A 56,849-nucleotide genomic window follows, 5' to 3' on the forward strand; every position below is an offset into this window, starting at 1 on the left:
CATGACCGTGTCCGATCTCCTTGCCGCCATGCCGAACCAGTTGGGGGCGCAGGCCCTGAACCGGATCATCGATGCCGTGGTGGCGGCCAGGGCGAAGGGGAAGCCGGTCGTCATGGCCATGGGTGGGCACGTGATCAAGTGCGGGCTGCAGCCCGTATTGAAGTCGCTCATCGAGGCCGACGTGATCACCGCCGTTGCGCTTAACGGGGCCGGTTCCATCCACGATTTCGAGATCGCGCTCATCGGCGCGACCAGCGAGGATGTGGGCGTCGTGCTGCACGCAGGCAACTTCGGCATGGCCGAGGAGACCGGGGCTCAGATCAACGCAGCACTCAAGGAAGGAGTCGCCAAGGGGCTCGGGCACGGCGAGTCGCTCGGGCGGATGATACTGGAGCGCGAGCTCCCCTATCGCGAGCAGAGCCTTCTTGCCACCTGCGCCAAGAAGGGGATTCCGATCACCGTCCATGTGGCGGTCGGTACCGACATCACCCATCAGCACCCCTCCGCCGACGGTGCGGTCATCGGCGCGGCGAGCTACACGGATTTCCAGATTTTCACCTCCGTGGTCTCGCAGTTGGGCGACGGCGGCGTCTACCTGAACATCGGGAGCGCCGTGCTTCTTCCCGAGGTGTTCTTGAAGGCCCTCTCCATCGCGCAGAACCTAGGTCACCACGTCGATCACTTCACCACGGCGAACTTCGACATGCAGCAGCACTACCGTCCGCTCACCAACGTCGTGAAGCGTCCGACTTCCGGCAAGAGCCACGGCTACACCGTAACCGGGCACCACGAGATCATGATCCCGCTCTTAGCGGCGGGGATACTGGACAGGATCGCCTAACCCAGTTCAACGTTCAACGTTCGACGTTCAAGAAATCTTGCCTATTAGCCGAATAGGAGGTGACGTCTTGAGAATAGAGCGCTTTGAAGATGTTGATTCGTGGAAACAAGCTCGTTTACCTGTGACGGATATCTATAAACTCCTTGGCGAATGCAAGGATTATGGGTTCAAGGATCAGATACAACGAGCAGCCGTCTCGGTTATGTCCAATATTGCGGAAGGCTTTGACAGAGGCAGCAACCGGGAACTTATTCAGTATCTCATCGTTTCCCGTGGGTCCGTTTCGGAGGTCAAGAGTCTTGCGTATGCCGGCTTGGATATCGGTTATTTCAGCCATGAATCGTTTGAGGAAGTGATCATGCGCTGTAACCGGATCAGCAACACACTAAATGGATTCATCAGGTTCTTGAAGACGTCCCAACGCAAGGCATAGCCGGCCTGGAAGAAGTTGCCGGCGAACGTTGAACGTTGAACGCTGAACGTTTTTTGGGAGAAGTTATGGATAGACGAGAAATAGAATCACTTTTCGAGCGCGCCGGATCGATTCGGGTGCTGGTCATCGGCGATCTCATGCTGGACGAGTATCTCTGGGGCAAGGCGGAGCGCATCTCGCCGGAGGCACCGGTACAGGTGGTCGAGGTGTCCCATGAGGACCTGCGTCTTGGCGGCGCGGGCAACGTTGTCAACAACCTGATCGCCCTCGGGTGCCAGGTGGCGGTCTGCTCGGTGATCGGCGACGACGAGGACGGAGAGCTGCTGTGCCGCGCCATGGAGGGAAAAGGCGTGGACCTCGCGGGGCTCTTCCAGGACCCCGAGAGAAAAACGAGCAAGAAGACCCGCGTGCTTGCCGCGCACCAGCAGATCGTGCGCATCGACCGGGAAACGAAGTCGGTGCTGGGCCTTGCGAGCGAGCGGGTGCTCCTCGACTACGTGGACGCCCACCTGGAGAGCTTCGACGTCGTCGTCGTCTCGGATTACATGAAAGGGGTGCTCACCCCGGCGGTCCTCACCGCCATCTGCAAAAAGGGACGCAAACTCGGCGTGCCGGTCGTCGTCGACCCGAAGGGGAACGACTTCGGCAAGTACCGCGGCGCCACCCTCCTTACCCCGAACCGCAAGGAGGCGGAGATCGCCTCGGGTGTCGCCATCACCGACATGACGTCGCTGGAAAAGGCGGCCGACACGATTCTCTCCGACCTCGAGCTCGATGCGCTCCTCATCACCCGCAGCGAAGCGGGGATGTCGCTCTTCCCGGCCCGCGGAGAGGCGGTGCACATCCCCACCGTGGCCCGCGAGGTGTTCGACGTGACCGGCGCGGGGGACACGGTGATCTCGGTCCTCTCCCTGGGGATCGCCTGCGGCCTCACCCTAGCCGACGCCGCCTGGGTGGCCAACGTCGCCGCCGGCATCGCGGTGGGCAAGCTCGGCACCTCCACGGTCTCCCCCGAGGAGATCGTGGTCGAGGCGGCGCACGGCCTGAGCGACAGCGACGCGAAGATCAAGAACCTCGACGTCCTTACCCACCTGATCGCCAAGGCGCGCGAGCGCGGCAAGAAGGTGGTCTTCACGAACGGCTGCTTCGACCTTTTGCACGTGGGGCACGTGAAGTACCTGCAGAAGGCGCGCGAGCTCGGGGACCTGCTGGTCGTGGGGGTCAACACGGACGCGTCGGTGCGCCGCCTTAAAGGGGAGGGGCGGCCGCTCATCCAGGAATCGGAGCGGGCGCACATCCTCGCGGCGCTTGGCTGCATCGATTACGTGGTGCTCTTTGACGAGGACACCCCGCTTGCCGTGATCGAGGCGCTGCGCCCGGCCGTGCTGGTCAAGGGGGGAGACTACAGCATCGAGAACGTGGTCGGACGCGAGGTGGTCGAGGCCAACGGTGGCAGGGTCGCCCTCATCGAGTTCGTCGACGGCCGCTCCACTACCAGGATCATTGAAAAGATACTCGCTTCGGGGTGAAAGTGCGCCGGCAGGACTTGAGGTGTGCCGCTTCTATGCTATTCATTTTGAGTTCTTAATTTTTCCGGAGGGGCCATGAAAAAAGCTTTTATCACGGGGATCACCGGGCAGGACGGCTCGTATCTGGCGGAACTTCTGCTCTCCAAGGGGTACGAGGTGCACGGCATGATCCGCCGCTCCTCCTCCTTCAACACCGGCAGGATCGATCACATCTACCGTGACCCGCACGAGGAGGATACCCGCCTCTTTCTCCATTACGGCGACCTGAACGACGCAAGTTCGATCAACCGCCTGCTGCGTGAGATCCACCCCGACGAAATCTACAATCTGGGCGCCCAAAGCCATGTCCGCGTCTCCTTCGACGTCCCCGAGTACACCGGCGAGGTCGACGCGCTCGGCGCGGTGCGCATCCTTGAGGGGATCCGCGAGGCGGGGCTCAACACCCGCTTCTACCAGGCCTCCTCCTCGGAACTCTACGGCAAGGTGGTCGAGACGCCGCAACGCGAGACGACCCCCTTCTACCCCCGCTCCCCGTATGCCTGCGCCAAGGCGTACGCCTTCTACATCACCATGAACTACCGCGAGAGCTACGGCATGTTCGCCTGCAACGGTATCCTCTTCAACCACGAGTCGCCGCGCCGCGGCGAGACCTTCGTCACGAGGAAGATCACCCGCGCCGCCGCGCGCATAAAACTCGGGCTGCAGGAGCGCCTCTATCTGGGGAACCTCGAGGCGAAGAGGGACTGGGGCTTTGCCGGTGATTACGTGGAGGCGATGTGGCGCATGCTGCAGGCTGATAAGCCCGCCGACTACGTGGTGGCGACCGGGGAGACCCACAGCGTGCGCGAGTTCGCCGAGATCGTCTTCGGCAGCCTCGACATGCCGCTTTCCTGGGAGGGAGAGGGGGGAAAGGAAGTCGGCATCAACCGGGCCACCGGCAAGGTGGTCATCGAGATCGACCCGCGCTACTTCCGCCCCGCGGAGGTGGATCTGCTCCTTGGTGACGCGGGCAAGGCAAAACGTGAGCTCGGGTGGGAGCCGAAGACCTCTTTCTCCGAGCTGGTGCGGATGATGACGCAGGCCGACCTGGCCTACGCCGAAAGGGAGCAACGGGCGGATGGAAAATAACGCGAAGATCTTCGTCGCCGGCCATCGCGGCCTGGTCGGGTCCGCCCTGGTGCGGGAACTGGAGCGTCGCGGCTTTTCAAACCTCGTGCTGCGTAAAAGCTCCGAAGTCGACCTGCGCGACCAGGCGGCGGCGCGCGCCTTCTTCGAGGCGGAACGCCCCGATTACGTCCTCCTGGCCGCCGCCAAGGTGGGGGGGATCGTCGCCAACAACAGCTTTCCGGCCGACTTCATCTACGACAACCTGATGATCCAGAACAACGTGATCCACTCGAGCTACTTAGTCGGCGTGAAAAAGCTCCTCATGCTCGGCTCCACCTGCATCTACCCGAAGCTCGCGCCGCAGCCGATCCGGGAGGAGTCCCTGCTCACCGGGCCGCTCGAACCGACTAACGAGCCGTACGCCATCGCGAAGATCGCCGGCATCAAGATGTGCCAGTCCTACAACCGCCAGTACGGCACCAGGTTCATCTGCGCCATGCCGACCAACCTCTACGGCCCGAACGACAACTTCGACCTGACCACCTCCCACGTGCTCCCCGCCCTCATCCGCAGGTTCCACGAGGCGAAGGCGGCGGGTGCCGCTGATGTCACCATCTGGGGGACCGGCACCCCGTACCGCGAGTTCGTGCACGTGGACGACGTGGCCCGCGCCTCGCTCTTTCTCATGGAGCGCTACGAGGGGTGGGACCCGGTGAACGTGGGGAGCGGGCAGGAACTCACCATAGGGGATCTGGCGAAGAAGATCGCCGCCGTCGTAGGCTTCACCGGAAAGATCCTCTTCGACAGCTCCAAGCCCGACGGCACCCCCCGAAAACTCTGCGACGTGAGCCGGATTCACGAACTCGGCTGGCGCCACGAGATCGAACTCGACGAGGGGCTCGCGAGCACCTACCGTTGGTACCTGGAAAACCACGCCTGACCTGTTAATTTTTCCGACATCCTGCCGTGTCGCCCGCCCCGGTTTGATCGGGTCGGGCGCCCCTCACCCGTAACGCCGCCCCCGCATCTCCCGCGCCGTGAACCGTCGTTTTTTTGCCTTTTTCAATCTTTGTGCCAAAACTTTCAATGCGCAACAAAATGCGCTTTACAGTGAATTTCTTAGATGCTATACTTTGCCTCGAAATCATGCATAACTTCAATAATTTCAAGCGATTCCTCGGCGTCCTGGCAGTAGTTGCCTCCCTGTTGGTGATAGCCACCATAGTTTTCCGAATGCAGCAGGAAGTTGCGCCCAAGCTCGCGGTGCGCAAGCTTCCCGTGCAGGTGGATGTCTCCCTGCAGAAGTTCCATTACACGGAAACCAAACAGGGGGCTAAACGGTGGGAGCTCACCGCGGACCGGGCCGAGTATAACAAGAAAGCCGACATCTCCTACCTGACCGGGGTGCGGATGCTGGTGCACGGCGCGGGCGGCGTGGGCGATCTCGAGATCACCGCGCAGCACGCCGAGTACCATAACGGCACCAGGGATATCGCCCTCATCGGAGACGTGAGGGGGAAGAGCGACAAGGGGTACGGCTTCTTTGCCCCCCGCGTCAACTACATCGCGGCACGCACCCTCTTGACGACTGCGGAGCGGGTCAGGCTCACCGATGTCGGGAGCCAGTTGGAAGGAACGGGAATGGAGTATCAGGCGCAGACGAGGAAGTTCAGGCTGATGAAAGATGTAACCGCACTGTACCGGCAGGAGGGGAAATGATGCGACGTATCCTCTTCGGTTCGGTTCTCGCTCTCTCGCTCTTCGCGGCGGCGGCCTTCGGCGCCCAGGCGACGGGGAGCAGCAAAGAGCCTTTAAAAGTAAAGTCCGACACGCTTACCACCGATAATGAGAAAAAGACCGCCACCTTCGAGGGGAAAGTGGTCGCCCGCCAGGGGGACATGACGCTCTACGCGGACCGTCTCGTCGTCTCCTACAGCGGCCCCGGCAACGAGGTGAGCCAGGTCGAGGCCTTCGGCAACGTTCGCATCGTACAGCAGGAGCGGCAGGCGACCGGCGCCCACGGCGTGTACGACCCGAAGACGGCACGTATCACCCTGGACGGCAACCCGAGGGTGGTATCCGGTGAAGACGTCGTCACCGGAAAGGTCATCGTATATTACGTGAACGAGCAGAAAAGCGTTGTCACCAGCGGTCCGAAGGAGCGGGTGGAAGCGGTCATCCATCCGGGGGGTAAAGATGCCGGGCAGAAGCGGTAGCACCCTCTACACCAAGGGGCTCGCCAAGGGTTTCAACAAGCGGATGGTGGTGAAGGGGGTCGACCTCGAGCTCCACTCCGGAGAGGTGGTGGGGCTTTTGGGGCCCAACGGCGCCGGCAAGACCACCACTTTCTACATGGTGGTGGGGCTCACCAGGCCGGACGAGGGGGAGGTCTTCCTCGACGGCGACCCGATCACCGGGCTCCCCATGTACCAGCGGGCGCGGCGCGGCATCAGCTACCTGCCGCAGGAGCCGTCCGTGTTCCGGCGCCTGACGGTGAGGGACAACCTCCTGGCCGTTTTGGAGACCATGGATCTCACCCCGGTAAGGCGCCGCGAGCGCGTCGAGGAGCTTCTCGCCGAGTTTCGCATCGGCCACATCGCTGGGAGCCGCGGCTACGCCCTCTCCGGCGGGGAGAGGCGCCGCGTCGAGATCGCCCGGGCGCTTGCCACCGATCCCGCCTTCATCCTTTTGGATGAGCCGTTTGCGGGGATCGATCCGATCGCGGTGATCGACATCCAGAGCATCATCACCGCGTTGAAGGAGAAGGGGCTCGGGGTTCTCATTTCCGACCACAACGTCCGCGAGACCCTCGGTGTATGCGACAAGGCCTACATCATGAACGCGGGCGAGGTGCTCGAAGTAGGCGATCCGGTGCAGATTTCCCAGAGCAAGAAGGCGCGCGAGATCTATCTCGGGGACAAGTTCAGGCTGTAAACCGAAAGAACGTTCAACGTTCAGCGTTCAATGTTCTAGTAAGAAAAGACGAATGACGGTTTCTATTGCAGCGGAGTGCGCTATAATGAGATCAAAGCTTGGCGTTCTTCATGAACTCCAAGCTAAGATCTGCGGCGGCAAGCGTTAAGGAAACGAAGAACTTGCAACAAACGTTGAACGTTGAACGTTGAACGTTGAACGTTGAACGTTGAACGGGTTTCAAGACGTCAGTGAGGATTTATGGCAATTGAGATGCGCCAGCAGATGAAGATGAGTCAGCAACTGGTGATGACCCCCCAGTTGCAGCAGGCCATCAAGCTGCTCCAGCTCTCCCGGCTGGAACTCCAGGACGTGGTGCGGCAGGAGCTGGAAGAGAACCCGATCCTTGACGAGGTGATCGAACAGGAGGAGGTGCGCGAGCCCGAGCAGCTCGAACTGCGCGAGAAGGAGTCCGAACCGGAGGCTGCCGCAAGCGACTTCCAGGAGGTGCGCGCCGGCGAGGAAACCCGCGAGGCCGACTGGGACTCCTACATCGACGGCTACAACTACAGCTCCGGCGAGCAGTACTACGACGACGAGGACCGTCCCTCTTTCGAGAATCTCCTCACCAAAAAATCGACCCTTTTCGACCACCTTATCTGGCAGTTAAGCCTCACCCGCCTCACCGACCGTGAGATGGCGATAGGGGCCGAGATCATAGGGAACATCGACGAGGACGGCTACCTGCGCGCCGGGCTCGACGACGTGGCGCAGGCCTGCGTGCAGGCTACCCCCTTCCGCGAGGAGGCGCTCGAGTGGGGCGGTGTCGCCGGCAACGCACCGGATGAGCAGGTGAACGACGCGCTGGACGGCTACGCCGGGAGCGTCCTCGTGCCGCTCGTCGATGCCGTGCTCAAAAGGGTTCAGGAGTTCGACCCGGTCGGCGTCGGTGCCCGCGACCTGCGCGAGTGCCTGCTTTTGCAGGTGGCGAACCTCGGTATGGGGGGAAGCCTCGTCGAGGCGCTTCTGCGCGACCACCTGAAGGACCTGGAAAGCCACAAGTACAAGCAGGCCGCCAAGGTGCTCGGGGTGGATGTGAACGACATCCTCGCCGCCACGCGCATCATCGCCGAGCTCGACCCGAAGCCGGGGCGCGTCTTCGGCAGCGACGACGTACAGTACATCTCGGCCGACATCTTCGTGCACAAGGTCGGCGACGAGTACGTGGTGATGCTTAACGACGAGGGGATGCCGAACCTGAGGATCAACCCGCTCTACGCCCCGGACGCCAAGGCGAGCCGACCGGTGGACAAGGTGGCCGAGGACTACATCGGCGAGAAGATGCGCTCCGCCATCTGGCTCATCAAGAGCATCCAGCAGCGCCAGCGCACCATCTTCAAGGTGGCCAAAAGCATCGTGAAGTTCCAGCGCGACTTCCTGGACCGCGGCATCGAGCACCTGCGCCCGCTGGTTTTGCGCGACATCGCCGAGGACATCGGCATGCACGAGTCCACCATCAGCCGCGTCACCACCAACAAGTACATGCAGACCCCCCAGGGGCTCTTCGAACTTAAGTACTTCTTCAACTCGGGGATCTCCACCGGCGAGGGGGATTTCATCGCCTCGGAGAGCGTGAAGAGCAAGATCAAGGATCTCGTCGACAACGAGGACCCCAAGCGCCCCTATTCGGACCAGCGCCTGGCCGAGCTCCTCTCCGACCACAACATCGTCATCGCGCGGCGCACCGTCACCAAGTACCGCGAGATGCTCCGTATCGGCTCCTCCTCGGAGCGCAAGAAGCATTTCTAACGCGGACACCGCCGTCGGCGGCGGCGGGCGAGTCGCGTGTATTGACAATAAAGGGAGGTACTTCGTATGCAGATAACCACGACATTCAGGCACATGGAACCGAGCGAAGCCCTGAAAAGCTACGCTGAGGAGAAGCTGGAGAGGGTTAAGAAATATATCGACGACCCGATCGTCGTCCAGGTCTTTTTGACCGTGGAAAAGATCCGCCACATGGCCGAGGTGACCATTACCGCCAAAGGGATCACCATCAAGGCCGCGGAAGAGACCAACGACATGTACGCCTCCATCGACGCGGTATCCGACAAGATCGAGCGTCAGCTGCGCCGCTTCAAGGAGCGCATCAAGGCGCACAAGCCGGCCCCCGACGCCCGCGAGCGCCAGGTGCAGAAGGCGATCGTTCAGGCCCAGGGGATCGAGGAAGGGACCCAGGCTCCGGTCATCATCAAGACCAAGAGTTTCACCATGAAGCCCATGTCCGTCGAGGAGGCGGTGATGCAGATGGAACTTCTGCACAAGGACTTCCTGGTTTATACCGAGTCTTCCACCGAAACCATCAACGTGGTTTACCGCAGAAAGGACGGCAACTACGGCCTCATCTCTCCGGAGAACCCGTAGTAACTTCCTGACATCTCGATAGCTCCCCGGGGATTTCCTCGGGGACAAGGAAGCGAGGGGAGGCGTCCCCGTGGCGCCTCCCGTTGCGATAACGGCCCCTTGCGGGGCTTTTCGCTTGCACGGGGGAAGGGTCGCAGCATTGACAAGCATGAGCCTCAGCATCAAGGACCTCCTGGAAGATAAGGCGTACGGCCTCGACCTGCAGCTTTTGTGCGGCGACGCGGGGCTCGTCAACCGGCTTTACAGCTCGCGTATCCAGAAGCCCGGCTTAGCCCTCACCGGCTATACCGAACACCTGCATCCGGATCGGGTCCAGGTGCTCGGCAACACCGAGATCTCGTACCTGAGCCAGATCCCCGAGGAGGTCGGCTCGCGCCACATCGAGAAGCTCTGCACCTACCCCATCGCCTGCTTCATCGTCACCAAGGGGCTTGATCCCCCGGAATTCCTGAAGAGTTCGGCGCAAGGGGCGGGAATCCCGCTTCTGGTCACCCATCACCAGTCCTCCACCTTCATAAGCCTCATCACCAAATTCCTGGAGGAGAGCCTGCTCCCTTCGACCCACATCCACGGCGTCCTCGTGGACGTTTTGGGCGTGGGGGTGCTGCTGCTCGGGAAAAGCGGCATCGGCAAGAGCGAGTGCGCCCTGGACCTCGTGATCCGAGGCCACCGGCTGGTCGCCGACGACGTGATCCACATCAAGAAGAAGATGCCGGCGGCACTGGTAGGCCAGGCAGGTGAGACCATCCAGTACCACATGGAGATCCGCGGCCTTGGCATCATCAACATCAAGGACCTCTACGGGGTCTCCTCGATCCGCGAGAAGAAGATCATCGACATGGTGCTGGAGCTGGTGGAGTGGGACGCGAACCAGGAGTACGAGCGGCTCGGCATCGACGAACCGATGAAGACCATCTTAGGCGTGGACCTGCCGCACGTGAAGATCCCGGTCCGACCGGGGCGCAACCTGACCTCGATCATCGAGGTCGCCGCCAGGAACTTCCTCCTGAAGGGGATGGGGTACCACTCGGCCCGGGAGTTCCACGAGAAGCTCCTGGCACGCCTGGAGTTCCGCCCCTTGGGCAACGAGGTGGAGTAGATGCGCATCGTCATCATAACCGGCCTCTCCGGGTCGGGAAAATCGACGGCAGTGAAGGCGCTCGAGGACGAAGGGTTCTTCTGTCTGGACAACCTCCCGGTTTCGCTCGTTGCCACCTTCATAGAGCTCGTCGAGCATTCCCGTGAGGACATCAAGGACGTCGCCCTGGTGATGGACATCAGGAGCCGCGACTTCATAAAGGGGTACGACCAGGTCTTCCAGGCCATCGCCACGGCGGGGCACAGCGTCAAGATCCTCTACTTCGATGCCACCGACCAGGTGCTCATCCGCCGCTTCTCCGAGACCCGGCGCCGCCACCCGGCGCTGGAGGGGGCGAGCGTTCCCGAGGGGATACGCTTCGAGCGCGACCAGCTCGCGGGGCTTAGGCGCATCGCCACGGCCATCATCGACACCTCGGAGATGAACGTGCACCGCCTGCGCGAGGTGGTGATCGGCCTCGTGAAGGGGAGCGAGGGGGCGCTCGAGATGCAGGTCAACCTGCAGTCTTTCGGCTTTCGCTACGGGCTGCCGCTGGAGAGCGACCTGGTCATGGACGTCCGTTTCCTCCCGAACCCCTATTTCGTGGCGGCGCTGCGCCCCTACTCGGGTCTCGAGCCTGCGGTGCGCGACTACGTCCTGGGGCAGAAAGAGACCGAGGTTTTCCTGGAGCGCTTCCGGGACATGCTTGAGTTTCTGCTGCCGGGGTACCGGCGCGAGGGAAAATCGTACCTTTCAGTCTCCATAGGCTGCACCGGCGGCAGGCACCGTTCGGTGGCCATAGCAGAAGAGTTGTACCACTACTTCCGGCAACGGAACGTGAACATCAAGGTATCCCACCGGGATATAGAGAAGGGACAGGGATGATAGGACTGCTTTTGGTAGCACACGCCGGCGTGGCAGGGGAGCTCCTTGCCGCGGCGGAGATGATAGTAGGAAAGCTGGAACTCGCCGAGGCGGTGGGGATCGCACCTGACGCGTCGGCCACCGACGTCATGGCCTCGATAAAGGAGGCGGTGGGGCGTGTTTCCGGCGACGGGGCGATCATCATGACCGACATGTTCGGCGGCACCCCTTCCAACATGAGCATCTCCTTCCTGCAGGAGGGGAAGGTCGAGGTATTGACCGGGGTGAACCTCCCCATGCTGATCCGCTTCACCCAGGAGCGTGCGCGCTGTGGCGTCGCCGAGCTCGCGCTGAAGCTGAAGGAAAGCGCCCAGGAAGGGATCACCGTAGCCGGCGATTTCCTGAAGAAGTAACAATAAGGAGGGTTTACCCGCCGTAGCCTTGGCGTAGACCATGTGGACGTAATAATAAGGAGGGTTTACCCACCGTAGCCTTGGCGTAGACCTTGTGGACGTAACAATAAGGAGGGTTTACCCGCCGTAGCCTTGGCGTAGACCTTGTGGACGTAACAATAGGGAGGGTTTACCCGCCGTAGCCTTGGCGAAGGTGGGTGATGGCAGATATGATAGAAGGCGAATACGTCATACCCAACAAGCTGGGGCTGCATGCGCGAGCCTCGGCGCTTTTGGTGAAAACCGCCAGCGGTTTCTCCTCCGAGATCAGGATCGAACGGGAGGGAATCGAGGTGAACGGCAAGAGCATCATGGGGATCATGATGCTCGCGGCGGCAAAGGGGAGCACCGTCACGCTCAAGTGCGAAGGAGCGGACGAGGTGGAGGCCTACGCCGCACTGGGGGAACTGATCCGCAATGGATTCGGAGAGGAGTGAGTCGAGACAACTGAAGGGAATCGGTGCCTCCGCAGGCATCGCCATCGGCGAGGTGCGCATCACCGACCGCCGCCGCGTTGCGGTGACCGAGGTGGTGGTGGCCCGGGAAGAGATCCCCTGCGAGGTGGAGCGCTTCACGAGCGCCCTCGAGCGGGCGAAGGGGGAGCTCTATGCCCTCAAGGACCAGCTTGCCAGCACCCACGGCCCCGAGCACCTCTGCGTCATCGACGCGCACCTCATGCTCCTCGACGACACCATGCTGGTCGGGGAGACCACCCAGTACATCGAGCGGCTCGGCATCAACGCGGAAGGGGCGCTGAAACGCACCCTCGGACGCTTCAAGACCTTCTTCGAGGGGGTCGAGGACGACTACCTGCGCGAACGCGGCAACGATGTGGAAACGGTCGTCGAGCGGGTGCTCAGGAACATGGTGGGGGAAAAGCAGGAGCCGCTCACAAGGATCGACGGCAAGGCGATCGTGGTGGCCCACGACCTCTCCCCGGCAGACATCCTGCAGATCGACAAGGATAAGGTGATGGGGTTCATCACCGATCTGGGCGGCAAGACCTCGCACTCCTCGATACTCGCGCGCGCCTTCGAGATCCCCGGCGTGGTCGGCCTTGAGCGGATCACGGGGGAGGTGCAGGACGGCGACACCCTGATCATCGACGGCGCTACCGGCGTCGTCATCATCAACCCGAGCCAGGATGAGTTCAAGGAATACCTGCAGAAAAAGCAGCGCTACGAGTACGTGGAGCGCGAGCTTCTGAAGCTGCGCGACCTCCCGGCTCAGACCCTCGACGGGCACCGCATGCTCCTTAAGGGTAACGTGGAGGTCATTGAGGAGGTCGCCTCGCTGGAGAAGCACGGCAGCGACGGGATCGGCCTGTACCGCACCGAAATGCTCTTTTTCAACCGCAATACGCTCCCGAACGAGGAGGAGCAGTTCGAGGCCTACGCGGCCCTGGTGAAGAAGATGGCGCCGCTGCCGGTCACCATCCGCACCCTGGACATAGGGGGCGACAAGTGCCTCACCGATCTCGACCTCTCCGACGAGATGAACCCCGCCCTGGGGCTGCGCGCGATAAGGCTTTCCCTGCGCCAGCCTGCGGCGTTCAAGGCCCAGCTCAGGGCGATCCTGAGGGCGAGCGCCTTCGGCGAGGTGAAGCTCTTCTTCCCGATGGTGTCAGGGGTGGCCGAGGTGCGCGCCGCCAAGGCGCTTTTGGAGGAGGTAAAGGAGGAACTGCGCGGCAGGCATCCCTTCGACGAAAAGGTGCAGGTGGGGATCATGATCGAGATCCCTTCGGCTGTGGTGATCGCCGATCTCCTGGCGGCCGAGGTCGACTTTTTCAGCGTCGGCACCAACGATCTCATCCAGTACACACTCGCCATCGACCGCACCAACGAGCACCTCTCCTCGCTGTTCCAGCCGCTACACCCCGCGGTGCTCAGGTCGCTGAAGACCATCGTCGACGCGGCCCATGCCGCCGGGATCGACGCCTGCATCTGCGGCGAGATGGCTGGGGACCCGGAGTACCTCCCGATCCTGCTCGGGCTTGGCTACGACGAGCTCTCGATGAACGCGGTTTCCATCCCGAGGGTGAAGAAGATCCTGCGCCGCTGCACCCTCGAGGAAGCGCGCGCCGTGGCGCAAAAGGCACTGAACTTCGCCACCGCGGCCGAGGCGGACGCCTACCTGAAGGGGGAGATCGCGGCGCGCTTCTCGGAGAGCTTCGACTAGAGACGGCTTAGGACTCCCTGGCGAGCGCCTGCAGGGAGAGCTCCACCGCCAGGGCAAGCGTTCTTCCCGCCTTACGCGTATTCCCTGAAAGCCTGATCAACTGCGGCACCAACAAGGGGCGCTTCGCGATGGCAAGCGCCACGCGCCAGGGGGTCAGGTTCAACTCCGCGTCGCAGAAATCCTCGATGGCAAACCCCAACTCCTCGTCGGCCGCGTCGCTCACGCTCCTAAGCGCGAAAAGCGGTATTCCCGCCTCCTGAGCTTCGGCAAGGACGGCTGCCGTTTCCATCTCGAGAAGCGGCAAGGGGGTGGCCGCGCCGATGCGGCTTGCCATCTCCCGCTTGTTCTTGATGGCGCTCGCGGTCACGAAGCCGCCGCGCCGCAACTGCACCCCGACTTTGCAGCAGTGCTCCGAGGCGAGGGTGGCAAGGGCCGGGTCGGGGGGGGGGAGTTCGCGTAGAGTTTCGCCGTCCAGGTGGAAAACCCGTTCGGCGAGCACCAGTTCGGCGACCTCCAGCCCCGGGAGCACGGCGCCGCCGAACCCGAAGTTCACCAGCGCCTCGGGAGCCGCGTGAGCGATGAGTGCACGCGTCGCCGCCGCGGCGTGGTCCGGGCCCATGCCGGACTCGATCATAAAGACCGGTCTGCCGTCCACCGGGAAGCGGTACAGGTTCCGGCCGGCGAGCGTGTCTTGGCGGAAACCCTTTATACGCGCAAGGACCGGCGCAATCTCCTGGGGCATGGCGGCCACCACCCCCAGACTTCTTTTTTCCGTAGTCATAGCGGTTCGTTCCTCTCGACCGGCCACTTTAACAGAGGGGAGGCGCGGCCGCAACGCTTTCCGAACCCGGCCAGGGTTCGCCTTGACAAACCGCCCCTGCCGTCTTATAGTCAGGGTTCTTTTTTGTTTGACTTCATTAATCTGGAGGGTACATGAAGCCGCTGTTTTTGAACCCGCCCACCTTCGAGGATTTCGACGGAGGCGCCGGCGCGCGCTACCAGGCATCCCGGGAGGTAACCTCTTTCTGGTTTCCCGGCTGGCTAACCTACCCCGCGGGTATGATCCCGGGGGCGCGCGTCGTTGACGCACCGGTGCAGCGGCTTGATCTCGACGCCTGCCTGAAAATCGCCAACGATTTTGACATGGTGGTGATGTACACCTCCACCCCGACCCTTGCCATCGACGTGGAAACGGCGCGCCGGGTCAAGGCGCAGCGTCCCGAGACGGTGACCGTGCTCACCGGCCCGCACGTGAGCGTACTCCCCGAGGAGAGCCTGCGTTTCGCCGACGGCGCGGTGGACATCGTCTGCCGCGGCGAGTTCGACTACTCCACCGCGGAGTTGTGCGCGGGGAAACCCTGGGAAGAGGTCGACGGCATCAGCTTCATGAAGGACGGCAAGGTGTGCCACACCAAGGACCGCCCCCCGATTCAGGACCTCGATGCGCTCCCCTTTGCGAGCCAGGTGTACAAGCGGGACCTCCCCATCGAGGAGTACGTCATCCCGCACTTCCGCCATCCTTACGTTTCCATCTACGCAAGCCGCGGCTGCCCGTCGCGCTGCATCTACTGCCTCTGGCCGCAGACCTTCTCCGGGAGAACCCTCAGAAAGAGAAGCCCCGAGAACGTCTACGAGGAGGTGAAGTGGATCAAGGAGAACCTCCCCCAGGTGAAGGACATCTCCTTTGACGACGACACCTTCACGGCGGACAAGCAGCACGCCATCGCCATCGCCCGGGCCATCAAGCCGCTGAACGTCTCCTGGGTGATCAACGCGCGCGCGAACTGCGACTACGAGACCCTGAAGGAGCTCTCCGACGCCGGCATGCACCACGTCGTGGTCGGGTACGAGTCGGGCAACGAGCAGATCCTCAAGAATATCAAGAAGGGGGTCACCAAGGCGCAGGCGATCGAGTTCACCAAGAACTGCAAGAAGCTCGGCATCACGGTGCACGGCGCCTTCGTGCTCGGGCTTCCCGGCGAGACGCGGGAAACTATCAAGGAGACCATCGCCTACGCCATCGACCTCGATCTCAGCTCGATCCAGGTCTCCCTGGCCTCGCCGTACCCCGGCACCGAGTTCTACCAGATGGCCAAGGAGAACGGCTGGATCGCCTCCGACAGCTTCCTGGACGCCACCGGGCACCAGAAATGCGTCATCAACTACCCGGACCTCACCAACCAGGAGATCTTCGACGCCGTGGAGCTCTTCTACAACAAGTTCTACTTCCGCCCCCGCTACATCGCGCGCAGCATCTACAGCATGCTGGTCGACGCGAAGGTACGCAGAAAGCTCCTGAAGGAAGGGGCCCAGTACCTAAGCTACATGAAGAGGCGCAAGAAGGCCGCCTGCTGAGCGTAGTGGGGCAGTTAACGTAGAACCTAGAACATTGAACGTAGAACGGCTTATGAAAGAAGTGATCCTGAACGCCGACGACTTCGGTCTGAGCACCGGAGCGAATCGCGGCATCATCAAGGCATGGCAGGAAGGGATGCTGACCGGCACCTCTCTCATGGTGGGAGGGGACGCCTTCGAGGAGGCGGCGGCCTTCGCACGCGCGAACCCCGCCCTGCAGGTTGGGCTGCACCTCACCCTGGTGCAGGGGAGCGCGGTCCTCAAGCAGCAGGGGCTTCCCGCCCTGACCGACGCAGGGGGCGAGTTCACCGACGACCCGGTGCTTGCGGGGATGCGCTACTTCTTCCTCAAAGGGCTCAGGAAGAAGCTCCGCCAGGAGATCGACGCACAGCTCGCGAAGTGCCGGGACGCAGGCGTCGAGCTCACCCACGTGGACGGCCACCTGAACATCCACATGCACCCGGTGGTGTTCGACATCCTCTGCGAGCTGATCCCCACCTACGGCATCAAGAGCTTCCGGCTCACCAGGGAAAACCTTCCCGCGAACCTCGCGTTGGACAAAAGGCGTGTCGTCGGCAAGTGCGCGGACGCCTTCATCTTCGCCCGCCTCGCCGACCGCTGCCGCCCGCGCCTGGACCGGCTCGGCATCCGCTACGCCGCCGAGGTGAAGGGGCTTTTGAACTCGGGGCAGATGACCGAGGAGTACCTGCTCTCGGCACTTGACGGGGTAGGGGAGGGGCTCACCGAGATCTACTTCCATCCCGGCTGCCATCCATGTTCCACCCTTAAGCGGCGCATGCCCGACTACCAGCACGAGGCGGAACTGGCGGCGCTCACCAGCCCGCGCGTGCGTGAGAAAATGGCCCGGCTCGGCCTTCGGCTGAGAAATTACCGGGGAGAGGAAAAGACGTATGTTTAAGACGGTAGTGGTCATGCTGGCCGCGGTTACCGCCGGTACCATCGGCGACCTGCTCCTTGCCAGCGGCATGAAGGAACTTGGTGACATCTCGACCATGAACCTGAAGGGTATCCTCCGGGTCGCCGTGCAGGCGCTCACCACGCCGAAACTCGTCTTCGGCACGGCGATGCTCGCCATCTTCTTCTTCCTCTGGCTCGCCGTCCTCTCCTGGGAAGACCTCTCCGTCGCCCTCCCCATGCAGGCGCTCAACTACATCCTGGTCGCCTTCCTTTCCCAGTACCTCCTGCACGAGGTCGTGAGCCCCATGCGCTGGGCCGGCACCGTGCTGGTCGCCATCGGTGTCATCATGATCACCAAGAGCAGCGGCGCGTAGAGCTTCCCGCCTATCGGAGAGGTCACGGCGCCGTCACCTGCCGGCTTCGTGTGTGTGCTCTAACATTAGGTAATCCCTAAGTTTTTTCCCTTGAAAAAATGAGCAGCGAAGGGCTAAGCTGTGGACATGAAACTTTCAGCATTATTGTCCCTTTTCGCAGTTCTCGTCCTTTCCCTGTACGCTATCCCTGCCAGTGCCATGAGTCCCAACGAGAAGTTGATCTATGACGTCAGCTGGACCGGCGTCAAGGCGGGTACTACGGTGCAGGAGGCGGTCACCAAGGGGGGCGAGATCCACATCGTCACCACCACCCGCTCCATGCCGTGGCTTGATACCTTCTTCAAGGTGGACGACCGCGCCGAATCCGTCGTGCAGCGCGGCAGCGGTGACCGGTTCGGTGTCCCCACCTATTTCCGCAACAAGATCAGCGAAGGGAACCACCGAAAGCTCAAGGAGGCGCGTTTCGACCAGCAGAAACTGAAGGTCGAATCACGGGACCTCCTGCATAAGACCCAGCGCGTCGATGAAATAGGGCCCAACACCTTCGACCCGCTCTCCATCGTCTATTACGTGCGCAGCCTGCCACTCACCCCCGGCAAGTCGTTGCATGTCGATATCTACGACTGCAAGAAACTCTGGAACACCGAGGTGAAGGTCTTGAACCGCCAGGAGATCGATACGCCGGTCGGGCGCTTCAAGACCATAGTGGTGCAGCCGCTTATGAAGGCGGATGGTTTCTTCAACCGTTCCGGCGAGATCAAGGTCTGGCTCACCGATGACGCGCTCAAGATCCCGGTCATGGTCACCACCAAGGTGAAAATCGGCAAGATCAAGGCGATGCTGGTCGGGGGGAGTTACTGGCCGCAGAGTGCGCAGCGCTAGGACGCTGCTCTCATCGTGAAACAAAAGAGGCAAGGGCCGCGCGGCCCTTGCCTCTTTTCATGCCCGCTATGAAAGCGACGCGTCCCTAGAACTCCGCGTGCCTCGGCGTCCTCGGGAACGGGATGACGTCCCTTATGTTCTCCATCCCGGTCAGGTACATGATCAGCCGCTCGAAGCCGAGCCCGAAACCGGCGTGCGGCGTGGAGCCCCAGCGCCGGGTGTCTAGGTACCACCAAAGCGACTCCGGCTCGATCCCCGTTTCCAGCATGCGCCGCTCCAGAAGTTCCAGCCGCTCCTCGCGCTGGCTCCCGCCGATGATCTCCCCGACTTTCGGGACAAGGAGGTCCATGGCCGCGACGGTCTTGCCGTCGTCGTTCTGCCTCATGTAGAACGCCTTGATCTCCTTCGGGTAGTTCATGATGAAGACCGGCCCCCCCACCACCTGTTCGGTCAGGTAGCGCTCGTGCTCCGACTGCAGATCGAGCCCCCACTCCACCGGGAACTGGAACGATACCGGCGCCTTTTTCAGCCGCTCGATCGCCTCCCCGTAATCCATGCGGGCAAACGAGGCCTCCGCGACCCCTTTGATGCGCTCGATGAGCCCCTTGTCGATCTGCGCGTTGAAGAAGCTCATGTCCTCCTGGCAGTTATCGAGGGCGAAGCGGCAGAGCCTTTTCAGGAAGGCCTCGGCGAGATCGGCGTCGTCGGAGAGGTCGGCGAAGGCCATCTCCGGCTCGATCATCCAGAACTCGGCGGCGTGGCGCGCCGTGTTGGAGTTCTCGGCCCGGAAGGTCGGGCCGAAGGTGTAGATGTCGGAGAAGGCCTGGGCGAAAAGCTCTCCCTCCAGCTGGCCGCTCACGGTGAGACCGGTGGCCCCGCCGAAGAAGTCGCCGGAGAAGTCGACCGCGCCGTTTTTCAGCGGGGGACGGGCCATGTCGAGGGTGGTGACCCGGAAGAGCTCCCCTGCTCCCTCGCAGTCGTTCGAGGTGATGATCGGGGTGTGTACGTAGAGAAAGCCGCGTTCGGCGAAGAAGCGGTGCACCTCCTGGGCGAGGGCGGAACGGACGCGGAAGACGGCCCCGAAGGTGTTGCTGCGCAGCCGCAGATGGGCGATGGTGCGCAGGTACTCGAAGGTGTGCCGCTTCTTCTGCATCGGGTAATCCTGGTCGGCGCCCCCCACCACCTCGATGGCGCTAGCTTTCAGCTCAAGCGCCTGACCGGCGGCGGGTGACTCCTGCAGCACACCGGTGACCGCCAGGGCACTGCCGGTGCCGATCCCGGTGATCTCGCGGTAGCCGGCAAGCTCCGGCTCGACGACCACCTGGATCCCGGACAGGCAAGAACCGTCGTTCAAGGAGATGAAGGTGACCTCCTTGCTGTTTCGTATCGTGCGCACCCACCCCTTCACGAGGATGGTGCTGCCGGGGCGTCCTTGGGAGAGGGCTTCTTTCACCTTGGTTCGAAGAGTCATATAGGTAGCTCCGTTGGTGGATTTGGACGCATCATTTATAACACAGAGGGAAAAGCGCGGCAAAAGCATAGTTGACAGCCGGGGCGCCCTTCGTATAAGTTGACGCCCCATGAACAGGATAATGTGTCTATTACAACTTTTGCTCCTGCTCGCCCTGCCCATGTCCGGCGAGGGGTCCGCTTTCGGCGGGGTCGGCATCGACGGCGTCCCAAGGGCCGACGGCACCATAGCGGTGCGGCAGATTGTGGCTGGAGGCCCCGCGCATCTCGCCGGCATCAAGGCGGGAGACATCATCGTCCAGGTGGACGGCACGCCGACCGCGGGAAGCGACTTCAAGTTCATCGTGGATCGACGCCTAAGGGGACGCGCCGGGACACCGGTCCTGATCCTGGTGCGCCGTCCCGGCAACCCGAAAACCCTGAGTTTCAAGATGATCCGGCGGCAGCTCGCCGTCGGCGGTGACAAAACACAACCCAAGGGGAATTGACATGCGTATTCTGCTGACCGCCATCCTAGCCGCATCCCTGCTGATCCCGCTTTCCGGCTTCGGCGCCGAGCAACTTCCTCAGAGTCCGCTGGGGGTGCGCCCACAGGAAACGAAATACCCGAAGATCGTTCTCTTCTCCACCTCCTGGTGCCCGCACTGCAGGGCGGCCAAGGAATACTTCACCAGGAACAACATCCCCTTCATCAACCGGGATGTCGAGGTCGACCCCGAGGCGATGGCGCTTGTGACCGGCAAGTACAAGAGCCAGGGGGTTCCGGTCATCGTCATCGGCGACGACGCCAAGATCCTCAAGGGGTTTGAGGCGTCGCGCTTCGAGAAAGCGGTTGAGCAGGTGCGCAAGAAAAAGTAGCGCCTGGCAGGCAGGGAAAAGAAGAGGGGGGAGCATGTCGCATGCTCCCCCCTTTTTTTGTGTCAAATCTCTTCCGGCTCATCCTCGGCCAGCAACTGGAAGAGAACCTCCACCAGTTCCGGATCGAGGTTCGAGCCGCTCATCCCTTTCATGGTCCACAAAAGCTCGTCACGGTCGAAACCTTTGCGGTAGGGACGGTCCATGGTAAGCGCGTCGCAGATGTCGGCAGTGGCGACGATCTGGGCCTCCAGAGGGATCTTGTCGCCGGCAAGCCCGAAGGGGTAACCCTTGCCGTCGTAGCGCTCGTGGTGGTACAGGACGATCTCCTGGACCGTTTTCGAAAGGTTCGCCTTGCGCACCACCTCGCACCCCCATTCCGGGTGCTTCATGACGATGGAGAACTCCTCCTCGGTGAGGGCGCGCTCCGCGTTGAGGATCGCCTCCGGGACGCCGATCTTGCCGCAGTCGTGCAGCCAGCTGCCGTACCTTATCTCCTGCTGGGTGTCCTCCGAGATCCCCAGGCGCTCGGCCAGGCGCAGCGCAAGCGTCGCCACGCGGTCGCAGTGCCCCTTCGTGGAGGCGTCCTTAAGCTCGATGGTCTGCGCGAGGGAGTGCAGGATGAACTCGTCCTCCCGCTTGATCGCCTGCAAAACGCGATAGCGGCGGATGCCATCCTTCACCGCGCGCAGCATCTCAGCCTTCTTCCATGGCTTCAGCACGAAGCGGAAGACCTCTCCGCTGTTGATCGCGGCAAGGGTGGTCGCAAGATCGGCGCTGCCGGTCATCATGATCTTCACCGTGTGCGGCGAGACCTCCTTGATCCGCGACAGCAGCTCGACCCCACGCATACCCGGCATCTCGTTGTCCGAGACCACCACGGCAACCGAGTGGTGCTCCACGATCTCCAGGGCCTCCATAGCCGAGCCGGCGGTGAGGATATTGAGGCCCCGGTTCTCAAAGAGTTCACTGGTGTAGGCAAGGTAGCTCTTCTCGTCATCGACGAACAGGACCGTCTCGCGTTGTAGCTCTCTGGTCGGCATCTTCAAGGTCTCCGATGGCTCATTAAGGAACCGCCTTGTACTTATCGGCAGGGAAGCTCATTGGAAAAGCAAAAAATGCACATGCGGCAAACTTGTAATGTTTTTGCGGTGCTAGCCCGCCGCTCTGCTTGACATGGCAGGCAAGAGCGGTACCATCCAACGGTGGAATCTGTAATTAAAACCGAGCCCGCGCCCTTCTATAGAACGCGTCCAAGCTGTGGCCGGAGCTGGTTAAAGGGGGATATCATGCTGGCATCGAAGACCTGGTTCACGGTGGCGCAAGCCTGCGAACACTTCGGCGTGGAAGAGGAGCGTCTGCAGGTATGGATCGACGAAGGGGTGATCCGCACCGAGGAAGAAAACGGGAAGGTAGTGAGGGTAAACGCGGACGATATCGAGCTTAAAGTGGCAGAGCTGACAGGGATCTGAACCAATTGACAATTGACAGTTGGCCATTGACAAAGTTGCCGCACGGCAGGCAGATGACACGCAATGAGTGTGTCATGTATACGCATCGCTAAAGCTTTTGCGGTGAATGACGAATAGCAAAGGTAGCGACGCAATTGCCCTCACTGTTTTTCATTGTCAATTGTCCATCGTCAATCATCAATTGTTGTAAAGGGGGTTGCCTTGAGCAACAGCATAACGTTCGAAGAGATCATGTTCACCATCATGTCGGCCACCCAGGACACCTTCAAGAGCTACATGAACACGGACATCTTTGCCGGCAAGGTAGAGAAGAAGATCAACCCGCTGCACTCCGACGTGGTCGGGATCGTGGGGGTTGCCGGCGACCGTGTCGGCTACATCATCTTTGCCACGGAGAAAGGGCCCGCGGAGCAGATCGCCAAGGACCTGCTGATGATCGAGGAGGCCGATGACGAAGCCATCTCGGACGCGGTCGGCGAGGTGGCGAACAACATCGCCGGCGTCTTCAAGACCAAGTACCACGAACAGTACGGCAGCGTCGCCCTGGGGCTTCCCCTGGTGCTGTCGGGGCGGCTGCGCCCCATGACCGACCCCCCCGAGCCCAGCACCACGGACGGGAGCATGAGCGTGCAGTGTAAAGGGGTTACCATCCCCTTCACCACCATGGACGGCAGGCTCCATTTCCGGGTCATGGTCTACATGTAAAGAGAAGGTTGGAGTCGGGGCCGTACCGGGCCGATTGAAACGGCTCCTCCGTCATACACATGAAAAAGCCCCCGCTGCCATTACGGCAACGGGGGCTTTTTTCGTCCTAGGGTCTGTCTTACTTGTTAGATCCCGAGCTGCTTGAAGAAGTCGTTACCCTTGTCGTCCACGAGGATGAACGCCGGGAAGTCCTCAACCTCGATCTTCCAGACCGCCTCCATGCCGAGTTCGGGGAAGTCGATGCACTCGACCTTCTTGATGTTCTCCTCGGCGAGGATGGCGGCAGGGCCGCCGATGGAGCCGAGGTAGAAGCCGCCGTGTTTCTTGCACGCGTCGGTTACCTGCTGCGAACGGTTACCCTTGGCGATCATGACCATGGAGCCGCCGTTTGCCTGCAGCAGATCGACGTAGGAGTCCATGCGCCCTGCGGTGGTCGGGCCGAAGGAGCCGGAGGGCTTCCCTTTCGGGGTCTTCGCCGGGCCGGCGTAGTAGATCGGATGGTTCTTCAGGTACTCGGGGAGCGGCTTGCCGGAGTCGAGGATCTCCTTGAACTTCGCGTGCGCGATGTCGCGGCCGACCACGATGGTGCCGGAGAGAAGGAGCGGTGTGGAGACCGGGTGCTTGGTCAGCTCGGCGAGGATATCCTTCATCGGCTGGTTCAGGTTGATCCTGACGCCGTGCTCGTGCTTGCCGCGGAAACGCTCGGGGATCAGGCGGCCCGGGTTGTCGTCCATCTGCTCGACCCAGATCCCTTCCTTGTTGATCTTCGCCTTGATGTTGCGGTCCGCGGAGCAGGAAACGCCCATGCCGACCGGGCAGGAGGCACCGTGGCGCGGCAGGCGGACGATGCGCACGTCGTGGGCGAAGTACTTGCCGCCGAACTGGGCGCCGATGCCGCTTTTCTGCGCCTCTTCGAGGAGGAGCTTCTCGAGTTCGAGGTCGCGGAAGGCCTGGCCGTGCTCGTTGCCGCTGGTGGGGAGCGCGTCGAGGTACTTGGCGCTGGCAAGCTTCACGGTCTTAAGGTTTGCTTCGGCGCTGGTGCCGCCGATGGCGAAGGCCAGGTGGTACGGCGGGCAGGCCGCGGTGCCCAGCGTCTTCATCTTGGCGACCAGGAATTTCACGAGGCTGTCCGGGTTAAGGAGCGCCTTGGTCTCCTGGTAGAGGTAGGTCTTGTTGGCGGAGCCGCCCCCCTTGGCCATGAAGAGGAACTTGTACTCGGCGCCTTTGGTGGCGTAGAGGTCGATCTGGGCCGGGAGGTTCGTGCCGGTGTTGATCTCCTTGTACATGTCGAGCGCGACGGTCTGCGAGTAGCGCAGGTTCTCCTCTGTGTAGGTCTTGTAGACCCCCTTGGAGAGGTACTCCTCGTCGTTGGCGCCGGTCCAGACCTGCTGGCCCTTCTTGCCCATGACGATGGCGGTGCCGGTGTCCTGGCAGATCGGGAGTTCGAAGTTGGCGGCAACCTCGGCGTTTCTCAGAAAGGCGAGGGCGACACCCTTGTCGTTCTGGGAAGCTTCCGGATCGGCCAGGATCTTCGCTACCATCTCGTTGTGTTCGGGGCGGAGCAGGAAGGAGAGGTCCTTCATGGCGGCGTTGGCCACCACGGTGAGGGCCTCGGGAGCGACCTTGAGGACCTCCTGGCCATCGAAGTTGGCGACCGAAACGTACTGCTTGGAGTCCGGGATGAGGCGGTACTTGGTGGTGTCCGGCCCGAGCGGGAAAGCTTCCTGGTACTTGAACTCTGGAGTTGCCATCGGTTCTGTTCTCCTTTGCGTGGGATTGATGGTGATCGGCTGGTATCTGGGCCTGCCGGGAGTGCGGCAGAAAATTGTATACAGTACTGCCGGAATATATTGCAAATGTCTTACTTTGTCGAGAGGTAAGTTGGCCCGAAGGAAGCCCAAAAAGAAAGGCCCGTCCGGAAATGCCGGACGGGCCGTGGACGCGGCCGCAAGGAGCGATGGAAGGAGGGGGCGTCAGTCGCGCGGCGTGAAGAGCCTCATCACGCGCGGCGGGAGCGCCCGGTACGGGAGCGTGGTGCCGGCAACGGCTGCCGCGCGCGGCAGTGCGGTAGAGGTGACCGTCGGGTCGACGGCGATGCCGTTACGGACGAAATACACCATCTGACGCTGGGCAAGCTGGAAGGTGACCGGGGAGCTCGCCTGGTCGATCAGCATGCCGTGCGTCGCGTCCTGCTCGTCGAACTGGAAGTAACCTTCGCGCGGGGCGGTCGCGGCGGCGTCGCCCGCCGCGGTCGCGATCTTGAAGACCGGTACGCCGTCGGCGAGGGTCATCATGGACGGCGCCGGGACCCGCCCGGAGAGGTAGCTCAACTGGTCGAAGCCGGGCGCCACGGCGAGCGCCGCGGGAGTTCCGAGCAAGCCACGACCGCCGAGGGCGTCCCCCAGGTAGCGGGTCGCCGAGTTAGGGATCACTAGGTCGCCGTTCAGAGGCAGGCCGTCGGCGAAGCTCGTGGTGGTCGCCTCCTGCATCAGGAGTCGTCCGGAAAGGCGCGAGGGGAGGAGGGCCGCCGTAGCGAGGTTCGGGAGGGGCGTCGTCATCGTCGCCGGATCTACCGGGTCGAGTACGGACTGGGTGAGCTGGAAGAACTGCTCGTAGGTCGGGGTTCCCGGCATCACCCCTTGTGCGGCGAGCCCCGCGTTCAGGCTCGGGCCGAAGTCGGCGCTGTCGCGCAAAAGGTAGGCGATACGTCCGCCGGGGACGCTGAAGAGCCCCTTCATATCCGCGTCCAGGCTCGCCTGGGTGTAGGGGGGGGTGCCGGGGGCGCCGGACAGGGTGGTGTTGCCGGCCAGGTAGTATGCGCCGACGATGGAGCCCAAACTGAGACCGACGTACTTCGGTTTGACCTTCGGGTTGGGTGCGTTCGCTCCCAAGGGGGCGAACCCCTGTGCCGCGAAGGGGGCGCCGAAGGTCGGGGTGGCGAGGACCAGTTCCAGCCGGTCCAGGTTGAACGCGGCCTGCTCGATGTTGGTGCGTGCGGCGAGCGGCGCGCCCAGGGCGATGAAGTCCTCACCCCATTTCGTGCCGGTCACGTGCCCCGGCAGGGCAAGCTCGCCGTGCAGCGGGAGATCGATGGCGACCACGGCGTAGCCGGCCCCGTTGAGCGCACCTGCCACGGCGATGGCCTGCTCCTTCCTGCCGTCGATGCCGTGCTGGAAGATGACGAGCGGCCACCCGCCGGCGGGGGGCGTCCCCGCAGGCGCGAAGTAGACGAAGGGAACCTGCCGCTCCGTGTAGTAGTAACCGGTGAGCCGCCCGGTCCCCGGCTCGCGGTACGGCTGGAGCACCGCGCTTGCCGCGCTGTAGCTGCCGAAGGCGAGGTTCTGGTTCATGGCGGGGTTGCCGCGTGCGACGACCGGATTCATCGAGAGGTCGGCGCTGGTGAAGCTCCCGGTGACGACGGAGCCGACCGCCGGCGGTACGACGACCGGGAGACCGGTCCCCGCGAGTACCGCGCCCCAGTAGACGGCGGGTGCGAGGGTGGCGGTGACCGTCGCGGCGTTGAGTCCGGCGCCGAGCCAGCTCTTGCCGGAAAGCCCTCCGGGGAGGTCGCTCCCGGCGGCGAACGCCCTCAGGGCGGTTTCCACCGGGAGGATGCTTCCAGGCGGATCGGCGGGGTCGACGGTAACGAAGCCCGCCGCGGTGGTGATGAAACGCCCGAGGAGCGCGATCTGGCTGCGGCTCGTCACCGTACTCTGGGTAGGAGCCGCGATCAGGTCGTTCATGACCTTCGCGTAGCCCGAAAAAAGGACCTTCCCGTTGGCGCCGGTCGTATTCTGCCGGATGCGCTCCAGGGGGGCGAAGGGGCCCGCCAGTGCCGAAGTGGATTTGAGCGCCGAGAAGTAGACGGAACTTCCCACCGAGCCGCCGGTGGCGGCGTCTTTCACCCGGTTGGTGACCAGGTAGAGGTAGCGGGTCGCGGGGAGGAGCGGGAACCTCGGGAAGAGCGAGACGTCGCCGGCGCCGGGACGGTAGCTGAAGGTGAAGCCGGCGGTCACGTCGGTGAAGCGAAGGGGCGCGTTCTCGGTGGCGTCGGGGAGGGCGCTGTCGGCGCCGACCTGGAACACCTTGATGTTGGTTCCGTTCACCGTATCCGGGCGCAGCGGTCGCGCGAAACGTATGTAGATGGGGGCGTTCACCCCGGCCACCGCGCCGGTCCCCCCGACTTCGTACCGGTTCACGTAGGCAAGCGCCTCCAGAGGGTTCATCGGGCGGTTCGCAGGGCGCACCCCCACCACCCCCGTCGCCGGGTCGGCGTACTGGGTGATGGGATCGGCCGCCGCTGCCGTGGCGAGCACGTTCGGGAGCGGGACGACCCCGGCGCTCGGGTCGAAGAGGGCGGTGTTGGGGCTCTCCTCCTGGTGGACGCCGGAGTCCGAGCCGCAGCCGGCCAGGGTGAACAGCAGACAGATGACGCAGCAAAGGCGTAGCAGTTGCTCTCTCATGTGCTCTCCTTCGCGGCCGGAGGGGCCGTCCTAGAAGGTAAGGTTCAGGTTCGCGGCGAGGAGGTAGGCGTCGCTCTTGAACGTGCCGTTAGCACCCCTCAGGTTGGCCATGTCCTGGTTTTGCACCTTGCGGTCGACGAAGTGCACCCACATGTAGGCGAGGTCTAGGGTGGCGAGCGCATTGCCGATGCCGGTGCCGATGGAGAAGCTGTGCCGGTCCGCGTCGGGGAGCAGCGGGTCGACGGTCCCACCGGGGACCGGGGTGTTGTCGAAGCTGTAGCCGGCGCGCAGGGCGAAGCGCGGGGTGACCCGGTACTCGCCGCCGAACTTGTAGCTCCAAACGTCGCGCCAGTTCCTGGGATCGGGCTGGTCGTTGAAGGCGGCGAACTCTGCGGATTGAAAATCGATGAGGAGCTTGTCGAAACTGCTCCAGCCAGTGCGGGTCGCGTCGAATTCGAGGGTGACCCGGTCGGTGGGGCGCCAGGCGACGGCGAGGTCGAGGGTGTCGGGGAGGGTGATCGTTGTGGAGGCGCTGCTGCTTGCCCTGGCGCGCGTGTAGGGGAAGACGGCGGTGTCGGTAAGGCCGATGGCGCCAAGGCCCGTCGGCGTGGTGGCGAGGAAGTTCGCCTCGCCGTCGATATGGAGGGTGATCTTGCTGCGGTAGGCGATCCCCAGACTTACCTCGGAGCGCGGTTTCCAGAGAATGCCCAGGTTGTAGCCGAGGTCTGTTGCTGTGCCGTCGACCCCCATGGAGCCGAGCTCGTAGGCGCCGAAAGGGGGCGCCGGCGCGGACGGGTCGATCGCCGGGCTGTAGAGCGCCTTTTGCAGTGAAACGACGGCGTAGGTGACGTCGAGTCCCGCCGCCACGGCGAGGTTCAGGTCGTCGAAGCGGTACGCTGCGGTCGGCTGTATGTTGATCGGCTTGATCGACGCGATCTGCACTTGGTTGCGGAAGACACTAGAGTCATCCCAGGTCTTCGAAAGCGGGTACATGGAGTTGACGGCGATGCCGAAGGAGACGGGGAGGTTGTCGGGGGAGTAGGTGGCGTAGACGGTTGGGGCGATGAAGATGTCTCGCCGGGAGCGCTCGGTGACGGAAGTGGTGCCGGTGTCGAGGGGCGGGGTGCCGGAGAGCGGCGTGGTCCCCTTGAACTCGGTCTGCGGGACGATGATCCCCAAGGCACCGAGGTTCACCTGTATTCCGGGCAGGAAGGCGATCCCCGCCGGGTTGAAGTAGAGGGCGCTCGGGTCGCTCGCCTGCGCGGCGAAGGCGTTCGCCATCCCCATGGCCCTGGCCCCCTGCTCGCTCACTTTGAATCCCGCGCCTTGGCACAACCTGCCATGAGACAAACCGGTACAGAGCAGCAGAGCACACAGAAGCCATTTTCTCATGTGATCCCCCCTTGGCGGCCATCGACTGCAGCGCCCGACTGCAAAGCTGCAGCGGCGCGTCAGGCGGCCTTTTACGGCCAAGGGGGATCTGGCTTTGACGGCAGAGCCGTCCCATGTGAACCCCGAGTGGCCGGAAATAATTAGCGACAGCTAACAATAGCGCCGGTCAGGGGTAAGTCAAGGGGAAGCCGCCAGGATCTGCCGTGCCGCAGCGCGAGCCCAAGGGGGGACTCCGGGGCGCTGCGCGAACTGCCGATGGAAACGCTCAGTGCACCGTCTTTTCCCGCACCATCCCTTCCAGCATGCGGCGCAGGGCATCCTCCTCGACGAAGCAGAACAGTGCGCTGGAGCCGAAGGCGATCTCGACGGAGCCTCTTCTCTTTTTCATGGTGACGTCCACCTCGTGCACGCCGTTGCCGAGCAGCCCGTGGTAGACCTGCTGGATGCTCCTGCCGCTTCTGAGGGCTTCCTTGCTCCGCATTTCGAAATACACGACCTGGTCCAGCGCGTCATTGGTCAGATAGATCATGGTGCACCTCCTGTTTTCTACAGGAAACCACGGCTGTGCGACAAAATATGTCGCAGTTGGCGGAGTGCGGCTGTGAGGGAGGGCGAAGCGGCGTGGTGCGGCGTCGAAATGCTTGACAATCGGGCAGGAAATGCGACATATGGGCCATCTTCGGGACAGGGGGGCGCGATGGAGTCAGATCGTATCAAGTGGGACGAGCGTTACAGCGGGACGGAGCATTTCTTTTCTTTTGGTCCGTCGCGGCTTCTGGCGAAGAGCTTGGAGCAGATCCTTACCCTGGTGCCGGGGAGGCGCGCCCTCGACCTTGCCTGCGGAGAGGGGCGTAACGCCATCTTCCTTGCCCAGCACGGTTTCCGGGCCTGCGGCGTGGATATCTCTCCCAAGGGGCTGGAGCGGGGCGTGCGCCGTGCGGCCGAGGTCGGGGTCACGGTGGAGTTTGTCGAGGCGGACCTTGACCTGTGGCGCCCGAGCGAGAGCTACGACCTGATCCTCAACTTCAACTTCCTGATGCGGGAACTGATCCCGAGCCTCATGACTGCGCTGACGCCGGGTGGCGTGCTTTTGATGGAGACCATCCTGGACGCGCCCGGGATGCCGGGAGAACACCGGAAGGATTTCTTGTTGCAGCCGGGGGAGCTCGAGCGGATCTTCGGGGCCTATCCGGGGAAGGTGCTGCTGCTTGAGGAGGATGTGGACGCCCCCGAGATGCCGGTGGCGCGGGTGATGTTTCAGAAGGAAGGTTAAGGCTGCGATCAAGGTTGAGCTAAGGGCTCCGTGCCCCCGCGGCAACCTCGATCGCGGTTCCGTTATAACTTATTTCGTCCCGACGTAGACCGTGGCGATGCCGCCGGTGAGGTCGAAGTGGTGCACGTCCTTGAACCCGACCTGTTGCATCATCCCCTTGAACTCGTCGCGGGAGGGGAACTCCAGCACGGAGTCGGGGAGGTACTGGTAGGCGCTGAAGCGGGAAAAGGCGCCGCCGATCTTCGGGAGCACCTTAAGGAAGTAGAAGTGGTACAGATCCTTGAAAACGGGCAGGGTCGGCGTGGAGAACTCGAGGATGACTATCTTGCCCCCCACCTTGAGGGCGCGGCGCATCTCGGTGAGCCCCTTGATGCGGTCAACGACGTTGCGGATGCCGAAAGAGATGGTGGCGGCGTCGAAGGTGCCGTCCTCGTACGGGATGTCCTCGCAGGGGGCGACCTGGAGCTGGATGCGCTGCGCGTGGCGCGACTGCTGCACCTTGACGCGCCCGAGTTCGATCATCTCCGGGGTGAAGTCAATGCCGACGATCTCGACGGAGGCGGGGGTCTGCGAGGCGATCTCCAGGGCGACATCGCCGGTGCCGGTGGCGACGTCGAGAACCTTGCCCGGTCCCTTCACACCGATCTTGCCTACCGCGAAGCGACGCCAGCGCCGGTCGATCCCAAGCGACAGCAGTCTGTTCAACAGATCGTAGCGCGGGGCGATGCTCCCGAACATGGCACGAATTCGTTCACCCTTCTCCGACAATGCGTACATTTTCCCTACCTTTTTCGTCCGTGAAATGCTATAAAATCTAGCCTCTTCCTCTGGGGGAGAGCCCAGCATAAGGCTTGATTCTTAACACAAAGCGCACCGGCATGCCAGCAAAAAGCGGCCGCTATCGCCTCACCGCCCATGCCCCGCCGCCGCACGCCCATCCGTCCGCGCCGCCCAAGGAGGCACCTGTTGTTCCCGCAAATCAGGCCCCAGGACATCGCTGACATCCTGATCATGACCTTCCTGGTCTATCAGCTCTACAGCTGGTTCAAAAACTCGAAAGCGCTTCAGGTCGTGATGGGGCTCATGTTTCTCGGTGTGATCTACTTCGTCACCAAGAGCCTCGGCCTCTTTATGACCAGTTGGATCCTGCAGGAGTTGGGGACCGTGCTCCTCGTCCTGCTGATCGTCGTTTTCCAGGCCGAGATCCGGCAGGCCCTTTACCGCCTGAGCCTTTTGCGCAACCTGTTCGAACACCAGGAGAGCACGGTCCGCCTGGACCTGCTGGAATTCTCCGCCACCATCTTCTCGCTCGCCTCGCAGCGCACCGGCGCCCTGGTCGTTTTCCAGCGTGAGGAACTCCTCGACGATCTCATCCTGCACGGCGTCCCCATGGACTCCCTGGTGAGCGGCTCCCTCGTGGCAAGTATCTTCATCCCCGGAGCGCCGCTGCACGACGGGGCGGTACTCGTCAAAGACGGCAGGGTGGCACTTGCCTCGTGCCACCTGCCGCTTTCGGTGAGCGCGGAAGTGCCTCAGCACCTGGGGACGCGGCATCGCGCCGCCTTAGGGCTGTCGGAGCGCTCGGACGCGGCGGTAGTGGTGGTTTCCGAGGAGCGCGGGGCGGTGTCTCTTGCCGTGGACGGGAAGCTCGAGGCGATACACTCGCAGGCGCAGCTGCACGAACGGCTCACCTCGCTGTTGCAGCCGCTGTCGCGCGAGGCGGAGCGGGTGGGGATCACGCGGCGGCTCTTCGCCAACTTCTGGCCCAAGGTAGCCATCTTCTGCGTCGTGGTGGCGAGCTGGTTTTTGATCACCTACCGTCAGGGAGAGATCCTGAGCGTCACCGCGCCGGTAACCTTCCACAACCTCCCGGAGAACCTGACCCTCACCCGCAGCTACCCCGACGAGATCGACCTGCAACTGAAGACCTTCTCCAATCTCGTCGGTTCCCCGAAGAATCTCGATATCGTGGTCGACCTGGACCTGGCCAAGGTGCACGAGGGGACCAACACCGTGCAGATCAGCAAGGACCAGATAAAGCTTCCGCCGGGGGTCGTGGTGGTGAACCTCGACCGGTCCCTGGTGCGCGTGACGGCCGAAAAGAAACAGCCCAAAGCGTCGGTTCGCAAGCGATAACTCCCTGAATGTTATGGCCATTCTTCCGATACGGAGGTAAAGGGTTGTCATAAAAGTTGACAGGGGGCGCCGATTGTTATATAAATCGACGCACCCGCTGTTTTTTCTAAAACAATGAAGGAGGACTCATGATAAGAAGCCTGAAGCTCTTGACCGTGTGCATCATCATGCTCTCCCTCCCTTCGCTCGCCTTCGCCGCAAAGACCCATCGCGTAAAAAAGCACGAAACCCTATATTCGCTCGCCAAGAAATACAACGTCACCGTGGAAGAACTGAAGGCCGCCAACAACCTGGTGGGCAACAGCGTCAAGCCGCGCGTGCTCCTGGTCATCCCGCCGCGCTCCGTCTCTGAAGGCAAGAGCGCATCCGCCGGCGATGCCAAGACGTACAAGGTGAAAAAAGGCGAGACCCTCACCCGCATTGCCAAGAAGACCGGGGTTTCCGTTGCCGAACTGAAGAGGCTCAACGGCCTCAGCAGCGTGAGGGTGAAGCCTGGGAAGATGCTGGTACTCAGGGAAAGTGCGCCTGCGGAAGAGCCGAAGGTCAAGGTAGCAAAGAAGCTCCAGCTGCGTCATCCGGATCTCTTCAACGAAAAGGACTACGAGCAGAGCCTTCAGGAGCTGGCCTCGCTCGAACCCGAACAGCAGGTCGACCTCGCCAAGAACGCCGAGTTGAAGGTGGACAGCCTGAAAGAGCTGAAGAAGTCGGCCTACGGCTTCCTCGGCACCCGCTACCGCTTCGGCGGCAGCTCCCGCTCCGGCATCGACTGTTCCAGCTTCGTACAGCACGTCTTCAAGGAACTGGAAGTCTCTTTGCCGCGCACCGCGCGCGAGCAGTTCGAGGTCGGCAACGCCGTGGCGCCGGGGGACCTGCAGAGGGGGGACCTCATCTTCTTCGCCACCTACGCTTCGTATCCCTCCCATGTCGGTATCTACCTCGGTAACAACAAGATGATCCATGCCTCCTCGCGCGACCGCAAGGTGGTGATCTCCTCCCTCAATACCTCCTATTACCGCTCCCGTTTCCTGGGGGCCAAACGCATCGCCAAGGTGAACCCGGAAGTCTTCAGGCTCGACGACCTGATCCTCGGTGTCGAAGAGGACAACTCCGACAACGCCATGGAAGAGGACGGCCTCTCCAGCAACTAGCCCCGTCCCTGACAAACATTCAACGAATCCGGCCCTCGGGCCGGATTTTTTTATGGACGCAGCATGAAGATACTCCTCGCCTATAAATGCCATCCCGAAGGGGCTGCCGACCCGTACACCTCGCTTCTGCCGGTGGGGCTTCTCTCCCTGAGCGCCGTCTTGAAGCGCGCCGGCCACCAGGTCACCCTGGCCAACTTCTCCTCCTTCTCCACCGAAGCTGTCCGCGCATTGATCCGCCGGCTCGCCCCGGAGATGGTCGGCATCTCCCAGTTCACCCACAACAGGAGCGAATCGGTAGCGCTTGCACGGCTGGTGAAGGAGATCCAGCCCAGGTGTTTCACCCTGCTCGGCGGGCCGCATGCGACGCACGCGTGGCAGGAACAGCTGGAGCGGTACCCTGAGATCGACGCCGTCGTGCTCGGGGAAGGGGAGGAGACCCTGCTCGAGCTCGTGGATGCCCGCGGTGAGGGAAGAAGTCTCGCCTCGGTTCCCGGCCTCGCCTGGCGCGAAGCGGGCAAGCCGGTCCGGACCGCGCCGCGCGGGGCGATCACCGACCTGGACGCGCTCCCTCTGGCCGCGGAAGAGCTTGGTGAAACGGTCGGCGTCGACTTAAGGCGCCAGCTCGAGTTCATCATCACCTCGCGCGGCTGTCCGGCGAGCTGCCTGTTCTGCTCCTCACCCCTTTTCTGGGGGCGCGGCGTGCGCTTTCGCTCCCCCGAGTCGGTGGTACGCGAGCTGCGCATGGTCAAAGAGCGTTACGGCCTCATCTACTTCTCCTTCCGTGACGACACCTTCACGGCCAACCGTTCGCGCGTCATGGAGATCTGCCGGCTCATCGAGGAGGAGCGCCTGCACATCCTCTGGAACTGCCAGTCGCGGGTCAACGCGGTGGACGAGGAGATGCTCGTCGCCATGAAGCGCGCCGGGTGCGAATGCATCCAGTTCGGCGTGGAATCCGGTTCCCCGGAGATGCTTAAGGCGCTCGGGAAAAGGATCCTACCGACCGACGTGGAGCGTGCCGCGGCGGCGGTGCGTCGTGCGGGGATCAACCTCTCGGTCTACCTCATCACCGGAATACCGGGCGAGGGGGACGCCGATCTGAAGGAGACGGTGCGGCTCATCGAGCGGATCAAGCCCCAGGACGGGCAGGTCTCCCCGCTTGTCTACTATCCGGGGACGGAGCTTCTCATGCGCGCCGTGCGGCAGCGCGAGGTCTCCGAGCACCTCTTCGAGGAGCGGGAAGGGGAAGGCTTTCTGGTGCGCCGGGACCCCTTCGTTGAGCGCTCCCGGGAGGCGATGCTGAAGGCGCTGGAAAAGGCCGGGGAAAAGGCCCCCTTTACCCGTGCGGAATTCGCGGCGCAACGCAAGGTGGTCGGGTACTCCTTCGTGACCGAGATGCTGGAGGCCGAGGCGCTGGAGCAGGAGGGGGGCTGGGACGGGGCGAAAACGATCTACCGCGGCATGGTACGCAAGGAGCCGGACAACCCGTGGGGATGGCTGCAACTTGGTGCCCTGCAGGGAAGGGAAGGGGATCTGGGGGGGGCGCTGCGCTGCTACGGAAAGCTGGCGCAACTGGTCCCCCGGCATCTGCCCGCCTGGCTCGCCCTGGGGGAGCTGGCGCTCGCGGCAGGCGACAGGGAGGCTGCGTCCAAACACTACGCCAGGGCCCTGGAACTTGCACCGGAGGACGAGGCCGCGCTGGAGGGGGCGGCGCTTGCGGCGCGAGGGCATGGCGGAAAACGCGGAAAACGGAAACAATAAAAAAAGGCGCCTCCTTTGCGGGGGCGCCTTTTTTTATCTGCTTTACCGGGAGGCCTACTTGTTGACGGCAAGGCCCGGAGCGAAGATGATCTTGTCGAAAGTGCGCTTCAGAGTCTTGCTCTGGAAGTTGATCATCGGCGGGGAATCCTGGAACTCGATGGTGTCGCCGACTTTCACCGGGGTCTGCATGGACGCAACCCAGATTTTCTCGCCTTTCTCTTCGATCTGTGCGTAGGTGTACCCGCCGGAGTCCATGGTTTCAAGGACTTTGCCCTTGTGGCCAGCGCCCGGTTTGACTTCCTGAGGTTTGAGCCCGGCATGCGGGTCGGTGCCCGGAGCTACTGCGGGCATCTGGGTTGCGGGAGCTGCAGCCGGTGCCTGTGCGGGGGCCTGCGGTGCCTCATCTTTTTTCTTGCAGCCGGCAGCTGCCACAGCAACGATTGCCAACATTACAACCAAAGTCTTCTTCACAGTTTCCTCCAAGTTGGATGGATTTAAGAAATGGACAGCGCTGCAAAAAATAGCATAACCGTCTCGGACTTTACAACTAAAAAAAGTCTGATATACCGCCCCTCTTTTCCCGGCTAGCGCCCGATGACAACCTCTCCCGTGTCGGTGATGAGGCGCGCGGGAAGCTCGAACACCCGCTTGAAGATATTGAAGACCCCCTTAGCAAGTGACTTCACCGGGACCGCGGTGACCTGGGGATCGTCGATGCGCCCTTTGGCCTCGAAATAGGTGGTGATGAGGCTCTTGTCCTTGCCGGTCAGGATCCAGCCGACGATGGGGATCTTGCTCACCACCTTGTCCACGGTCTGCAGCGGCTGGACCCCTATGTTCAGGTCCACTTCGTTTTTCACCAGGTCCATCTTGCCCACTGCCGATATGTTCATCGCGTTGCTGTCCAAAAACAGGTTCTGCGTCGACGCGATGCCGTTGTTGAAGCTGATGTCGCCGGTGATCCTGTTGAATGGCATCCCCCCAGAGACCATGTCCGGGAGTTCCCCCTTGAAGAGCTGCGAGAAGTTCAGGATCGAGAAGACCTTGGAGAGTGTCGAGAACTTCCGGATCGTGCCGCGCTCGATGCGTGCCTTCGCACTCCCCTGGACGCTCCTTTTCAGTTCCGGGCCGGTCTCGCCGCGCGCGGTCAGCTCGGCCTGCAGCGACAGCGATCCGGTCACCTGCTGTTTTTTCACCCCGAGAGCGTGCAGCAACCGGTCCGCGGAGACCTTTTGTGCGCTGCAGGACAGGGTGTGGCGCGGCTGCCCGCCGGTGAACTCGGTGCGCAGCCTGCCGGTCACCTCTCCCTCGAAGGAGGCGAACTCGAAGGGGAGCAACTGGAGCACGCGGTTTTCGTAGAAGACGCTGGTGCGCAGGTGCTGGAAAGGGAAGTCGTTCAGGGCGCCTTCCGCTGCGGTGACGTGGGCGCGGACCGTCACGCGGCTGTCGCCTCCCTGGTTGCCGCCGAAAAGCGGCAGCAGGTCGTCCGGGTCGAGATAGCCGGCGTTCACCTGGAGCTCGATTGCCGGGTGCTGCAGGTCCTTCACGCCCCCCTTCAACTGCAGCGAGCTTTTGCCCAGCGTGCCGGCAAGCGAGGCGATCTGCAGGGTGTCGTTGTGGTAGGTGATGCTCCCGTGCACACGCTCCACGCGGAGCGCCGCAGCGCCGCCGGCGTAACCGAGATCGGTCGGGTCGACCGACGGAGAGCTGAAGGTGATCTGCCAGATCGGGTTTTGCATCCCGGTGACGACGCCGCGACCGGAAAAGAGCGTGCTGCCGAGGCGCACCTGGAGCTGGGAGGTCTCGAAGCTCTCGCCGTTGATCTTCACCGTCCCGTTCACCCCGGTCAGCAATTTCCCCTTGTCCCAGGGCTTCAGGGTCACCCCGGCGAGGCCCACGTTGCCGGTCCAGAAAAGCCGGTCCATGTCGGGGCCGGCGGCGTGGAGGGCAAGCTGTACCTGACCGGTCGGGTGGTACTTCTTCACCATGGGGACGAGCTGTCCCACCTCCGTGCTCTGGAACTGGTTGGTCCGGATATCGAAGCTCACCGGGCCGTCGTAGCGGCTTAGCGCGGTGGCGGAGAGGGCGGCGGGGTAGAGCTGGTAGTTGAGGGCGTTTATGCGGAACTTCTCCTTGTCGAAGTCCATGCTGAAGGAGATGCTGTTCGGGCGTCCCGCCGGTTTGGCGACCAGGTCCTTGAAGGCGTAGGAGGCGGTGGTGAGGTCGCTGTCACCCGAGAGCCGGTACAGCGCGGTGGTCCCTTCCCCCTTGAGGTTCACCATGCCGTTCGTGGTGAACGAGGCGATCCCTTTTCCCAGAAGCCATACCACCTCGGGCTGTCTCGGCTGCACCTTGGCGGTGAACGGGTACTGGCATGGGTGGTTGAGGGGGTAATCGGTGATACGCCCCTCTAGCGACATGGGGGAGGTGCCGAAGCGGCCGGTCATCCCCTTCAGGAGGAAATCCTTGCCGGAGAGCTCCAGCTGCCCTTTCACGCCGGTGAAAACCGGGATCCCCGAGCCGTAGTTCACCACCCCGTCCTCGACGTGCGCCTTGATGTAGAGGACGTTGTAGTTCTGTCCCCGTTCCATGTGCAGGATCTGGCTTACCCGGCCGTCCAGGCGCCCCTGGTCCAGTCGATACACGCCGCCTGTGATCTTTTGCTCGATGAAGTGTGAGGTGTCGTCGACGATGATCCCGTAGGGGATGTACTGCCGGTAGTTGCGCAGGTTGAAGCTGTTCGTGGCGGCTTCGGCGGTGATGCGGATATCGCCGGAATGAAGGTCGGAGAGCTTCACCTTGCCGTTTATCTTGAAGCCGTCCAGGTCGACTTTCACGTGGTCGATGGCGAGGTCGCGGTTGCCAAGCTCCAGGGAACAGGAGCCTTTGAAGAGCTTCGGGGTGAGCCGGGCGTGGAACACCTGCGGGTAGTCGAGGTTCAGCCTGGTGAAGCGGTATTCCGTTTTCGCGGTGAAGGCGTTCAGGCGCCCCTTTATGCTCGCCTCGAGCGCCAGTTCGCCGGCCAGGCTCTTGAACGGCACGAAGCGGCTGTAATAGGGCCAGAAATGCCCGACGTCGACCGGGCCGGTCTTGATCTTGCCGTGGATCGGCATCGCCGCGAGGGAGGCGCCGGCTGCGGGGATCTCCGCGACCCCGGAGAGCTCGATGGGGACCATGGATCTCCCCGAGGCGAGCTGCCCTGCGAGCTTGAAGTCGCAGTCCTTGCCGCGGATGATGCGGCTTAGCTGCAGGTCGGTGTCGGAGAGCTCGGTCACCACCGGCTGTTCGGAAAAGGCGTAGTCGGCGAACCGGATCTTCGCCTTTTTAAGCTCGACGCGCCGGATGCCCGGGGCTTCGCCGCCGCTTGGTGTGAGCATGTCGGAGATGTTGAAAACCCCCTGGCGGTCGCGCCAGAGATGGACGACTGGGCGTTCCAGCTGGATGCGGGAGAGCACGAGCTTGCCGCTTAAAAGCGGCAGGATGGCGATGCGCACGGTGAGCCGGTCGGCGCTCGCGAAATCGGAGCTGCCGTCCTTCTCCTTGATGGTGACGCCGGTGAAGGTGAAGGCCGGGGTGAGGCGGACGGTGAAGGCGCCGGACTGGTACTGCAGGTCACGTTTCAGGGCGCTCTTTACCTGCGCCAGGATGTCGGCCTTGTAGGTGTCGAGATCCAGCAGCCGGGGAAGAAGGCTCGCCGCAAGTACCGCGATGGTGAGTATCGTTGCGATGAGCGGCAGGAGCCACGAGCGCACACGTTTAAGCGTCATATCGATATCTCCGTGACGGGAAGCGGCGGCAGTCCCCGCACCGTCCTCGGGTCCAAATGGTGATGGCTGACTCGATGGCCTGCCTCTAAGCGTCGGCCGGCAGCTCGATGATGAAGCGGCTTCCCTTCGGGTGGTTCTCCTTGGCACGGATGAAACCGTGGTGGTCGGAGATGATGGTGTTCACGATGGCAAGGCCGAGGCCGGTGCCGCTCTTCTTCCTGGAGAAGTACGGCTCGAAAAGGCGCGGCCTGTCCTCGGCGGGGATGCCGTGGCCGGTATCGGAGACGGTGAAGGTGGCCATTTTGAGCGTGCTGTCGTAGCAGGTGGCGAGTTCGACCTCTCCCTCTCCCTCGATGGCGGCGACCGCGTTGTCCAGGAGGTTGATCACCACGCGCTTGATCTGGTCACGGTCCAGCATGATCGGCGGCATCTTCTCGTCGGCGTTGAGCGAGAAGCGTATGTGGCGGTGCCCCTCCTCGTAGAGGGTGAGCGCCTCCTTCAGGATGTCGTTCAGGTCGTTTGGCTTCGGCACCGATGCGGGCATCCGGGCGAAGTTGGAGAACTCGTTCACAAGCCCCTTCAACTCGTCCACCGACTTGATGATCATGGCGGTGCACTGGTCGAAGACCTCTTCCTCCCCCTCGAAGCGTGATAGATAGCGCTTTCTGAGCCGCTGCGCCGAGAGCTGGATCGGGGTGAGCGGGTTCTTGATCTCGTGGGCGATCCTTCTGGCCACCTCGCGCCAGGCCGCCATCCTCTGGGCCTTGATCAGGGAGGTCAGGTCGTCGAGCACCACCACCATCCCCATGAAGGCGTCGTTCTCATCCTTCAGGACGGTCAGGTTGGTGAGCAAGGTGAGCTCGCCGTCGCGCATCGGGATGGTCACCTGGCGCACGATGGAGTCGTGCTTTTGGAGCACCATGTCGCGCAAAAGCCCCTTGACGATGTCCAGGTGATCCGGCTGCAGCACCTCGCGGAAGTTCTTGCCGTTCACCTTCTCGGTGTTGATGAGCAGTAGTTTTTCGGCCGACTTGTTCACCGTGGTGAGGAGCCCGTCCTTGTCCACCGAGATGATGCCGGCGGTCACGTTGGCGAGGACCGCCTCCATGTAGCGGCGCCGCTGCTCCAACTCCGTGTTGCTCTTTTGCAGCTCCTCGTTGGTGTGCTGCAGGGCGAGCTGGTTCGCGCGCAGGTCCTCGGTCATCCGGTTGAAGGAGGCGATTAGCATGCCGATCTCGTCGCCGCTTCCCTCCCCGAGGTGCACGTCCAGGTTCCCCTCCGCCACCTGGCGGGTCGCCTCGGCAAGTTCCTGGATCGGGATGGTGAGGCTGCGGGCGAGGTACACCCCGAACCAGACCGCGAGGAAGACGATCACCATGGTGATCAGGAAAAGGGTGAGGATGTAGCCGGTGGCGATCGGGTGTTTGAGGATCTTCAGCTGACGGAACTCGTGGTACGAGGCGGAGATCTCACGCATCTTCGAGACGAGGGAGTAGGGGACGTAATAGTTTACGACGATGACGCCGACGACATCCTTGTCGTTGAAGTTGCTACGGATCGGCACGATGCCGCGGATCAGGTCCGCCTTGCCGATCGCGTTCACCCGGGTGAGCTTCTGCCCGGCGAGCCCCACGTTGATGTCCTCGGAGGAGGGGTTGGTGAACTCACTCAAGGGGAGCTTCGGGTTCGCGGCACGGAAGAGCTCCTCGCGCTGCGCCGAGAAGACCTCGACGACGCCCAGGTTGTATTCCTCCTGTTTCTGGCGCACCAGGGCCTTCAACTTGGGCAGGTTCTCGTCGTTTAGGAGCTTTCTCTCCTTGATGGTGTCGCTGATCTGCTGGCCGTAGTAAAGGGAGTTGGCCGCAGAGGTCTTGTAGTAGACCTGTGCCACCTCCATCGACTCGTTCAGCGAGGTCTCCACCTGTTTGTTGAACCAGTTCTGGATGCTGTTGGTGATGAAACCGGCCGACACGAAGAAAAGGAGCATGGTCGGCACGAGCGAAAGGGTGACGAAGGCGAGCACGAGCTTCGTGCGCAGCTTCGACCCCGGCGTGTTTTTGCGCCGCTCGATGAACAGCTTGGTGATGTTCCTGAACACGAGATAAACGAGGAGGATGATAAGGAGGATGATGACGTTGATGATGCCGAAGATGACGATGTTGCTTACCATCGGCACCTCTGAGGAGAGGCGCGACAGGTGAATCTCGAAGTAGGTGAGCAGGACGATCAAGAGCAGCGACACGACGACGATGACCGCCTCGCGCTTTCTCTTTCTGATCTCGCTGGGGGAAAGATCGCTTCCCTGGCTGTGCGGGGGAAGCCCTCCTTTTTGGGCAGACATCGGCATCAGGCCACTCTATACGAACGGGCTAGGGATTTCAAGCACTTCGACGCGGCGTCGGAAACGAGAAAAGCAGCTCCCGTAAGGAGCTGCTTTCTTTTTATCTCGATCTCGATCCGACCCTCGGTCCGCCTCTAGGCCTCCAGCCAGGAAAGCTCCGGCAGGGCGATGTTGAAGGGGGCGTTGAAGGCCTGCGGAGTGAACTCGATCAGGGTGTAGCAGTCCGGACGCTTCAAAAGCTCCATGACCAGCTTGTGGTTCAGGTCGTGCCCGGACTTGGACGCCTTCACGTGACCGATCAGGCGGTGACCGGCGAGCGACATGTCGCCTACGGAGTCAAGGATCTTGTGACGCACGAACTCGTCCTGGAACCTGAGCCCCTCGGGGTTCAGCACCCCTTGGTCGCCGATGACGATGGCGTTGTCCAGCGAGCCGCCGAGCGCCAGGCCGTGTGCCTTCATCATCTCGACTTCGGCCAGGAAGCAGAAGGTGCGCGCGGAGGCGAACTCGTCGGCGAAGTTGCTCTGGGTGAACTCAAGCGAACGGGCCTGGCTCTTTACCGCCGGGTGCGGGAAGTGCAGGTCGAAGGAGATCTTGTAGTGGCGCGAGGGGATGATGGACGCCTTCTTGTCCCCCTCGGTGATGGAAACCGGCTTCTTGACCACCAGGTACTTGCGCGCCTTCTTCGACTCCTTCACGCCGGCCTTGGCGATGGCGGCCACGAAGGGGGCGGCGGAGCCGTCCATGATGGGAACCTCCGGGCCGTTGATGTCGATGTGGGCGTTGTCGATGCCGCAGCCGTAGAGAGCCGCCATGAGGTGCTCGATGGTGGAGACGGTCGTCTCGCCGTTGCCGATGGTGGTGTTGAGCTTCGTGTTCACGACGTTCATCGCGTGTGCTTCTATGGAAACCGCCGGGGTGAGGTCAACCCTGTGGAAGACGACGCCGGTGCCGGGATCTGCCGGGCGCAGCGTGATGGTGATCGTCTTGCCGGAGTGCAGGCCGATGCCGCTGAAGGTTACCTTGTTCCCCAAAGTCTGTTGGAATATCATCTGCTTGCTCCTGATAGTCAGTATGCTTACCATCAAGCAAGTTGTGCGCCAAATCGGCCGCCGCGCTTCTCATTGGAAAAAAGCACGCTGCTACGGTCTTGTAGACGGGATCGTTTCGAGGAGGGGGCGGGAAAACGGGTGTGGTAAAAATGCGCCTGTGGTGTCAGTGCAACGAGCGGTGTGGCGTTTTTGCTACAGTCTGCCGGAGCGGAGGATGGCGATCATCCACCAGATGCCGACCAGGCCGGCGCAGGTGTAGCCGAAGAAGGCGAAGGCGGGAAGCCCCCAGAGCATGGGGCCGCGGTTTCCCTGCATGGCGATGGACGAGCCGATCAGCAGGGCGGCGATGATGAGGGAGAGGCAGAGCCGGTTCGCCGAACGGTCCAGCTCCTTGGAGAAGCGGTCCAGGCCGCGGTGCTCCAGGTCGATGCGGAACTTGTTGCGGTTTACCTTGTTGAGGATCTCCTTCACGTCGCGCGGCAGGTTGCGGGCGAGGGTGAGGTACCCCTCGATCCCCTGCTCGACCTCGTGGAACAGGCGCCCCGGGGAGCGCTGCCGGCGGAACTCGCGCTCCAGGAAGGGGCGCAGGTGCCCCACCATGTCGAAGTCCGGGTCGAGCCGGCGCCCCATCCCCTCGACCACCACCAGCACCTTCACCAGCATGGTGAGGTCCGGGTGCACCTTGATGCGGTGCGTGGAGATCAGGTCGATGAACTCCATGAGCATGCGCCCGACCTCGATCTCCTTGAGCGGGATCTCGAAATAGCTGTCGATGAATTCGGCGAGCGCCTTCTTGAGCGCCTGCATGTTGACCGTCTCGGCGGCGTCGCCCGCCTCCACGATGACGTAGGCGAGCCCCTCGACGTCGCGGTTGATCACCGCCACGAGGACATCGGTCAGGTAGCGTTTCACGGCGGGGTCGAGCCTTCCCACCATCCCGAAATCGAGGAGGCAGATCACGTTGTCCTTCAGGATGAGGACGTTGCCGGGATGAGGATCGCCGTGGAAGAAGCCGTGCTCGAGCACCATCTTCAGGAAGACCCTGGCGCCGCGCGCGGCGATCTCGCGGCCGTCGAGCCCCGCCTCCTCGATGGCCAGGGTGTCGCTCACCTTGATCCCTTCCACGTACTCGGTGGTGAGCACCCCTTTCGAGGTCGCCTCCCAGTAGACCTTCGGGAAGTAGAGGGTCGCGTCCCCCTTGAAGTTGTCCCGGATCTTCTCGATGGCGTGCCCTTCGCGGGTGAGGTCCAGCTCGCGCCTGATGGTGTAGGAAAACTCGCGCACCACCCCGACCGGGTCGTAGATGTCGCTGCGGGCCATGTGGCGCTCCAAAAGAAGCGCCACCCCCATGAGGATGTCGATGTCGGTTTCCACCGCCTCGACCACACCCGGGCGCCGCACCTTCACCACCACGTCCTCGCCGGTGACGAGCGTGGCGCGGTGCACCTGCGCGATGGAGGCCCCCGCGATCGCCTCCGGCTCCACGTACAGGAAACGCTGCTCGAGCGGGACACCAAGCTCGTGCTCGATCTGCTCTTTGATCTCCTCGAAGGGGAGGCACGGGATCTTGTCCTGCAGATGGGTGAGCTCCTGGACGAAGGAGGCCGGGATGATGTCGGCGCGGGTGGAGAGAAGCTGCCCCAACTTGATGAAGGTGGTGCCGAGCTCCTCGAGGGCCAGGCGCAGGCGCTCCGGCGCCGACAGGTGGGCGGCCTTCGGGGGGCGCCGTCTGAGGACCCGGCGTGAGAAATCGACCACCTGCCCGAGGTTCAGGTACTCGAGCAGGTGCCCGAGCCCGTAACCCCCGATGACGGTGATGATCTGGCGGTAGCGCCTGATGCTCCTGACGTTGCGGTTTATGTTTACTATCCTAAACACTCATCCTCCGGCTGCGAGGTGACGCTCTGGGCCTGCAGCGCCTCGAGTGTCTTCACACGCCGTTCCAGCTTTTCGAACTCCTCCCGCGACACCATCCCCATCCGGTCCAGCGCCTTTTTCACTTCGGTCTCGGCCATCTCGGCACTCTTTTGTTGCCCGGTGCGCGCCATCTCCTGGATCCGATCAAGGAAAGCCCGCCCTTCCTCCTCGCTGATCTTGTAGCGCGACTTCATCTCCTGGATCATCTCCTCGCCCTTTTTCTGGGTGATCGCCGCCGCACCGAGAGCCGTCAGCACTGCCTTCTCGAACAGTTCGAACATGGTACCCCTCCTCTGGCATCTGTAGTGGATCGCCTTACTCATAGGCGCCAATTAATGATACCGGCGAGCCATCCATTGTCAAACTTGCACGTCCTTGACATCACTATGTTTCTCGCGGATACTCGCAGGCTTAGTCCCATTAGAAGGTGGAGCCATGCAGAAAAAAAAGGCGGTGACCATAAAGAACGTGGCGCTTATCCTCATGAAGCGGGAGCTGATCAGCCACGAGCAGTTCGAGGAGCTCATGCAGAAGGGTGAGGCGCAGGGGCACCGGCTGGCCGGGGCGCAGCAGGCGGGGTATTCGCGCCGGCTGCAGCAGGGGCCGGGAAAGCCGTCTCCCGCCGAGGTCATCGCGTCGCTCAACCTGGAGATCCCCGGCTCCAGCGGCAGGCTTCTCACCGAGGACGCCATCACCGAGGTGCTGGCCGCCGCGGTAGGGATGCCGTACATGAAGATCAACCCGATGAAGCTCGACCTGGACGTGGTGACGGCGCACATCTCGCGCCCCTTCGCCCTGCGGCACATGATCGTCCCGGTGGGGAGTGCCGACGGCGTGGTGACCCTCGCCGTCGCGGACCCCTTCAACGACGAGGTGGTCGAGGAGCTAAGGAGCATCAAGCGGCTGGAGTTTCGCCGCGTGCTCGCCTCGCGTAACGACATCCTGAAGATCCTGAGGGAGTTCTTCGGTTTCAGGGCGTCGGTGCAGGCCGCCGAGAGCGAGGTCGCCGCCTCCGTCGATCTCGGCAACCTCGAGCAGTTCGTTCGCCTTAAAAGCGGGCACGAGATCGAGGGGACGGACCGCAACATCATCTCGGCGGTCGATTTCCTGCTGCAGTACGCCTTCGACCAGAGGGCGAGCGACATCCATATCGAGCCCAAGCGGGAGAAGTCCCTGGTGCGCCTGCGGGTGGACGGGGTGCTGCACAACGTGCACGTGGTCCCGAAGCAGTTGCATCCCCCCATCGTCTCACGTATCAAGATGCTCTCCCGCATGGATCTGGCCGAGAAAAGGCGCCCGCAGGACGGCAGGATCAAGACGAGCCATGACGGCCGGGAGGTGGAGCTGCGCGTCTCGACGCTTCCGGTCGCTTTCGGAGAGAAGGTGGTGATCAGGATCTTCGACCCCGACGTCCTGATGCAGGAGCTGGACACCATCGGCTTCTACCCGAGGGAGTACCAGCTCTACAGCTCCTTCCTGCGCCGCCCGAACGGCATCATCCTCGTCACCGGTCCCACCGGCAGCGGCAAGACAACGACGCTCTACTCGTCGCTTAGGACGCTCTCCTCGCCGGAAGTGAACATCGTGACCGTCGAGGACCCGATCGAGATGGTGATGGAGGAGTTCAACCAGGTAGGCGTGCAGTCCGGGATCGGGGTGACCTTCGACAAGGTGCTGAGAAACGTGCTCAGGCAGGACCCGGACATCATCATGATCGGCGAGATAAGGGACAAGGAGACGGCGGAGAACGCGGTGCAGGCGGCGCTTACCGGGCACCTGGTGCTCTCCACGCTGCACACCAACGACGCCACGTCCTCGGTGACGCGCCTTCTGGATCTTGGCGTTCCCTCCTTTTTGATCTCCTCCACCGTGGTTGGCATCATCGCGCAGCGGCTTTTGCGGAAGATCTGCCCGGCCTGCAAAAAGGAGCGTCACCTGAGCGCGGAGGAGGCCGAGTACCTGGGGCTCAAGCGCACCCCCGCGGTCTGGGCGGGCGAAGGGTGTCCCGAGTGCCGCGGCACCGGCTACAAGGGAAGGACCGGGATCTTCGAGGTGCTGGACGTGAACGAGTCGATCAAGGCGGTGATCGCCGAGCGGATGGACCTGGGCGAGTTGCAGGGGGCCGCGCGTAGGGATGGCCTGGTGACCCTGCGGGAGCTTGCGGTGAGGAAGATGCTGGAGGGTATCACCACCTACGAAGAGGTCATCGCGGTGACCGGGTAGGGGCGCCCCAGTAGCGGCTGCCAGCCAGTCAGACCAGTCCGACCAGTCCGACCAGTCCGAACAGTCCGACGCGGCGCCTCAGGTGCCAAAGGAGAAACCATGGAAAACAGTTCCACAGAACCTGCCACCCAAACCGCCATCTTTGCCGGCGGCTGCTTCTGGTGCATGGAGCCGGTCTTTGACAGCATCCCCGGCGTCCTCTCGGTGATGCCCGGCTACAGCGGCGGCTTTCTCCCCAATCCCAGCTACCAGCAGGTCTGCGAGGGGGAAACCGGCCACCTCGAAGCGGTGGAAATCGTCTTCGACCCGGCGCGGGTGAACTACCGCGAACTCTTGCGGATCTTTCTGCGCAACATCGATCCCACCACCAAAAACAGGCAGTTCTGCGACTACGGCCCCCAGTACCAGACCGCCATCTTCTACCTGGACGAGGAGCAGCGCAGGGCTGCGGAGGAGGCGAGGGATGATGCGCAACGCACTAACCTGTTGGGGGCGCAGGTCTTCACGGAAATCCGCCCGGCCTCGGACTTCTACCCGGCCGAGGAGTACCACCGGCAGTACTACAAGAAGAACCCGTATCACTACCAGCGCTACCATGACGGATGCGGCCGCAACTGGCGCCTCAAGGAATTGTGGGGCGAAAAGAAGGGATAAGCTGGAACCCCGCTCCAGGTGCGCCTATCGGCGGCGGGCCACCTTTTCAAGCGTCTGCTGCAGGTCGCTGCAGCGGTACGGCTTCACCACCGCGGCGCAGAAGCCGTACTCGGCGTAGCTCGCCATGACCGGGTCGTTAGAGTAGCCGCTCGATACGATCAATTTCGCTTTCGGGTCGAGCTCCAGAATCCGCTGCGCCGCCTCCTTTCCCCCCATCCCCGCAGGTATGGTCAGGTCCATGATGGCCGCCGCGAACGCCTCTCCCCCCTCGAACGCTTCCCGATAGAGCCGCACCGCCTCTTCGCCCGTGCCGCAGGTCGCCACGCGATAACCGAGGTACTGCAGCATCTCCTGCGCCAGGGTCCTTATCGGCTCTTCGTCGTCCATCACCAGCACGCTTCCCCCGCCCCCGCCGCGAGGCGATGCGGGCTCCGCCTGCGCTTCCTGCTCCGGCGCGGCTTCCCCCGCCGAGGGGAGGTAGAAGGTGAGCGTGGTCCCCTCGCCCGGTGCGGAATCGACCTCCACCTTGCCGCCGTGCCTGCTGACGATGGAGTGGACCGAGGCGAGCCCGAGGCCGCTCCCTCCGGGCTTCGTGCTGTAGTAGGGATCGAAGATCTGCTTCTGCTCCTGGTAAGGGATGCCGCACCCCTCATCGGTGAAGGATACCTTCACGTACTCCCCCGCCGGCAGCATCATGGGGTTCTCTTCGGGGAGCGGGACATTTTCCGCCCGCACCGAAAGGACGCCCCCTCCGGGCATGGCCTGGCAGGCGTTGATGATCACGTTGCTGAAGGCCTGGTTTATCTGCCCCTCGTCCGCTTCGATGGCGTGCAGGTCGGCGGGAAGGTCCACTTTGGTCTGCACCTTGGTGCCGTGCAGCGCGAGGGAGAGAGATTCCTGCACCAGTTTCGCGACCGATACCACCTTCTTGATCGGCTGTCCCCCCTTGGAGAAAGTGAGGAGCTGGTGCGCGAGCTCGGCGGCGCGCTGCGACGCCTTCTCGGCGTTCTTGATCGGACCCAGGGCCGGGTGGTTTCCCTCCAGCATCAGTTCCGCGAAGGAGAGGTTGCCGAGGATCCCGGTGAGGATGTTGTTGAAGTCGTGTGCGATGCCGCCTGCCAGGACCCCCAGTGACTCGAGCTTCTGGGCCTTCAGGATCTCGCTTTGCATCGCTTCCCACTTGGTGATGTCGGTGAAGGTGAAAAGGATGCGGTGGTAAACCAGGCGGGTGTTGAGGATGACGTGCCGCAAGGTGCCGTCGATGCAGGTGATCTTCGCTTCGATGGGGGCGAGGACGCCGCTCTCCAGGGTCTCGCCGATCCCGGTGCGCCAGGCCCCGAGAATCTCGTCGCGGTAGGAGGGATCCGGAAGGGCCCGCTGCATGAGCTCCTCAAGGGTGGGGCGGTCGGCGGAGACGAAGCCGAGCCAGTCGCTCACGTAACCGTTTACGTACTCGATGATGCCCGCTTCGTTGGCCCACGCGACCCCCGCCGGCATCTCCTCCATGAGCACCTTGAGGGTCTCCTCGTTCTGTCTGAGCGCCTCCTCGATCTCCTTGCGCTTCGTGATGTCGCGCACCAGCACGATGATCCGGTCGATGCCGCCGATCTCGGCGCGGCGCAGGCTCACCTCGGACCAGAACAGGGAGCCGTCCTTTTTCCTGCTGCGCCACTCGAAGGTCTGCGCCGTCCCTTGGGCCGCAAGCTTCAACAGGCGCTGCGCCTCCTCTTCGGAGTAGGGGGGCTCACCGAGGCTCAGCTGCTGCAGCGTGAGGTTTAGGGCCTCCTCTTGCGTATAGCCGAACATGTCGCACATGGTCCGGTTCACGTCGACGAGGGCACCGGTCGCGGCGTCATGTATGAAGAGGGCATCGTTGACGTTGTGGTAGATCGCCTGGAAGCGCGCCTCGCTCTGCTCCAGTTTCGTCATCGATTCGGCGAGGCGTCCGGTGAAGCGCCCGATCAACTGGTAGAGCAGGAACGAGGTGACCAGGATGAAGAGTAGCCCCTTGTAGACCTCTATCTTGTCGGCGAGGTGGCGGTCGGTGACCAGCCAGATCAGGGCATACCCGGAAAGGTAGATCCAGGCGCTGCCGAAAAGGGCATAGACCCCCACGATCTTGTGGATCTCGCGTTGCTGGCTCTTCTTGATTGCTCCCCGCATGCGTGCTCCCGCCGGAAGGCGTCTGGCTGCGGTGGCCGGAGGTGATCTCTGTTGTTTTTGTTTACTTCTAGGAAGCCAGCGAGACGACGACTATCCCCGATTCAGTCACCCGATACCCTTTGGCCTGGTCCTTCTCGTGATCGTAGCCTATCTCCGTCCCGTCCGGGATTACGACGTTCTTGTCGATGATGGCCCGCCTGATCTTCACGTGACGCCCCACCGTCACGTTCTCGAAGAGGATGGAATCCTCCACGGTGCTGTAGCTGTTCACCTTGCAGCGAGGCCCGAGGATGGTGCGGGTCACCGTGGCGCCGCTCGTGATGCATCCGGCGCAGACGTAGGAGTCGATGTTGACGCCGCGCCTTCCTTCCTCGTCGAAGACGGTCTTTGCGGGGGGCAGGTTCCCCTGGTTGGTCAGGATCGGCCACTTGTAGTTGTACAGGTTAAGCTGCGGCGAGACGTGGATCAGGTCCATGTTCGCCTCGTAATAAGACTCGATGGTCCCTACGTCCTTCCAGTACCCCTTCTCCTCGGCCTTCATCCCCGGGATGATGTTGTCGTTGAAGTTGTAGGCGAAGACCTTGTCACGGTTTTCCAGCATCATCGGGATGACGTGCTTGCCGAAATCGAGATCCTCGTGTCTCTTCTTCCCTTCCAGCAGTACCTCGATCAGCTTCTTGGTGGAGAAGATGTAGTTCCCCATGGAAGCGAAGCAGGTGTCGCGGCCGGGAATGCTCTCGGGCTTTTTCGGCTTTTCCTTGAAGTCGGTGATCTTGTAGTCCTCGTCCACGGAGAAAACGCCGAACCGGCTTGCCTCCTGCACCGGCACCTCGAGTGCCGCAACGGTGAGGTCGGCCCGGTTCCTGCGGTGGTAGTCGATCATCTGGCTTACGTCCATCTTGTAGATGTGATCCCCGCCGAAGATGGCGACGTAGTCGGCGTCGGAGGATTCGACGAAGCGCAGGTACTGCAGGATCGCGTCGGCGGTTCCCTTGAACCACTCCTCGTTTTCCGTGCTGGTCTCGGGCGATATGGCCACGAAAAACTCCCCGAGGCCGGTCCATTTACCCCACGATTCGCGAATGTGCTTGTTGAGCGAATAGGCGCGGTACTGGGTCAGGATGTAGACCTTCTTGATCCCCGAGTTGAAGAGGTTGCTCAGCACGAAGTCGATGATCTTATATTTGCCGCCGAACATGACGCTCGGCTTGGCCCTTCTGATGGTGAGGGGGCTCAGCCTTTCCCCCTTGCCTCCGGCAAGCACCATGGCGATGGTGTTCCCGACATTACTCATGGCGTACATGACATATCCTCCTGGATGCTTTTGCGATTACCTGCCGGGTCACGGCTTGCCGTGCTGATGCTGCTTGCCTTCCTTGTAGAGCACCTCCAGGGAGAGCGTCTCCCCCTTGCGTTCCACCTTCAGTTTGGATTTGTCCCCCGGGTGCTTCTGCTTGATGCCCCACACGAGGTCGAAGGATTCCTTCAGCGGCTCCCCGTCCATCTCCAGGAGCACGTCTCCCTCCTGGAGCCCGGCGCGCGAGGCGTTGGAATCCGGGAGTACCATTTTCACGATAAGGCCGGAGCCCTTGCCGGTCGGCTCGAACATGACGCCTAGCTGGACCTCGGGCTGGGGAAGCCCCTCGTAGGCGTAGTGCACCAGGAAGTCGTACGGCGGCGCGGGAAAGTCCGGCAGATCGACGTTCATGGTCACCGGCTCTTCTTTTCTGGTAACCACCACCTCACGGCCGCCGATGGTGACGTAGGAGGTCGGGACGCGGCGAAACACCCGGCGTGGTATGCCGAAACCGTAGCCTATGTGGTTTCCTCCCGCGATGATGACGAGGCTGCGCTCCTTGCCGGCGGGGCTCGCAAGGTAGCGCGCCGCCGTCTCGGCCATGGTCTCGTCCCACAGGGTCTGGACCCGCAGGAACCCCTCGACGGCCATCTTGCCGTGGCTGTGGTCGGCGAAGATGCTTTCGGTCTGGGCGCGCTGGTACCGGTCGGTGAGGTCCATCTCCGGGAGCTGGGCCTTCTGCTCGGCGGTGAGTGCGGAAAGATCGCCGCTGCGCACCGCCTGCACGATTTCCTTCTCGGCGTTCAGGGCGATCACCGGGATGTGCTTGTCTCTGCAGAAAAGGAGCAGATCGCGGTAGTAGCCGAAGTCCATCCTCCATGTGTCGAACCAGCGCGACTGCTTTATGAAGGACTTTTCGTCCAATTCACCCGCCACCCAGCGGTCCAGCACCGGTTGCTGGGAGCGCGTGAACATCTCCATCCCGAGCGCGACCTTCCCCGGTTTGCGCTCTTCCATCGCCTTCAGGATGTCCAGCTCCAGGCGGTGCGCCGCCGGGTTGTCGTGGGTCTCCCCGATATAGGCGATCCGGGCGTCGGTCACCACAGCGCTCATCTGCTGCGGGGTCACCAGTATCCCGGTCGGAAGATGGATGATGTCGCCGACCTTGGGAGGTGCGGAGAGCGGGTATGGGTTCTCGGGGTTGCCGAGCACGTGGCTTCCGGCGGAGGTTGTGGAACAGGCGGTCATGGCAAGAAGGGAGAGGACGGCGGCGAGCCGCCCCAAGCGGGCTGCGAATGGCATTGCGTCTCCTGAATCAGATGTAGTTGTTTCGGTTTTGCCGGCATGATGTCACGGCTCCGGAAAAGGCTGTTCGGTTGCGCAGGTAATGATACCTTCTCTAATGAACTTGTCCAGCAGCCCCTCGTCATGAGAGGGTGCGAAGAGGGGGTGAGGCTGCACCGCATAGCGAGGCTTTACTCAAACGGTGCGGAGAATGTACCACAACACTTCATTGAGATAAACTGAAAGTTTTACCATTCTCTAATAAAACGGTTGTCGCAGTGTTCTTTTTCATGCGTTGACTGGATGAGGTGTTGCCGTTTTAACTCTCGTCAAGGTTTGGGACGCTAAACGTATGTTTGACGGCCTTTTTTATGTTGACAATATGACAGTCCCGCAAATAGAATCGCCTATTTAATACATATCGGAGGTTGTGCAATGGGACAGCTTTTTAAGGTAGCGGTACTGCCGGGTGACGGCATCGGTCCGGAGGTAATGGCAGAGGCACTGAAGGTACTCGATGCGATCGAAAAACGCTACGATGTGAAATTCGAGCGGACGCACGCCAACGTGGGCGGCGCAGGCATCGATCTCGAGGGGCGCGCCCTTCCGGAGACCACCGTAAATATATGCAAGGCTTCCGACGCCATTCTCTTTGGTTCCGTGGGCGGCCCCAAGTGGGAAACCCTGCCGCCGGACGAGCAGCCGGAGCGTGGCGCCCTTTTGCCGCTCAGAAAGATCTTCGGCCTCTACGCGAACCTGCGTCCCGCCATCATCTTCCCGTCGCTGACCAGCGCCTCCTCCCTTAAGGAAGAGGTGATTGCGGGCGGCTTCGACATTCTGGTGATCCGCGAACTGACCGGCGGCATCTACTTCTCCCAGCCCAAGGGGATCGACGGCGAAGGGCGCGAGCGCGTCGGCGTCGACACCATGCGCTACAGCGTTCCGGAGATCGAGCGCATCGCCCACGTCGCCTTCCAGGCGGCGAGGAAGCGCGGCAAGAAGGTCTGCTCCATCGACAAGGCGAACGTGCTTTCCACCTCGGTGCTCTGGCGCGAGATCGTGATCAACATCGCCAAGGAATACCCGGACGTCGAGCTCTCCCACATGTATGTGGACAACGCCGCCATGCAGCTGGTAAGGTGGCCGAAGCAATTTGACGTAATCCTCTGCGAGAACATGTTCGGCGACATCCTCTCCGACGAGGCTGCCATGCTCACCGGCTCGCTCGGGATGCTCCCCTCCGCCTCGCTTGCCGAAGGGACCTTCGGCATGTACGAGCCCTCCGGCGGCAGCGCCCCGGACATCGCCGGCCAGGGAATCGCGAACCCGATCGCCCAGATCCTTTCCGCAGGGATGATGCTTCGTTACTCCTTCGGCATGGTCGAGGCGGCCGACGCCATCGACAACGCCGTCGCCCGCGTGCTCGACGAAGGGTACCGCACCCGCGACATCTACCAGGAGAAGGCGGGCGAGAAGCTGGTCAACACCAAGCAGATCGGCGACGCCATCATCGCGAACCTTTAATCACAGTGGAGGCAGGTCCGCCTGCCGGTGCCTATAAAACAATTCAACAGAAAGGAAGATCGCCTATGAAAGTCGGTATGGTCGGTTGGCGTGGCATGGTTGGCTCCGTTCTCATGCAGCGCATGCAGGAAGAGAACGATTTTGCTGGTATCGAGCCGGTATTCTTCACAACATCGCAGGTAGGTCAGGCAGCTCCCATGAACGCGGGAACGCTCAAGGACGCCTCGGACATCAACGAGCTGAAGAAACTGGACGTGATCATCACCTGCCAGGGGGGTGACTACACCAAGGCGGTCCGTCCCGAGCTGAAGAAGGCCGGCTGGAACGGCTACTGGATCGACGCGGCAAGCACCCTGCGCATGGAGGACGACGCGGTCATCATCCTCGATCCGATCAACCGCAACGTCATCGACGCGGCGCTTTCCAAAGGGATCAAGGACTACATCGGCGGCAACTGCACCGTGAGCCTCATGCTCATGGGCCTGGGCGGCCTCTTCAAGGCGGGCGTTGTGGAGTGGCTCACCTCGATGACCTACCAGGCGGCCTCCGGCGCCGGCGCTCCGAACATGCGCGAGCTCCTCTCCCAGATGGGCGTGCTGCACGGCGCCGTGGCCGATCAGCTCGCCACCCCGGGCTCCGCGATCCTCGAGATCGACAGGAAGGTCACCGCCACCCTGAGAAGCGCCGAGATGCCGACCAAGGAATTCGGCTTCCCGCTGGCCGGCAGCGTGCTCCCGTGGATCGACCGCGAGGTCGAAGACGGCCAGAGCCGCGAGGAGTGGAAGGGATACGCCGAGACCAACAAGATCCTCGGTGCGACGAACCCGATCCCGGTGGACGGCCTCTGCGTCCGCGTGGGCGCCATGCGCTGCCACAGCCAGGCGATCACCATGAAGCTCACCAAGGACATCCCGATCGGTGAGATCGAGGACATGATCAAGAACGACAACCAGTGGGTGAAGTTCATCCCCAACAACAAGGCCGACTCCCTGGCGGGGCTGACCCCGGCAGCCGTTTCCGGCTCGCTCACCGTACCGGTGGGCCGCGTGCGCAAGATGAAGATGGGGCCGCAGTACCTCTCCGCCTTCACCTGCGGCGATCAGCTCCTGTGGGGTGCCGCCGAGCCGCTGCGCCGCATGCTGCAGATCCTGAAGGAGCGCTAGGAACAGCGGACAATTGACGATGGACAATTGACGATTGTCCGACTGGTCGAACTACAACGGAGCGCGTCGCCCCTTTCTTTTTGGGTGGCGCGCTCCCGTTTTTGTCTTGAGGAGATGTAACGAGTATGAAGAAGACGTGGAACGTAGCAGTGGTTGGCGCGACCGGCGCCGTGGGAACCCAGATGATCGAGTGTCTCGTGGAGAGGAACTTCCCTGTGGGGAAGATCAAGTTCCTGGCGAGCTCGCGAAGTGCCGGGCAGGTGCTCGAATACGACGGCAAGCCGGTGACCGTTGAGGAGCTGACCCACGACTCCTTCGAGGGGATCGATATCGCCCTCTTCTCGGCGGGCGGGGCCCGCTCCGAGGAGTTTTGCCCCTCTGCCGTGAAGGCCGGCGCTGTCTGCATCGATAATTCCAGCGCTTGGCGCATGAACCCCGACGTGCCGCTCGTGGTGCCCGAGGTGAATCCGCACGCCATCGCCGGCTACAAGAAAAAGGGGATCATCGCGAACCCCAACTGCTCCACCATCCAGATGGTGGTGGCATTGAAGCCGCTGCACGACTTCGGCACCATCAAAAGGATCGTCGTCTCCACCTACCAGGCGGTCTCCGGGACCGGTAACAAGGCGATCGACGAGCTGCGCGTCCAGACCGGCGAACTGTTGAACGGACGTCCCCCGAAGGCCGAGGTCTACCCGCACCGCATCGCCTTCAACTGCCTGCCGCAGATCGACTCCTTCTGCGACAACGGTTACACGAAGGAAGAGATGAAAATGGTGAACGAGACCAGGAAGATCATGGAGGCGGACATCGCCACCACCGCCACCTGTGTCAGGGTGCCGGTTTTCTACGGGCATTCCGAGTCGGTGAACATCGAGACGGAGAAGAAGATCACCGTCGCCAAGGCGCGCGAGCTCCTTGAGGATGCGCCCGGTGTGGAGCTGGTTGACAACCCGGGCAGCGGCGAGTACCCGATGGCGATGGACGTGGCCGGAGAGGACCTCACCCTGGTAGGCCGCATCCGTGAGGACGCCACCATCAAGAACGGCCTGAACCTCTGGATCGTCGCCGACAACCTGAGAAAAGGTGCCGCCACCAACGCCGTGCAAATCGCCGAGCTGCTGATCGAGGATTATCTGAAGTAGCCTTTGTAGTCAGACCTGTCCGACTGGTCCGACTGGTCCGACTGGGGCCCCCCAGAACACTATGCGCAACATCAAGCTGATAATTGAATACGACGGCACCGCCTATGCCGGCTGGCAGGTGCAGCCAAACGCGCTCACCATCCAGGAGGTCGTGGAGAAGGCGCTCGCGCAGATGCTCGGGGAGCGCACAGTTCTGCACGCCTCCGGCCGCACCGACGCTGGCGTGCACGCTCGCGGCATGGTCGCCTGCTTCAAGACCGAACGCACCATACCGCTGCGCGCCTTCCGTGAGGGGCTGAACACGATCCTCCCGAACGACATCGCGGTGCGCCACGCCGCTGAGGTGCCGCTCGACTTCCACCCGCGCTTTGATGCGCAGGCGAAGCACTACCGCTACACCATGCTGCTTGACGACCTCCGTTCACCGCTAGCCCGCCACACTGCCTGGCGCGTGAAGGGAAAACTCGACATCGAGGCGATGCGCGCGGCGTGCAAGGTCTTCGTGGGCGAGCACGACTTCGCCGCCTTCCGCGGCTCGAACTGCGCCGCTAAGACCACGGTGCGCCGCATCTACAGCATGGAGCTTGTGCAGGATGGACGCCTGCTTCACCTGGACATCAACGGCAGCGGCTTTCTCAAAAACATGGTCCGCATCATCACCGGGACGCTCATAGATGTTGGGCAGGGGAGACTCTCCGTGGCGGACGTGGCGCGACTTCTCAATGGGGGAGACCGTCAAAAGGCAGGGATGACGGTACCGCCGCAGGGGCTCTGTCTTATGCAGGTTTTTTACCCCCAGCAGGACGGTGAATGACAGGCTTTTAACAGCCCTTTAATCTCCTGCCCGGTTTTTTGTCTTGACATGGGCGGGCGATTCGATTAAATTCTCAATCTTCTGTAAGTTAATGTGCTAATTCCAGATAGCTGTGAGGTTTTCGATGAAGACGCAAGTCGCCAAAAAAGAAGAAGTGACCAGGGATTGGTACCTGGTTGATGTGGATAGTAAGGTGCTCGGCCGTGTCGCGACTGAAATCGCCAACGTGCTGCGCGGCAAGAACAAGCCGACCTTTACCCCGAGTGTGGACACCGGCGACTTTGTCATCGTCGTGAACGCAGAGAAGATCGCCCTGACCGGCAAGAAGTTTTCCGACAAGACTTACTACAGCCACTCCTCTTTCCCGGGCGGCCTGAAAGAGATCACTGCCGGCAAGCTCATCGACAAGAAGCCGGAAGAGCTGATCAAGAAAGCAGTGAAGGGCATGCTTCCGAAGAACAAGCTCGCCCGTCACATGCTCA

The 56,849-nt window shown here is 62.4% G+C and carries 51 protein-coding genes (2 of these 51 cut by a window edge); 34 read left to right on the forward strand and 17 right to left on the reverse strand.

Annotated features, from left to right (window positions below; all coding sequences use genetic code 11):
* From E8L22_RS20485 to ptsP, 15 genes are all read left to right on the forward strand, one after another.
* A protein-coding gene (locus tag E8L22_RS20485; RefSeq protein ID WP_136526973.1) for a hypothetical protein crosses the window boundary here: on the forward strand, positions 1-841 show its 3' portion. The gene continues 107 nt to the left of window position 1, outside the view; 841 of the gene's 948 nt are visible here — the last part of the coding sequence; its start codon lies off the left edge, out of view; it ends in the stop codon at positions 839-841.
* Between the two features lie 67 nt (positions 842-908).
* Complete coding sequence (locus E8L22_RS20490; protein WP_136526974.1) at positions 909-1,274, forward strand: four helix bundle protein; 366 nt, start codon at positions 909-911, stop codon at positions 1,272-1,274.
* A gap of 65 nt (positions 1,275-1,339) precedes the next feature.
* The gene (gene hldE, locus E8L22_RS20495) at positions 1,340-2,803 is read left to right on the forward strand and encodes a bifunctional D-glycero-beta-D-manno-heptose-7-phosphate kinase/D-glycero-beta-D-manno-heptose 1-phosphate adenylyltransferase HldE (protein ID WP_136526975.1); all 1,464 of its coding nucleotides are present in this window, start codon (positions 1,340-1,342) and stop codon (positions 2,801-2,803) included.
* Positions 2,804-2,878: 75 nt separating this feature from the next.
* Positions 2,879-3,931 carry a GDP-mannose 4,6-dehydratase gene (gene gmd, locus E8L22_RS20500; protein WP_136526976.1) on the forward strand — a complete coding sequence of 351 codons (1,053 nt, stop codon included), beginning with the start codon at positions 2,879-2,881 and terminating at the stop codon, positions 3,929-3,931.
* Positions 3,921-4,850, forward strand: coding sequence for a GDP-L-fucose synthase (fcl, locus tag E8L22_RS20505; RefSeq protein ID WP_136526977.1), 930 nt, complete (start codon positions 3,921-3,923; stop codon positions 4,848-4,850). Before gmd ends, fcl begins: the two co-directional genes overlap by 11 nt.
* Positions 4,851-5,056: 206 nt before the next feature.
* Positions 5,057-5,629, forward strand: coding sequence for an LPS export ABC transporter periplasmic protein LptC (gene lptC / locus E8L22_RS20510; protein ID WP_246044879.1), 573 nt, complete (start codon positions 5,057-5,059; stop codon positions 5,627-5,629).
* Positions 5,626-6,126, forward strand: a complete 501-nt coding sequence (gene lptA, locus E8L22_RS20515; RefSeq protein ID WP_246044881.1) for a lipopolysaccharide transport periplasmic protein LptA — start codon at positions 5,626-5,628, stop codon at positions 6,124-6,126. The genes lptC and lptA overlap by 4 nt, the downstream gene beginning before the upstream one ends.
* Entirely contained in the window at positions 6,107-6,844 is a 738-nt protein-coding gene (gene lptB / locus E8L22_RS20520; protein ID WP_135872974.1) for an LPS export ABC transporter ATP-binding protein, read from the forward strand. Before lptA ends, lptB begins: the two co-directional genes overlap by 20 nt.
* Before the next feature lie 240 nt (positions 6,845-7,084).
* Positions 7,085-8,632: an RNA polymerase factor sigma-54 gene (gene rpoN, locus E8L22_RS20525; protein ID WP_136526979.1), complete on the forward strand. Its 1,548-nt coding sequence runs from the start codon at positions 7,085-7,087 to the stop codon at positions 8,630-8,632.
* A gap of 66 nt (positions 8,633-8,698) precedes the next feature.
* Positions 8,699-9,247 carry a ribosome hibernation-promoting factor, HPF/YfiA family gene (gene hpf, locus E8L22_RS20530; protein WP_136526980.1) on the forward strand — a complete coding sequence of 183 codons (549 nt, stop codon included), beginning with the start codon at positions 8,699-8,701 and terminating at the stop codon, positions 9,245-9,247.
* Between the two features lie 148 nt (positions 9,248-9,395).
* Positions 9,396-10,346 carry an HPr(Ser) kinase/phosphatase gene (gene hprK / locus E8L22_RS20535; RefSeq protein ID WP_162604897.1) on the forward strand — a complete coding sequence of 317 codons (951 nt, stop codon included), beginning with the start codon at positions 9,396-9,398 and terminating at the stop codon, positions 10,344-10,346.
* Positions 10,347-11,210 carry an RNase adapter RapZ gene (gene rapZ, locus E8L22_RS20540; protein ID WP_136526982.1) on the forward strand — a complete coding sequence of 288 codons (864 nt, stop codon included), beginning with the start codon at positions 10,347-10,349 and terminating at the stop codon, positions 11,208-11,210.
* On the forward strand, positions 11,207-11,602 hold the full coding sequence (locus tag E8L22_RS20545; RefSeq protein WP_136516337.1) for a PTS sugar transporter subunit IIA: 396 nt from the start codon (positions 11,207-11,209) through the stop codon (positions 11,600-11,602). The genes rapZ and E8L22_RS20545 overlap by 4 nt, the downstream gene beginning before the upstream one ends.
* 209 nt (positions 11,603-11,811) lie before the next feature.
* A complete protein-coding gene (locus tag E8L22_RS20550; protein WP_129128392.1) occupies positions 11,812-12,078 on the forward strand; it encodes an HPr family phosphocarrier protein in 267 nt (88 codons plus the stop codon).
* Positions 12,059-13,819 carry a phosphoenolpyruvate--protein phosphotransferase gene (ptsP, locus tag E8L22_RS20555; RefSeq protein WP_136526983.1) on the forward strand — a complete coding sequence of 587 codons (1,761 nt, stop codon included), beginning with the start codon at positions 12,059-12,061 and terminating at the stop codon, positions 13,817-13,819. The genes E8L22_RS20550 and ptsP overlap by 20 nt, the downstream gene beginning before the upstream one ends.
* Positions 13,820-13,826: 7 nt before the next feature.
* Here ptsP and E8L22_RS20560 read toward each other — a convergent pair whose 3' ends face one another.
* Positions 13,827-14,600: a phosphorylase family protein gene (locus tag E8L22_RS20560; protein ID WP_136526984.1), complete on the reverse strand. Its 774-nt coding sequence runs from the start codon at positions 14,598-14,600 to the stop codon at positions 13,827-13,829.
* Positions 14,601-14,752: 152 nt separating this feature from the next.
* Between E8L22_RS20560 and hpnJ the strand changes: the two genes are divergently transcribed.
* The 4 genes from hpnJ (at position 14,753) to E8L22_RS20580 (ending at position 18,348) form a co-directional block, all read left to right on the forward strand.
* Positions 14,753-16,174, forward strand: a complete 1,422-nt coding sequence (hpnJ, locus tag E8L22_RS20565; protein WP_136526985.1) for a hopanoid biosynthesis associated radical SAM protein HpnJ — start codon at positions 14,753-14,755, stop codon at positions 16,172-16,174.
* A gap of 52 nt (positions 16,175-16,226) precedes the next feature.
* A complete protein-coding gene (gene hpnK / locus E8L22_RS20570; RefSeq protein ID WP_136526986.1) occupies positions 16,227-17,093 on the forward strand; it encodes a hopanoid biosynthesis-associated protein HpnK in 867 nt (288 codons plus the stop codon).
* Positions 17,086-17,466, forward strand: coding sequence for an EamA family transporter (locus tag E8L22_RS20575; protein WP_135872957.1), 381 nt, complete (start codon positions 17,086-17,088; stop codon positions 17,464-17,466). The genes hpnK and E8L22_RS20575 overlap by 8 nt, the downstream gene beginning before the upstream one ends.
* Before the next feature lie 126 nt (positions 17,467-17,592).
* Complete coding sequence (locus E8L22_RS20580; protein ID WP_136526987.1) at positions 17,593-18,348, forward strand: DUF3108 domain-containing protein; 756 nt, start codon at positions 17,593-17,595, stop codon at positions 18,346-18,348.
* Positions 18,349-18,433: 85 nt separating this feature from the next.
* Here E8L22_RS20580 and asnS read toward each other — a convergent pair whose 3' ends face one another.
* On the reverse strand, positions 18,434-19,819 hold the full coding sequence (asnS, locus tag E8L22_RS20585) for an asparagine--tRNA ligase (RefSeq protein ID WP_136526988.1): 1,386 nt from the start codon (positions 19,817-19,819) through the stop codon (positions 18,434-18,436).
* Positions 19,820-19,928: 109 nt separating this feature from the next.
* Between asnS and E8L22_RS20590 the strand changes: the two genes are divergently transcribed.
* Together E8L22_RS20590 and E8L22_RS20595 are read left to right on the forward strand one after the other, a co-directional pair.
* Entirely contained in the window at positions 19,929-20,306 is a 378-nt protein-coding gene (locus tag E8L22_RS20590) for a S41 family peptidase (protein WP_136526989.1), read from the forward strand.
* Position 20,307: 1 nt separating this feature from the next.
* Positions 20,308-20,676, forward strand: a complete 369-nt coding sequence (locus tag E8L22_RS20595; protein WP_136526990.1) for a glutaredoxin domain-containing protein — start codon at positions 20,308-20,310, stop codon at positions 20,674-20,676.
* Between the two features lie 62 nt (positions 20,677-20,738).
* Here E8L22_RS20595 and E8L22_RS20600 read toward each other — a convergent pair whose 3' ends face one another.
* Complete coding sequence (locus E8L22_RS20600) at positions 20,739-21,716, reverse strand: HD domain-containing phosphohydrolase (protein WP_136526991.1); 978 nt, start codon at positions 21,714-21,716, stop codon at positions 20,739-20,741.
* 246 nt (positions 21,717-21,962) lie between these two features.
* On the opposite strand from E8L22_RS20600, the gene E8L22_RS20605 reads away from it, so the two are divergent.
* The gene (locus E8L22_RS20605; protein ID WP_136526992.1) at positions 21,963-22,145 is read left to right on the forward strand and encodes a helix-turn-helix domain-containing protein; all 183 of its coding nucleotides are present in this window, start codon (positions 21,963-21,965) and stop codon (positions 22,143-22,145) included.
* A 201-nt stretch (positions 22,146-22,346) separates the two neighbouring features.
* Positions 22,347-22,850 carry a chemotaxis protein CheX gene (locus E8L22_RS20610; RefSeq protein ID WP_246044883.1) on the forward strand — a complete coding sequence of 168 codons (504 nt, stop codon included), beginning with the start codon at positions 22,347-22,349 and terminating at the stop codon, positions 22,848-22,850.
* Positions 22,851-22,975: 125 nt separating this feature from the next.
* Here E8L22_RS20610 and E8L22_RS20615 read toward each other — a convergent pair whose 3' ends face one another.
* The 4 genes from E8L22_RS20615 to E8L22_RS20630 all read right to left on the reverse strand — a co-directional run bounded on the left by E8L22_RS20615 (position 22,976) and on the right by E8L22_RS20630 (position 29,234).
* Positions 22,976-24,601 (reverse strand): fumarate hydratase, encoded by a 1,626-nt coding sequence (locus E8L22_RS20615; RefSeq protein ID WP_135872942.1) that lies wholly within the window; start codon positions 24,599-24,601, stop codon positions 22,976-22,978.
* Between the two features lie 222 nt (positions 24,602-24,823).
* Entirely contained in the window at positions 24,824-27,313 is a 2,490-nt protein-coding gene (locus E8L22_RS20620; RefSeq protein ID WP_136526993.1) for a hypothetical protein, read from the reverse strand.
* A 30-nt stretch (positions 27,314-27,343) separates the two neighbouring features.
* Positions 27,344-28,705 (reverse strand): OmpP1/FadL family transporter, encoded by a 1,362-nt coding sequence (locus tag E8L22_RS20625; protein ID WP_136526994.1) that lies wholly within the window; start codon positions 28,703-28,705, stop codon positions 27,344-27,346.
* A gap of 265 nt (positions 28,706-28,970) precedes the next feature.
* Positions 28,971-29,234, reverse strand: coding sequence for a hypothetical protein (locus tag E8L22_RS20630; RefSeq protein ID WP_136526995.1), 264 nt, complete (start codon positions 29,232-29,234; stop codon positions 28,971-28,973).
* A 168-nt stretch (positions 29,235-29,402) separates the two neighbouring features.
* On the opposite strand from E8L22_RS20630, the gene E8L22_RS20635 reads away from it, so the two are divergent.
* Positions 29,403-29,978 (forward strand): class I SAM-dependent methyltransferase, encoded by a 576-nt coding sequence (locus tag E8L22_RS20635; protein ID WP_136526996.1) that lies wholly within the window; start codon positions 29,403-29,405, stop codon positions 29,976-29,978.
* Between the two features lie 69 nt (positions 29,979-30,047).
* Here E8L22_RS20635 and ubiE read toward each other — a convergent pair whose 3' ends face one another.
* Entirely contained in the window at positions 30,048-30,755 is a 708-nt protein-coding gene (gene ubiE / locus E8L22_RS20640; protein ID WP_135872934.1) for a bifunctional demethylmenaquinone methyltransferase/2-methoxy-6-polyprenyl-1,4-benzoquinol methylase UbiE, read from the reverse strand.
* A gap of 189 nt (positions 30,756-30,944) precedes the next feature.
* On the opposite strand from ubiE, the gene cdaA reads away from it, so the two are divergent.
* The 3 genes from cdaA (at position 30,945) to E8L22_RS20655 (ending at position 35,023) form a co-directional block, all read left to right on the forward strand.
* Positions 30,945-32,114 (forward strand): diadenylate cyclase CdaA, encoded by a 1,170-nt coding sequence (gene cdaA / locus E8L22_RS20645; RefSeq protein ID WP_136526997.1) that lies wholly within the window; start codon positions 30,945-30,947, stop codon positions 32,112-32,114.
* A gap of 128 nt (positions 32,115-32,242) precedes the next feature.
* Complete coding sequence (locus tag E8L22_RS20650) at positions 32,243-33,262, forward strand: C40 family peptidase (protein ID WP_136526998.1); 1,020 nt, start codon at positions 32,243-32,245, stop codon at positions 33,260-33,262.
* A gap of 63 nt (positions 33,263-33,325) precedes the next feature.
* Positions 33,326-35,023: a B12-binding domain-containing radical SAM protein gene (locus E8L22_RS20655; protein WP_136526999.1), complete on the forward strand. Its 1,698-nt coding sequence runs from the start codon at positions 33,326-33,328 to the stop codon at positions 35,021-35,023.
* Positions 35,024-35,077: 54 nt separating this feature from the next.
* On the opposite strand, the gene E8L22_RS20660 is transcribed toward E8L22_RS20655, so the two are convergent.
* The 6 genes from E8L22_RS20660 to E8L22_RS20685 form a co-directional block, all read right to left on the reverse strand.
* Positions 35,078-35,494: a hypothetical protein gene (locus tag E8L22_RS20660; protein WP_136527000.1), complete on the reverse strand. Its 417-nt coding sequence runs from the start codon at positions 35,492-35,494 to the stop codon at positions 35,078-35,080.
* A 113-nt stretch (positions 35,495-35,607) separates the two neighbouring features.
* Positions 35,608-38,790, reverse strand: coding sequence for a YhdP family protein (locus E8L22_RS20665; RefSeq protein ID WP_136527001.1), 3,183 nt, complete (start codon positions 38,788-38,790; stop codon positions 35,608-35,610).
* 85 nt (positions 38,791-38,875) lie between these two features.
* The gene (locus E8L22_RS20670; protein ID WP_136527002.1) at positions 38,876-41,137 is read right to left on the reverse strand and encodes a sensor histidine kinase; all 2,262 of its coding nucleotides are present in this window, start codon (positions 41,135-41,137) and stop codon (positions 38,876-38,878) included.
* A 128-nt stretch (positions 41,138-41,265) separates the two neighbouring features.
* Positions 41,266-42,183, reverse strand: a complete 918-nt coding sequence (lpxC, locus tag E8L22_RS20675) for a UDP-3-O-acyl-N-acetylglucosamine deacetylase (protein WP_136527003.1) — start codon at positions 42,181-42,183, stop codon at positions 41,266-41,268.
* 192 nt (positions 42,184-42,375) lie between these two features.
* On the reverse strand, positions 42,376-44,061 hold the full coding sequence (locus tag E8L22_RS20680) for an ABC1 kinase family protein (protein ID WP_136527004.1): 1,686 nt from the start codon (positions 44,059-44,061) through the stop codon (positions 42,376-42,378).
* A complete protein-coding gene (locus tag E8L22_RS20685) occupies positions 44,049-44,381 on the reverse strand; it encodes a phasin family protein (RefSeq protein ID WP_136527005.1) in 333 nt (110 codons plus the stop codon). The genes E8L22_RS20680 and E8L22_RS20685 overlap by 13 nt, the downstream gene beginning before the upstream one ends.
* A gap of 154 nt (positions 44,382-44,535) precedes the next feature.
* Here E8L22_RS20685 and E8L22_RS20690 point away from each other — a divergent pair, with 154 nt between their 5' ends.
* Both E8L22_RS20690 and msrA read left to right on the forward strand, forming a co-directional pair.
* Positions 44,536-46,323, forward strand: a complete 1,788-nt coding sequence (locus E8L22_RS20690; RefSeq protein ID WP_136527006.1) for a GspE/PulE family protein — start codon at positions 44,536-44,538, stop codon at positions 46,321-46,323.
* Positions 46,324-46,422: 99 nt separating this feature from the next.
* The gene (gene msrA / locus E8L22_RS20695; protein WP_136527007.1) at positions 46,423-46,977 is read left to right on the forward strand and encodes a peptide-methionine (S)-S-oxide reductase MsrA; all 555 of its coding nucleotides are present in this window, start codon (positions 46,423-46,425) and stop codon (positions 46,975-46,977) included.
* Positions 46,978-47,001: 24 nt separating this feature from the next.
* On the opposite strand, the gene E8L22_RS20700 is transcribed toward msrA, so the two are convergent.
* The 3 genes from E8L22_RS20700 to E8L22_RS20710 all read right to left on the reverse strand — a co-directional run bounded on the left by E8L22_RS20700 (position 47,002) and on the right by E8L22_RS20710 (position 51,739).
* Positions 47,002-49,140: a hybrid sensor histidine kinase/response regulator gene (locus tag E8L22_RS20700; RefSeq protein WP_136527008.1), complete on the reverse strand. Its 2,139-nt coding sequence runs from the start codon at positions 49,138-49,140 to the stop codon at positions 47,002-47,004.
* 67 nt (positions 49,141-49,207) lie between these two features.
* Positions 49,208-50,443, reverse strand: coding sequence for a glucose-1-phosphate adenylyltransferase (gene glgC / locus E8L22_RS20705; protein ID WP_136527009.1), 1,236 nt, complete (start codon positions 50,441-50,443; stop codon positions 49,208-49,210).
* 39 nt (positions 50,444-50,482) lie between these two features.
* Complete coding sequence (locus tag E8L22_RS20710) at positions 50,483-51,739, reverse strand: ChaN family lipoprotein (protein WP_136527010.1); 1,257 nt, start codon at positions 51,737-51,739, stop codon at positions 50,483-50,485.
* Positions 51,740-52,156: 417 nt separating this feature from the next.
* Here E8L22_RS20710 and leuB point away from each other — a divergent pair, with 417 nt between their 5' ends.
* From leuB to rplM, 5 genes are all read left to right on the forward strand, one after another.
* Positions 52,157-53,245: a 3-isopropylmalate dehydrogenase gene (gene leuB, locus E8L22_RS20715; RefSeq protein WP_136527011.1), complete on the forward strand. Its 1,089-nt coding sequence runs from the start codon at positions 52,157-52,159 to the stop codon at positions 53,243-53,245.
* 65 nt (positions 53,246-53,310) lie between these two features.
* Positions 53,311-54,408, forward strand: a complete 1,098-nt coding sequence (gene asd / locus E8L22_RS20720; protein WP_136527012.1) for an aspartate-semialdehyde dehydrogenase — start codon at positions 53,311-53,313, stop codon at positions 54,406-54,408.
* 125 nt (positions 54,409-54,533) lie between these two features.
* Positions 54,534-55,553 (forward strand): aspartate-semialdehyde dehydrogenase, encoded by a 1,020-nt coding sequence (locus tag E8L22_RS20725; protein WP_136527013.1) that lies wholly within the window; start codon positions 54,534-54,536, stop codon positions 55,551-55,553.
* 61 nt (positions 55,554-55,614) lie between these two features.
* A complete protein-coding gene (gene truA, locus E8L22_RS20730) occupies positions 55,615-56,367 on the forward strand; it encodes a tRNA pseudouridine(38-40) synthase TruA (RefSeq protein ID WP_136527014.1) in 753 nt (250 codons plus the stop codon).
* A gap of 124 nt (positions 56,368-56,491) precedes the next feature.
* On the forward strand, positions 56,492-56,849 hold the 5' portion of the coding sequence (gene rplM / locus E8L22_RS20735; protein ID WP_135872901.1) for a 50S ribosomal protein L13. Its footprint extends 71 nt past the window's final position; 358 of the gene's 429 nt are visible here — the first part of the coding sequence; the start codon lies at positions 56,492-56,494; the stop codon falls past the right edge of the window.

It is taken from the genome of Geomonas ferrireducens (genome assembly GCF_004917065.1).
Lineage (GTDB): Bacteria > Desulfobacterota > Desulfuromonadia > Geobacterales > Geobacteraceae > Geomonas > Geomonas ferrireducens.

Coding starts and splice junctions, on each gene's coding strand:
- hldE (WP_136526975.1), top strand. CDS start 1,340: ATGGATAGACGAGAAATAGAATCACTTTTCGAGCGCGCCGGATCGATT.
- gmd (WP_136526976.1), top strand. CDS start 2,879: ATGAAAAAAGCTTTTATCACGGGGATCACCGGGCAGGACGGCTCGTAT.
- fcl (WP_136526977.1), top strand. CDS start 3,921: ATGGAAAATAACGCGAAGATCTTCGTCGCCGGCCATCGCGGCCTGGTC.
- lptC (WP_246044879.1), top strand. CDS start 5,057: ATGCATAACTTCAATAATTTCAAGCGATTCCTCGGCGTCCTGGCAGTA.
- lptA (WP_246044881.1), top strand. CDS start 5,626: ATGATGCGACGTATCCTCTTCGGTTCGGTTCTCGCTCTCTCGCTCTTC.
- lptB (WP_135872974.1), top strand. CDS start 6,107: ATGCCGGGCAGAAGCGGTAGCACCCTCTACACCAAGGGGCTCGCCAAG.
- rpoN (WP_136526979.1), top strand. CDS start 7,085: ATGGCAATTGAGATGCGCCAGCAGATGAAGATGAGTCAGCAACTGGTG.
- hpf (WP_136526980.1), top strand. CDS start 8,699: ATGCAGATAACCACGACATTCAGGCACATGGAACCGAGCGAAGCCCTG.
- hprK (WP_162604897.1), top strand. CDS start 9,396: ATGAGCCTCAGCATCAAGGACCTCCTGGAAGATAAGGCGTACGGCCTC.
- rapZ (WP_136526982.1), top strand. CDS start 10,347: ATGCGCATCGTCATCATAACCGGCCTCTCCGGGTCGGGAAAATCGACG.
- E8L22_RS20545 (WP_136516337.1), top strand. CDS start 11,207: ATGATAGGACTGCTTTTGGTAGCACACGCCGGCGTGGCAGGGGAGCTC.
- E8L22_RS20550 (WP_129128392.1), top strand. CDS start 11,812: ATGATAGAAGGCGAATACGTCATACCCAACAAGCTGGGGCTGCATGCG.
- ptsP (WP_136526983.1), top strand. CDS start 12,059: ATGGATTCGGAGAGGAGTGAGTCGAGACAACTGAAGGGAATCGGTGCC.
- E8L22_RS20560 (WP_136526984.1), bottom strand. CDS start 14,600: ATGACTACGGAAAAAAGAAGTCTGGGGGTGGTGGCCGCCATGCCCCAG.
- hpnJ (WP_136526985.1), top strand. CDS start 14,753: ATGAAGCCGCTGTTTTTGAACCCGCCCACCTTCGAGGATTTCGACGGA.
- hpnK (WP_136526986.1), top strand. CDS start 16,227: ATGAAAGAAGTGATCCTGAACGCCGACGACTTCGGTCTGAGCACCGGA.
- E8L22_RS20575 (WP_135872957.1), top strand. CDS start 17,086: ATGTTTAAGACGGTAGTGGTCATGCTGGCCGCGGTTACCGCCGGTACC.
- E8L22_RS20580 (WP_136526987.1), top strand. CDS start 17,593: ATGAAACTTTCAGCATTATTGTCCCTTTTCGCAGTTCTCGTCCTTTCC.
- asnS (WP_136526988.1), bottom strand. CDS start 19,819: ATGACTCTTCGAACCAAGGTGAAAGAAGCCCTCTCCCAAGGACGCCCC.
- E8L22_RS20590 (WP_136526989.1), top strand. CDS start 19,929: ATGAACAGGATAATGTGTCTATTACAACTTTTGCTCCTGCTCGCCCTG.
- E8L22_RS20595 (WP_136526990.1), top strand. CDS start 20,308: ATGCGTATTCTGCTGACCGCCATCCTAGCCGCATCCCTGCTGATCCCG.
- E8L22_RS20600 (WP_136526991.1), bottom strand. CDS start 21,716: ATGCCGACCAGAGAGCTACAACGCGAGACGGTCCTGTTCGTCGATGAC.
- E8L22_RS20605 (WP_136526992.1), top strand. CDS start 21,963: ATGCTGGCATCGAAGACCTGGTTCACGGTGGCGCAAGCCTGCGAACAC.
- E8L22_RS20615 (WP_135872942.1), bottom strand. CDS start 24,601: ATGGCAACTCCAGAGTTCAAGTACCAGGAAGCTTTCCCGCTCGGGCCG.
- E8L22_RS20620 (WP_136526993.1), bottom strand. CDS start 27,313: ATGAGAGAGCAACTGCTACGCCTTTGCTGCGTCATCTGTCTGCTGTTC.
- E8L22_RS20625 (WP_136526994.1), bottom strand. CDS start 28,705: ATGAGAAAATGGCTTCTGTGTGCTCTGCTGCTCTGTACCGGTTTGTCT.
- E8L22_RS20630 (WP_136526995.1), bottom strand. CDS start 29,234: ATGATCTATCTGACCAATGACGCGCTGGACCAGGTCGTGTATTTCGAA.
- E8L22_RS20635 (WP_136526996.1), top strand. CDS start 29,403: ATGGAGTCAGATCGTATCAAGTGGGACGAGCGTTACAGCGGGACGGAG.
- ubiE (WP_135872934.1), bottom strand. CDS start 30,755: ATGTACGCATTGTCGGAGAAGGGTGAACGAATTCGTGCCATGTTCGGG.
- E8L22_RS20650 (WP_136526998.1), top strand. CDS start 32,243: ATGATAAGAAGCCTGAAGCTCTTGACCGTGTGCATCATCATGCTCTCC.
- E8L22_RS20655 (WP_136526999.1), top strand. CDS start 33,326: ATGAAGATACTCCTCGCCTATAAATGCCATCCCGAAGGGGCTGCCGAC.
- E8L22_RS20665 (WP_136527001.1), bottom strand. CDS start 38,790: ATGACGCTTAAACGTGTGCGCTCGTGGCTCCTGCCGCTCATCGCAACG.
- E8L22_RS20670 (WP_136527002.1), bottom strand. CDS start 41,137: ATGCCGATGTCTGCCCAAAAAGGAGGGCTTCCCCCGCACAGCCAGGGA.
- lpxC (WP_136527003.1), bottom strand. CDS start 42,183: ATGATATTCCAACAGACTTTGGGGAACAAGGTAACCTTCAGCGGCATC.
- E8L22_RS20685 (WP_136527005.1), bottom strand. CDS start 44,381: ATGTTCGAACTGTTCGAGAAGGCAGTGCTGACGGCTCTCGGTGCGGCG.
- E8L22_RS20690 (WP_136527006.1), top strand. CDS start 44,536: ATGCAGAAAAAAAAGGCGGTGACCATAAAGAACGTGGCGCTTATCCTC.
- msrA (WP_136527007.1), top strand. CDS start 46,423: ATGGAAAACAGTTCCACAGAACCTGCCACCCAAACCGCCATCTTTGCC.
- E8L22_RS20700 (WP_136527008.1), bottom strand. CDS start 49,140: ATGCGGGGAGCAATCAAGAAGAGCCAGCAACGCGAGATCCACAAGATC.
- glgC (WP_136527009.1), bottom strand. CDS start 50,443: ATGTACGCCATGAGTAATGTCGGGAACACCATCGCCATGGTGCTTGCC.
- E8L22_RS20710 (WP_136527010.1), bottom strand. CDS start 51,739: ATGCCATTCGCAGCCCGCTTGGGGCGGCTCGCCGCCGTCCTCTCCCTT.
- leuB (WP_136527011.1), top strand. CDS start 52,157: ATGGGACAGCTTTTTAAGGTAGCGGTACTGCCGGGTGACGGCATCGGT.
- asd (WP_136527012.1), top strand. CDS start 53,311: ATGAAAGTCGGTATGGTCGGTTGGCGTGGCATGGTTGGCTCCGTTCTC.
- E8L22_RS20725 (WP_136527013.1), top strand. CDS start 54,534: ATGAAGAAGACGTGGAACGTAGCAGTGGTTGGCGCGACCGGCGCCGTG.
- truA (WP_136527014.1), top strand. CDS start 55,615: ATGCGCAACATCAAGCTGATAATTGAATACGACGGCACCGCCTATGCC.